Raw genomic sequence first — 55545 nt, forward strand, 5'->3', positions numbered from 1 at the left:
ACCTAAACCCCGTCCACCTGCGCCAGCATCTTTTCACGATTCCACATCTTCCAGACTAAACAACTCAGTCTGGTCGTTGTACGAAAACACCTCCCCATATCGCCCCCAGTTGATCACTGAATCAAGCGTGTCCTCGGCCGCGCCATCGGTCAGAAAATCCTCCAGTTCCTGTTCGAAGCGAACACGCGGAGCCCGATGCCCTGGACGCTCGTTCAACACCTTCTTGATGCGCGCGGCCAACGGCACGTGTTTCAACAGATGCTCGGCAAACATCATCTTGCGTTCATGCGTGCCAAGATCCGCAAACACATGCGCCGACGGCGTCAGGTAAATATCGCCTTCACGCAGTTCGGCGAAACCCAGGTGCTGCAACATTTCCGCGATCGGAAACAAGTCGTCCACCTCCAGATGAAGCGACCGCGCGATCACCGGCATATCCGCCCGGCCGTTGTAGGGCGCCACCGCGAGCGTCTCAATCAGGCCCGCCAGCAAGTTAGTCGACACATGCGGTAACCGGCTACCAAACTCGAGCGTCTGCCTCGTCGCTTCACCGGACTGCCGCGCGGTCATCTTGGCGTAGATTTCATCGACGAGGGATCTGAACACCGGATCCAGACGATTGCGCGGATGCTTGAACGGCACCTGGATCTCCGCAATCACCCGTCCCGGATTCGACGACAACACCATGATCCGGTCGCACATGAACACCGCTTCTTCAATGTTGTGCGTCACGATCAGCACCGACTTGATCGGCATCTTGCCCTGCGTCCAAAGGTCAAGCAGATCGGTACGCAAGTTCTCGGCCGTCAGCACGTCGAGCGCGGAGAACGGCTCGTCCATCAGCAGCAACGTCGGGTCCACGACCAACGCGCGTGCGAAACCCACACGCTGGCGCATCCCGCCCGACAGCTCTCGCGGATACGCATTCTCAAAACCGTCCAGCCCGATCAAATCGATTGCTGCCAGCGCCCGTGCACGTCGAGGTGCTGCGCCCACGCCTTGCGCCTCCAGGCCCGCTTCCACGTTCTGAAGCACGGTCAGCCAGGGGAACAGCGCGAAGGTCTGGAACACCATCGCGACGCCATCGGCGGGGCCTTCGAGCGGCTTGCCTTTATAGGTGACGTCGCCGGTGGTCGGCTCGATCAAACCCGCAATGATCCGCAGCAGCGTCGACTTGCCCGAGCCGGAACGTCCGAGCAACCCGACAATCTCGCCCTCGCGCAAGGAGAGGTTGACGTCGTCGAGTACGAGCAAATCGCCCTGGCTTTTCTTGAAGCCCCGGGACACATCCTTGACGTTCAGGATCTCTTGAGTAACCCGGGGCGTGGGGCTCGCCGGCGTCGCGGGCGACGCCACGTTGAAGTCTGAATTTGGCATGGAGAGGAATCCTTAATCGACTCGAAGCCTGGCTTCGGCAAAGGTGAACATGGGGCGCCAGAGCAGGCGGTTGAAAAGCGTGACGAACAACGACATGACGGCGATACCCAGGATGATCTTCGGATAGTCGCCCGCAGCCGTGGTCTGCGCGATGTATGCGCCCAAGCCGTGCGCGGCGACCTTGGTGTCGCCCCACTGCACGAACTCGGCGACAATACTGGCGTTCCACGCCCCGCCCGACGCGGTGATCGCGCCCGTGACGTAATAGGGGAAGATGCCCGGCAGCATGGCCTGGCGCCACCACTGCCAGCCGCGAATCCGGAAGTTGGCGGCAACCTCGCGGTAATCATTCGGGTAAGCCGTGGCGCCCGCAATCACGTTGAACAGGATGTACCACTGCGTGCCGAGCACGATAAGCGGCGACAACCAGATATCCGGGTTCAGATGAAAGCGGACAATCACGATCACGAAGATGGGAAACAAAAGGTTCGCCGGAAAGGCCGCGAGGAACTGTGCAAGCGGCTGCACTTTCTCAGCGAGTGCGGGCCGCAATCCGATCATCACGCCAAGCGGGACCCAGATCAGCGACGAGATCGCGATCAGGATCGCCACGCGCAGCAAGGTGATCAGGCCAAGCACGAGCACATGGCCGACCTCATGAAGATCCACGCCGGTGCGCACATAGCTGACCACGCGCCAGACCACGTAAAGCGTGACCGCGATGACTACGACGCTCCAGACAATATCGCCGAAGCGCGACGGCGTCCGGCGTTTCGTTACACGCAAATTCGCACGATCGAACGACGGTAGCCGCAGCGGGATGCGTGCGGCGCTGGCGAAGACCCAGCCGGCCGGAACCAGCAAGCGGTGAATCAGATGCGTGCGTCGAACCAGGCCGAGCACCCACGATTCGGGCGCCACGCCGGAACTGGTTGTCTCCATGCGGAACTTGTCGGCCCAGGCAACGAGCGGACGAAACAGCAGTTGATCGTAACCAAGGATCACGACGGTCATCGTGAGAATGACCCAGCCAACCGCACCCATGTTCTTTTCGGTGATCGCCTGCGCGAGGTATGCGCCTATGCCCGGCAGCGTGATCGTATTGTTGCCGACCGTGATTGCCTCAGAGGCCACCACGAAGAACCAGCCGCCGGACATCGACATCATCATGTTCCAGATGAGGCCCGGCATCGAGAAGGGGACTTCAAGTTTCCAGAACCGCTGCCATGCGGTCAGGTGGAAACTGCGAGCGACTTCGTCCAGGTCTCGCGGTGTCGTACGCAGCGACTGGTAGAAGCTGAACGTCATGTTCCACGCCTGGCTCGTGAAGATCGCGAAGATCGCCGCGCATTCGGCACCCGCCACGCGTGTTGGGAACAACGCGATAAAGAACGTGACCGTGAACGAGATATAGCCCAGGACCGGAACCGACTGGAGGATATCCAGGATCGGGACCAGCACCTTCTCTGCACGACGGCTCTTGGCCGCAAGGGTGCCGTAGATCAGCGTGAAGACCAGCGAAGCGATCATGGCGGCGAGCATCCGCAACGTCGTGCGCAACGCGTATTCAGGCAGGTTCGATGGCGCGAGCGAGATCGCCTGGGCTTTAAGCGTTGCGATCGGTGCCATGGTCTGATGGAAGCCGATGGCGGCCATCGCGATCAGGCAGATGATCAAGGGGAACGCGACAAAGTCCCATCGATTAGGCAAGAGCCGCCAGGCTGACGCATTAGCCGTGCGGTTCAGGTTGAATCCGAAATCCATATATTCTCCGACCAGCTATGCTTGAAAACATGACAGCGTGCCCTTCGAGATTCGAGCCTTGAATGCCGTCATGCATTGATTCACCAATGCAGATGACGAACGCAAAGGCACGCGACCAGACCGCGAAAAAACGTGAACTGTAAGCTTTGAGCGTCAAGGAATGCAGCTACGCGAGAAGCGTGCACGCGGTAGTCCCAAACATGATTTGTCCGGGCATTTCGACCGTTCTTTCAGGACGGCCCGACACTACACCAAAGCGTGTTTCAGGCACAACCTCGCGGGCGTAACTTGTCGTTTTTTTCGGGTGATCCGAGGTTGAAGCCGGCGCCTTTCGAGGTCATTCGCTTGTCAACGTCGTAGCGGAGGATCTGACGTCAGGGCAGCACTTGCTTAAACGCATGCGCTTAACGCGTGTGCCTATGAAGGTGCTTGTTGGCTGATTGAAGGCTGATGCAGAGTGGAAATTTCGTTTCTCTTACGGATGCCCGGGCTGTCTTCAAGGCACGATGCCTTCATGTCGTATCGATGAAAAAGTTAGTCATGCTTTTTTTCTAAAGACATCATGCCAATACTCAAGGCGTAAAAAAACCGTGCTGGGTTCCACCACTCGCAAGCGGTGGAACCCAGCACGGTGATGCCAAAACATTCTCTCCAACGATCGGGACATCAGGACATCAGGCGCTCATGTGCAGATCGCCGTTGACGCCTGCCGGGAAGAACCCACCCTGCGTGACTGCAGCACTCGACAGGTAGACGATGTTCAGCACATTCGGATAGCCGCGGCTGAACGCTAGGCCGTTGGAATCGAGCGGCACGATGTTCGAGCTGCCGGCCGTTGCTCCCGATATGCCCTGATCGTCGTTACCCACGTTGTCGAGCGAGGCGCGCGCAGCGGAGATTGCATTCGCCGACGCAATCAGACCAAGCGACGGGTTAGCAATACCTTTCGAATAAAGCACCGTGCGCACTAGGCCGGCGTGATACGCCTCTGCTGCCAGAATGCCCGCAGCTGCCTCCAGGTAAGTCTTGTTCGTGATCAGTGGCGCGGCGCCTTTATAAGCCGTCACACCCACGTCCTCAAAAATGAAGGCGGCGAGCAAGAAGGTTTCGTCGTTCAGATAGGGGTCGAAGGCCGTGCCCGCAGGAACCAGCCCGGCCGCTTGCGCCGCTTTGGAGAACGCGCCGTTCGGATTCTGGTAGCCGACGTCGAGAGCCGGCATGGCTACCGCTGACCCACCGAGTGCCGTGCGCAGGAACGTGACGTGTTCGAGTTCGTCTTTCGCGATCTCGTTCGCATAGGCCTGGACCACCGGGTCGGAGAACGTCACCGCATGACCAGGAATAACCGTTCCCGGCGTGCCTGCGCCACTCATCAGACTGGCGGGTAGTCCAGCGCCGGTGGTCGCATACGCATAGAAAGTGGCTTCGAGATATTCGAGGTTGAGGGCGAAGTTGAGTATCTCCGGATCGGTCGGGCCGCTGGTTTGCGCCGATGCACCCGAGGAGCCGCCGCCGCATGCACCGAGGATCGTGCCGCCGATTAACCCCAGACCCACGCCTCCCGCGCTGCGGAAGAACTGCCTGCGTTTTGCCAGCTTGTCGGCGCGCTGCACGAGTACATCCATGACCTTTGAGTCTTCTGACATGACATCTCCTTGAACCGTTCTGTGAACTAAGCAATACGGCGACTGCGTCCGATGAAAGCCAGAGACGGAAAAACGGCGGACAGCAGACGACGAAGCGCCAGGCGGGCTGCCTGTGTCAAACGCGAATGACGAACTACGAATTACGAATGCGTGACGAAGCACGACGCAGAGCAGCAATGCTGATCTGACGCTTCTCTTGTCACGTACGGGTGGATACGCAGGCCGACCGCAACACGGATGCGCGTGCGATCAAAAATATTTCGAGTGATTACCCGATGGAAGACAGTGAAGCTTTTTTAGACGGTCGTTTTGACGAGCTATGAAGACATGATTCGGCATTCAATACCGACGTCCCAATCGCACCGGGGATTGATACGAGGCAGCGCAGGCGCTTATCGAGAGAGAATGCTTATCCCGGCACCCAGAATGCCGGCCACGGACACGAGCGTAGCAATGCCGCATACGAGCCATAGGTAGGCACCGCGAGGCCGGTGCGGCATTGGCAGCGCGGTCAGGCTGAGCGCGATCAGCAAGCCCACGACCAAGGGCAGCATCAGCGCGTTCACAACTTGGGCGGCGACGTTCAGCGAAATGAGATTGGGCGCCAGCCACACAATGATCGCGCTGCCACCAACCGCGGCCACGTACACACCATAGAACCACGGTGCACTCGCCGGTCCGCCCTCAAGCGAGCGTTTGTATCCCGCCACTTCACCCAGCCCCCACGCCAGCGACAGCGAGCAGACAATGGCCGCCACCATCGATGCCCCGAGCACACCCGCGCTAAACAGAAAGCGGCCAACGCGCGGTCCTGCCGACATCGTGAGGACATCGCTGATTTCACCTACGCTTCGAAACGCATGATGCTGGCCGTCTCTCGACAGCGTTGCCGCCACCGCGACAAGCACCGCTGCCGTGAGCAACTGCGTGAGAATTGCACCGGCTGCCGTTTCGATGCGGGCTGCGGAATAGTCCTGGGCACCCAGTTTTTTATCGGCGACGGCGGCTTGCTGGTAGAAGATCATCCACGGGTTGAACGTCGCGCCGATCAATGCAGCCGCTAGATAACCGTAATGAGGGTTCGCGAGCGGAAGCTGGGTCATCTGCCGGAACATGCCCGGGATGTCCGGGTGTGCGTGCCAGGCGACCGCGAAGAATGACAGTTCGAAGGCGCCAATGACGATGGCGAACTTGTCCACACGCTTGTGCGAACCGGTGAACACAATCCCCACCAGGAATACGGCGGCGAGCGGCAACGTGACGGACCGCGAGACGCCGAACATCTCTCCTACGCCTGCGACCCCCGTGAACTCGGTCACCAGCGAGCCGAGGACGGCAACGCCTAAGCCGACTGCCGAAACCCACGCCCAACCCGGACCGAAGTTGGAGCGAACCAGTTCGCCATGACCCTGCCCGGTGAAAATACCCAACCGCACGGTGAGTTCCTGGACCATATAAAGCAGGGGGATGAGCGCGAGCAGAACCAGCAGTAACTGCGCGCCCCATTGTGCGCCGCTCTGCGCCGCCGTCACCACGTTACCGGCGTCGCAATCGGCGAGCATGACGAGCAGGCCCGGTCCCCACAGGGTGAGCCAACGCAGACTGGGTGACACCTTAGGTTTGAGCAGCGAGGAACCAGTCATGCGTTTTGAAAGGATGCGCTGAAGTGTAGGGGTGAACGATTGTATCGAGATTCGGGGCTTCCCAAGTCCGTGTGTCCATCAGGTTCTGACACTCGCGATGAATGCCGTGATCGCGCCATCGAGCATGGCGGGACACTGGCGGTGCGGTGAATGTCCGCACGCTGGCAGCTTGACGAGTTGCGCGTGCGGCACGCGAGGCGCAATGACGTCGATTTGCGCCATCGTTGCGTACTCGTCGTCATCTGCTTGCACGGCAAGTAAGGGGCATCGGATGGAAGGCAGCAGGTCTGTGATGTTCCAGTGCCGGAATTCTGGATTCAGCCAGATATCGTTCCACCCGTAGAACGCTGAATCGACATCAGCGTGATAGCGCGACAGCCTGGCCCGCAAGTCGCCGTGCGTGTATAGCGTGTTGGCCTCCGTGATCGCCGCGATCGACACATCTTCAACGAATACATGCGGCGCAATTGCAATCACGCCAGCCAGTGCGTCGGGGAAAGCCGCCGCATAAAGCAAGGCGATAGAACCACCGTCGCTATGGCCGATAACCCACATCCGGGCGCGCTCAATGGTGTCTATGCCAAGAACATCGAGCAATGCCGGCAGAACATCTTGAGCCTGCCTTTGCAGGAAATCGACCGGCCATTTGACGCCCGCTGCACGCGGAGTCGAGCCGCCATAACCCGGCCGCGAATAGACAAGGCCACGAAATCCCAGTTGCTCGCATAACTTCTGCGGCCAGTCCTTCCACATGGAAATGGAGCCGAGCCCTTCATGCAGGAAGACGGCAACAGGCGCATTGGTGTGGTCGGCATTCAACCATTGATACTCGAGACGAAGCGCTTCCCGTTCGTCCGTGGCGGGCAAATCGGCCAGGCAGATTGCATGTGTGTGTTGGTCTAATCGATCCATGATTGAAGCCTGCCAATGAAAGGGGACGCTCAGTCGTTGAGAGCCGGTTCGCGCAATTGAACCTCTGGATCTTACCAGTCGCGGTTTTGGCAACTCGCCAGCGAACAGGATCTCGCACGGCTATTCGTGAGGCGCCACCCTGGGCTTGGCGATTCTTAGGAAAGCGAAGTATTTCTGAACTGCCGTTTTGGCAACGAAAACAATCGGCGAGTCGTCAAGGCCATCTATTGATTCGGTTCGCAAATCAATAACGTTAATTGAAAGAATAAATCAAAACTGTTTGCCGGGCGATACTGTCTTCACCCAAATCGTCAATCCAAAACAAGAGACGGAGACAAGATGAACGGACTCTTCCTGACCGGGTGTTTTAGCGCGTGTAAGACGGTCGATACGCCGGGCACGCAACGCGTCGGCGCCCCTCGATCTGAAAATACTGGCATTCGCAGCCACGCGAATCCCGCGCCTGGCCTGTTCACCACCCTAGGCTGATTCACACCGCTCGCGTCACACCGAGATCCTGTAGCAGACCCGACATCCCCTCGACGAAGGGGAGGGAACCGCTTTGCATAAAAAAAACCTGATGGAGACAACGCAATGAAGAAAAGATGGATGTGGAGTGCCGCGGTATTGGCCTTATCCACGATGGCCGCCCCTTGCGCCTACGCACAAAGCAGCGTCACGCTGTACGGCATTATCGACGCCGGCATCACGTACTTCAGCAACCTGAATGGGCATGCGACCTTCGTGGCAAACGATGGCTCCATCCAGTCGAATCGCTGGGGATTGGTTGGCAGCGAAGACTTGGGCGGCGGCGCCAAGGCCATTTTCCAGTTGGAGAATGGCTTTAATCTCTACAGCGGCACGATGGTCCAGTCCGGCGTGCTTTTCAGCCGTCAGGCTTGGGTAGGCCTTACCGACACCACCTACGGCACGCTCACGCTCGGCAAGCAATACGACTTTTTCTGGGACAACCTCACGCAGTTCGCGATGGGTCAGTACGCCGGGCAATACGCCTGGCATCCCGGTGATTTCGACCATCTGGCCGGCACCTTGCACATCAACAACGCGGTCAAGTACAAATCGCCGACCTTCTATGGTTTCTCATTCGGCGCGCTCTACGCGTTCCCTTCGCAATCCGTCTCGGCGGGAACCGGCCGCGTGATCGCGTTCGGCGCGCGATACGACGGTGGCCCGTTCCAGGCCGGCGTCGCCTACACCGATACCCACGACCTCGGTCTCAACGCGCCGACCCAGGCGGGCACCACGCTGTTTCCGAACTTGTCGGGGGCACCGGTCGTTGCCACGAGCGTCAGCACGACCGGCGCGGGTGCCAGCTACCGGTATGGGCGCAGTCTCACGCGGCTGCTTTTCACCGATACCCACTTTCGCGTCGCCCGGGACAACGGCTCGATGCCGACCTACGAGATCAACGAGGTGTTCCAGTTGACCCCGGCGACGACCTTGATGGGCGGCTATTGGTACAGCAAGCTGGGCGAGCAGAAGTTCCAGAATGGGACGCTGCTGCTTGACTATGCGCTGTCGAAGCGCACGGATGTTTACACCAGCGCCACCTACTTGCGGGTATCGGGCGGTGCCGCACCGGTGTTTCTCGGCGGTGGCTCGGCGCCGGTGTTTTCCAACGGGGTGTATGTCGGCTCAGGGGAGTCGTCGACCGCAATCCGGATCGGCATGCGCACGAGGTTCTGAAGCCGCCAAGCGCTTCAGGGAACGGGGCTTTCGTCGAGTCGATGAAGATCGATCAACGAAGGCCCCTGGTTTTGGCAGATCAGTCAGCCGGCCGTTTGTCGGCAAGCGCGCGCTTGCATTCATCGAGTACGCGCAGCACCAGTTCTGATTGATAGTTCAGATCGTCGCTGTCCAGGATCTCTTCGACGGCATCGCGAGCCCAATCTGCATCGACGAGTTCCGAGTGTCGCTGGGCGAGGTCGGCGGCAATGGCCGAGAGCTTTGCGATGGCGAGCCATTCAGCCTGGCGCTTATGCCTGTCCAGCCATTTGTGAGCTGCTTGTACGTGAAAAGCCGCAGTGGGCCAGGAGCCGTTCAGATAATAAGCGCCGAGGCTCCCGCAGGTGAGCCAGCAGAGCAATTCCACGCGGTCGGTCGGGCTGAGATTGTGGCGTACATCGTTCATGGCGGCGCTCACGAAGACGATTGACATATGCCGGACGTTCTGATTCCGGCATGAAAACGATAGCACGCCACGATGCAATGCGGAATCCTCCATTTACGCCCAACGTTCGCGGGCGAACAGGCGAAACAACGCGCTTGGCGACTGCTGCCGGGCGCGCTGAGAGCATGCCTGCTGGATTTGGCGCTGCGGCGCCGGTAAGGCGGCTTGAAGGGGACGCTTTCATCGACTTTCGCGAGGTATCGGGGCTCCGCCGTCAGTCGCCCCTAGTCACCGGTGTCACCCGGTCGTAGCCATGTTCCTGCCGGCGTAGCGTCCGCCACGTAACATTCAACGCCACGGCGTGACACACGCGCCGGACACGTCGTGGCCGACGCTTCAGGAAGCCATTGCCGCGGTGATTTCTCCATAAGACGACTGCAGCCGGTCGATCTTTTCCCGCAGATCGTCGAGCCGGTACGCGGCTTTATTGGCCAGATCCCGCACACTTTCCAGTAAATGCTCGCACAAGGCGGAGTGCTGGGCCGCTATTGAATCGAACATCGATCCTTCCGATTCTTCCGATGGACCTGCTGCCGTCGCGTGAACCGGAAGCGCCGCTTTCTGGGCTGTCCTCAACCGTTCGGTTACTGCGGCGAATTTCTCGACTGGACCGATGGCCGTGCGAATGGAGGCATCGACTTCATCGAGCGCGGCTTTAAGGTCCAGTGCGTTCTCTTCTATAGAGAGGGTCAGTCCTTCAATCTTTTGCGGCGTGATGTAACCCCGCCTGGCGAGGGTCTCGCTTGCGTTGGTAATCGCGGCTGTGATTGCCGACACCGCAACGCGCTCATTTTCAACGCGGCTTTTGAGGTCGGTGCATTCTGCAATTATTTCATGGAAGGCACTGAGGTGGGTTTCGATCACTGGAGTAGGGCGCCTTGTGATAATCCGGGGTGGACAAAAGCACGACAAATCATGTGACCTGCCTAGGAGATAAAAGCATTAAACATGCCAATCATTGAGGCGATTTATCGATGAGCCGTGGTTCAGGATCAAACTATCCTGCTCAGGCAAACAGGAGAAGGAAACGATGTGTCTGAAAGGATCGTGTTTCGGACGATGGGATACTTTCAGTAAATTTTTCTGGATTAGTCGCGGTGTTTAGCTTCGAAACGATAAAAATTTCGATCCGGGCAGCGATATCGTTTACTAAATGGAAATAAATTTATGACATGTTGCAGCTAATAAGCCGGTGTTGTCTGTGGTCAAAAAATTGTTTAGATAATCCAGTTTGCTCCATGCTGGAAAATTCGGGGGTCTCATCTTTTAAGAGCGTGTAAATTATTTTCGGACGCGTTGAAAAATATTCCAAGAAAAAACCGCGATTTGATTGGCATGTTTTGTCAATGCTTCTATCTTGAAAATCCAACGCCGAGGAGAATCAAATGCGAGATCGTGGCAGATTTTCCTGCATTCCGGAAAATGGCGCAGGGATCGCGGCAAGTGGAGCGGAGCCATACTGTGCTTGCTGGCAGGGGTTTTATCTGTTCAAAGTCGCGCGAAGGTGGCATTGACGAATCGCCATATATTGGTTCCCGTAATGGGAGTTCGACGCGAACCATTATTTGAATCACCATGCGGCATGGCAGGCATTGGCTGAAAACCAATGATTAGAAAATCAGGATCTGAAACAATACGGCAATTTGATACTGTGTCGACGAAACCGCATTTAAACCATCAGACGATTAATATCTTTCGTCTTGCTTTCGAATCGAGTAATCAGAATGAAAAAATGTTTGATGCGCATACCGGCGAATTTGCTATCGACCCCGGGTTCGCAAACAGATCGCCGTTGAACGCGGTCGACCGACCAACCTGCGATTCGACGCATGGGCACGATCTGATCTATCTTGTTGCCCGATTCGGTTACGGCAGACGGTAGTTTGAGTGTTATCCACGAGAACGAGAACTCTTCAGACGCGTGCAGGCCAAAGTGATGCGCGAGGATTATTCTCTTGAGGTTCAACTCCCACGGGTGCTTTCGCTTTCACCTGTTCACCTCGGCCAAGGAGCTGAAAATCAGCCATTCGAACCTATATCCGGTGGACCAATGACACAGCGCCTGCGTGCAATCTGGCGCCTCGCGACGCTGTTCATACGAGAAAGCCGCACAAAGTCCGCCGCCGACGCCACGATCCACCGGGTCTTGCGCTCGTTCGCCGGGGGCGTGCGCAGCCGCGGCGCCCCCAGTCTGGCCGAGCGGGTGCCGGTGTTGCAGAACCTCTCGGGCGTGCTGACCATGGCGTCGGGACTGCTGGCGCAACATCCTGGCTTAGCCGAGACCGCGGTGCGCGTCGCGCTCGCCGAATTGGACGCCCTCAAGGCACCGCTCAAAGACGCGCCGCTGCGCCGCGCGCTTGCGGCCGCGCTGCCGCCGGGACGGGCCGACGCGTTGATCGACATAGACGCCGCGCCTGAACGATGTGGAATAGCGCAGCAGACACATCGCGCACTAATCACGCTCGACACGCCCCTCGCATCCACGCAATCGAGCCCGCCGGTGGCCGTCCGCATCACGTTGATCCGTACCGATGCACGCATTGAATTGGTGCAAGACCTCGATATCGCGAACTCGGCGGCGCGTGTGGCCGGGCGTTTTTCACGCGAGGTCCGTGAGCAAAACGTCGGTGGGCTGATCGCACGTCTGACGGAATCGATTGCCGGGATGTTCGACTTGCGTCAACGGGCCGCGGATCAAAGCTTTCTGCGCTACCGGTTGCGCGAAGTGAACAAAGACTCGCGCGTCGTCGTGCCCGAAGTACTCTGGGATTTTTGCAGCGACACGGCGCTCGTCACGCGGGCCGTGCGCAGCGTGCCGCTTTCGGATGCCAATGCGCTGCGTACCCACGGCCTGGACCCGGCCCAACTAATAGCCACGTGGATCGAGGTTTTTTTCGAAACGGCGCTCGGCGAGGGCGTGTTCCATGCCGGTCTGGAAGCGGCAGGCGCGGCGGTCAGCGTCGAACCGGACACGTTCGGGGCGCTTGTACTTGACGGGGATTCGCCGCTCACGTTTTTCGCCGCGCACGAACGCAGTTTTCTCGTTGCCGGGTCGAACGCGTTGTTGCAGGGCGATCACAAGGCGGCCGCGCGCGAACACATGCGGCATGGCCGGCCCGACGAACACGAAGAGCAGCATGCGGTGCGTGTGGAATCAACGTACAGGCGGGAGGCAGAGCGTTTTGCCGGCGATGCCCATCGACATCGGACCGCTGCCGATCTCTTCACCGCACTGGGCAAAGGACCGCTGGAGCACGCATTCGGCGACGCTCATACGGGCATTGCGTCGCGGGCGGCGTTGCTGGCGCGCTCGGCGCAGAGCATCGAGGAAATGGCGCGGCGGATTGCGCCGGATATCGACGTGTGGCTGATCGCGCGCAGGGTGATCATGCGTCTGGCGCTGGATCAGTTCAGCTCGCACGGTGTCATCGCGCAACTGGCGAAGGAAGCCGTGCACTGGCCGCACGCGTTGCCGCGCGTGCCGAATTTGCTGGCGGACTGGGTGATGCGGCAAAACCGCCGGAATGCGGATTCGCGTTCCGCGCGGTAGTTTCGCTCTGAACCTGCTTTGAACCTGCTTTGAACCTGAGGAAAAGCCGGAAAAGCATGAGAAGGAACGTCCGTTGCTCGACTGATGAGACTCAAACCATCAGGACAGGAGCATTTAATGGCCACGACGCAACCGACTACGACACAACGCGAGCTCGACAACAGCGAACCGCTTGGAGACTCCGGCACCGGCGCGAGCGGCGGCGGCTCAGGCGGTAATTTGCCGGGCGGGGCGGCCACCGGCGGCGATGCGCGGGAAGGGGTGAGGACGCCCGACACGCCGCAGTCATCGAGCGCAAAAGCTGAACCCGGTGAGCCCCAAGAACGCAACCTCACGCAGCATCCGAAGCAGACTGCCGAAGTCCCGCTGGGCAGTGGCAGTTCGCCCGAAGCGAGTGGGCGCGGCGGGTTCGGATCGCACAGTTCTGAGCCGGAAGGGGTTTCAAACCAAAGGCCGGTGGAACCGATGCCCGCGACTAACTCGATTAAGAACAAGGAGGGCAAGCCGTCCGAGTAACGCTGAGCGCGCGCCGGTCTGAGCAAAACGCAGTATTACGGCATGCCGCCGAGTGACGGTGAAATGATGCTGCCGGGCGCAAGGTCGTCCAGGGCGGCATCGTTCGACGCTCGCGAGGACATCGGGGCGTGGCTGGCGGTGCATGAATCGACTGAATCCTGCCCAACGCAACGCTGGAAAGCGTCTGCCACGGCGCTATCCGAAAACGTATAAACGGTTTGCTCGACCAGCACTTCTGTATCTGAAAGACGGCTTGCGGTGATTGTCATGAGGTTCTCCCCGTAGGTTGGCATCAAGGTTTGCATCATGGAAATCAGCATCAACCGCGCCCGGCCCCAGGGCCGATCTGAAAACAAGCCCATCAAACCGCAAACAAAGTCCATAAAAAAACTGGCCGCGCTTTTCAGCACGGCCAGTTGTTTTTCACATCGATTGCAACGCTCAACTTATCGTTGCCGCGCCCAGATCGCGCCGAGCACGAATCCGATTGCACCTGCCACGAGCACGCCATTGATCGGCTTTGCAATGACCGCTTCACGGACGTTATCGATTGTCTCGCCGTAGTTAAGCTGGATCTTGCCGAGCACCTGGCGCGCCTTGCCTTCCGCCTGCGTCCCCGCGTCGCCGGTCAAACCGCCGACCGCATCCTGCACCTTGCCTACGACGGTTTGCGCCGCGCCTTCTACCTGATCCTGCACCATGGTGCCTCCCGTTCTGGTTAAAGCGGTTTATCGAAGAATCCGGCTAACCGGAGCGACTATTTCAGCAGGGATCGTGCCCAGCCGTGATCTACGTCGATATCAAGCGGTGCCGATCAGACGCGTGACGATCTCGATGAGTTCATCGATGGAAAGCGGCTTCCGATGAAATTCGAGGTGTGGGTGGGCGACTGCCGGCGTACGCGCGGCCGCGCTAGAGAGCACGACGGGAATCTGCGCGAGGGTGTCGTCGGCGGCGAGCGCGTGGCATAACGCGACGCCGTCCATGCGGGGCATCATCCAGTCCGTGATGATCAGGTCGGGCGGATTGGCATGCACCGACTCGAGCGCCAACACGCCGTTTGACGCGGTACTGACCTCGTATCCTTCCATCTGGAGGACCAGCCGCCAAGTGGTCAGGAGGTCGAATTCATCGTCGACGACGAGGATCTTTTTCATGTCCGCGTGCCGGTGTCCGGGCCGGACGGCGCGAACGGGATCGTGCCGCGCGCCGATAACAATGTGGTCGTGCCGATGAAACCGTCCGTGAGATGCAGGCCGTTTTCATTGATGATGAAGCGGCGGATGGACGGATCGTGCGCGCTTTCGCGTTGCTTCACGACAGAGACAATCCTGTGCAGCGACGTGCTCGTTTCCACGTATCGCATCAAGACGATGTTCTCGGTCATCGCTGACGCACGGATCGAGCCGCCGTGCGCCATGTCGGCATACAGCGGCAGCTCTTCGGTGAGCAGCGTGGTAACGCCTTCCTGACGCAGCCGGTGCGTCAACGCGTTCAGGAACAGCCCGAAACGCTCCATGCGGTTCGCCGAATCGTGGAATCCTTCGATCCCGTCCACGACCAGCCGCGACGCGCCCGCGCGCTTGACCACCGCAATCAGCTCGGCCGCGAGTTCGTCGATGGCGAGTTCCACCGCCGGCCGCCACTCGATGATCAGGCGACCATCGGCGATGGCGTCGGCAAGATGGATCGACACCGATTCCGCCTTGGCGACCAGCCGCTCCGGAGATTCGTAAAAGCCGAAATACACGCAGCGCTCGCCGTTACCCACACCGCCGTCAAGGAATTTCAACGATAGCAGCGTCTTGCCGATCCCCGATGGACCGATCAGCGTCGTTGTCGAGCCTTTGACCACACCGCCGCCGAGCATGGCGTCGAAGTCGGGCAGGCCGAACGACAGCTTCGACTTCAGGTCCGGCGCCCCTTCGAGCAGCATCGAACGTGCTTCCAGGCGTGGGAACGTCACGAGGCCGTCGGCGGTGATCTTGAAGAAATGGCGACCGAGCAGGTGATCGCGGCCGCGTAGCTTATGCACTTCAATTTCGCGCGCGCGCCGCATGCCGGTAGCGAAACGGTTGAGTTCGACCAGGCCATCGACGAGCGTGTGTTCGGGATGCGGCTCGTTGCCCGAGAGCGGCGCGAGAATCAGCGTGGTGCAGCCCGCGGCCGTCACGAACGCGCTCAATTCGTGGATGAACTGCGACAACTCCAGCTCGGTGGAACTGAATTCGCGGGCGCTGCGGAACCCGTCGATCACCATGAAACGCGGGCGGCTTGTCTTGATGGTCGACGCGATCAGCGCAAGAAAACCGTTCAGGCCGTCGCGCATCAGTTCGTGGTAGCCGGAGACGAACAGCATTTTGTCCGAGATGGCATCGGCATCGTAGAACGACAACGCTTTCAGATGCGACAGCAGCTTGGAATGCGATTCCGCGATCAGCGTGATGTACAGCACCGAGTCACCCTCGGCCACGCGATGAAAGCCGATCTGCGTCGACAGGATGGTCTTGCCCGCTCCTGCCATTCCTTCGATCAGGTATAAGCCACCCTTGATGAGGCCGCCGCCGAGTATGTCGTCAAGTCCGGGCACGCCGGTGGTCACGGTGTTCGGTCGGAATCGATATGGCTTGATGGAGTAGCTTTGTCGGTCATGGAGATCTCGTGTGCCGTCGCCCGGCTCGTACGTATGTCGCGTAGAAACGGATTATCGCCGAGATGGCGGGCGATGTCGGCATTTGTAAATTTTTATGAAGGCGTCGAATAAACCGCCGGAATGCCGGAGAGAGGGCTTGACCCGCGCACGCGCCGCATCAGGATGATTGCGGGAGCACTTTTCAAGCCCGATCGCGATCGCTGCCTGATTGCGCCAGACGCGCTGGTTCGCGCGGACCGGGACGCCATGCCAGGCGTGACGCATGTCATCATCCCGACTTCGCTGCATAGTCCTTCAACCTCACGCACTTACTCACGCCATGCTGCGCGCCCTTGCCACCTTGCTTCTGTTTCAGTGTTTCGGAGAAGGCCTTTCCATCGGCCTGCATGTGCCCGTTCCGGGACCTGTGATCGGTTTGTTGCTCCTGTTCGGCTATCTGCTGATAAGGCCGTCCGCCGTCGATGCAATCGAACCTACCGCGCTTGAATTGCTGCGCCATCTATCCTTGCTGTTCGTGCCGGCGGGCGTAGGCATCATGGTCGCCGCCGACAAGGTGCGCGGCGAAGGTTTCGCGATCGCGGTCGCGCTGGTGGTGAGCACCACGCTTGCCATTGCCGTCACCGCGCTCGTCACGCGTGCGCTGATGCGGCGCCAGATCCGCCGGGCGCGCGTGAACACGCCGTCAGAATCGTGAGGACCACGCGATGACACAACTCGGCGCCCTCTGGGTCTACCTCGCCGCCTCACCGCTGCTCGGCCTGACGATGACCCTGTTCGCCTACCTGATCGCGCAAGGCATCTACGCCCGCGCCAGGTTCAACCCGCTGGCGAACCCCGTGTTGATGGCGGTGGCGCTGGTCGTCGCCGTACTGAGCGTGACGCGTACGCCGTATCAAACCTATTTTCAGGGCGCGCAGTTCGTCCATTTCCTGCTCGGCCCGGCGACCGTCGCGCTCGCGCTGCCGCTCTACCGGCAATTGCCGAAGCTGCGTCGCGCCGCTGTGCCGTTGGCCGGCGGCTTGATCGCCGGTTCGCTGACCGCGATTATCTCGGCGACCATCGTTGCCATCTTGTTCGGCGTGCCGCGTGTGACGGTGATATCGCTCGCGCCCAAGTCCGCGACCACGCCGATCGCCATGGCGATTGCCGAGCGGCTGGGCGGACTGCCGTCACTGACCGCCGTACTTGTCATTTGCACCGGCGTGTTCGGCGCGGTATCGGCACGGACGATTCTCAATGTTTTACGTATTGAAGAGCCAGAGGTCCGAGGCTTCGCGCTTGGCGTGGCATCGCATGGCATTGGGACGGCACGCGCGTTTCAGGTCAGCGATGAAATGGGCGCATTCGCCGGTCTCGGCATGGGCCTGAACGGATTGTTCACGGCGTTCGTGGTGCCGGTCTTGTTGCCGATGATCTTGCGCTGGGTCAACTGACCCGCGGAGAATTGAAAGGATCAACGCGCCATGGGAGAAATTCAGAACTTGCTCATGGTTCGGGCGGCATGGAGATGGTCTCATCTTGGCTGGTCGTGCGTTGTCTTCGGGCGCATGTGAGTTCCTCCTCTGTCTGACGCCTGTCACGAGTACGCGGTTAAGCGATTGTTCGCGCGCAGGCATTTTTTGCGCGAGTCCTTATCATGTCCTTGCATGTCTTTTCGTTTCGTTCATCTCATTCATTCCGTTCGGTTTTCACGGCCGTCAGCCTGATCACGCTCGGTGTGCTTTTCCACGTCTCGCCGGGCATGGCGGCAACGTCCATCGATCCGCGCGTCTACTCGAGCGCACCGTTCGCTTTCAAAGCAGATCGTGGAATCTTTGCTGGCGTGCCGACGCATCAAATCGATGCACGTATCTTCTCGCCCGTCACCTCAACCGGCGATATAACCAATCCAACGGTCGTTCAGGAGCACGTGCGCCTGCGCCACGATTTATAAAACACGGCAGAGATCCTGCAATGAAGCGGGCAATGCTTATGCAGCGAGTCCTTACATGAATCGCTGCATAAATCGTTTCAAACCGTTGAGTGTTTTCAGGCAATGGCAATACCGTAAAAAGCCTCTTCATGGATTTTCCGCTTTGGCTTTTCTATCTGCCATAATTCCGGTGCTTTCGCATTCTTAATTGCGTTCAACCCGGAAATTCCATGAACTCCAACAATACAACGAGAGGCGGGGCACTGGTCTTGGCATGGTTCGTCCTGTGCGGCGCAGCGTGTGCCGCCGGGCCCGTAGCGCCCAAGCCAGGCAGTGCCCCGACAGCCGATGCACTCGGCGATTCAAGCGCGCGCCGCAGTCTTCTGACCAACGGCGCGGCCGACGAACCGCAGTCAACAGTGAATGGCAACGTCGCGGAACTGCAGCAAATGATTCGCGACGGCAGGGTAAAGGAATTGCGCACCACGTATAACGGCAGCTATGGCGCGAGCTTGCTGTTTTATCCCGATGAAATGACGTTTTATATTGCATTGTTTCAGCAAAAGAAATTCTGGCGCGTGGTCAAGACTCAAGTGGATTCCCGTGCGGAAACCATTTACGCGGACTTTGCCAAGAACAGTGCGGCACTCGCCGATACCGAGATTCGCCGGACCAAGCTCGAAGCCGAGAAAAGCTTTGCGGACCGGCTGATCGCGGTCCAGCAAGGGCGTGCCAATCGTCTGCAAGCCGACCTCGATGTCGCGCGCGCGCAGCAAAGCCAGGTCGCCGACAGGCAGGCTGAGCAACAGGAAGCAATCCGTTCACTGCGTGCGGAGCAGGACGCAGCGCAAGCGCAATTGCGTGCATTGCAAACAAAGGTTCAAGATCTCCAGCGCCAGTCGGATGTCGACCTGATGCCATTGCCAAAGTGAAGGGCGCCTGAGCGCGTCAAACTTCCTGATGTTGGTTTGGCTGCCCGCGTTCCGATCGCTCGCAATGCATTTCAAATTGAGAAAAAGCGGCCGCATTAGCGGCCGCTTTTCATTTCCGGCGCAGTAATGAAGCGTCAAAAGTTTTCCGATTGTTCACGTTTATAGGTTATTTCCTAAATCGCTCGAACGTGTTTCATTTATTAGGAATTATCCAGTTAGGAATGCTAGTTTTCACGTGCTAACATGCCGCGCGATTTCGGATTCCAGATCATTTTCAAGATCCGGATCGAAGGCTTGAGGCGAATAGGTGGCTGTGAAAATCGGGTAACTGTCTGATGACCCATCCAGTACGCATTTGTCTCGATATCTCAGTCACACGTCAATTTAAGAATGGTAAACAAGATGTCCAATAAACTAATCGCTGCAGGTCTGTTGTCGATCGGCGCGCTCGCCGGCTGCTCTACGGCTTCGGGTCCGACTTTCAACGCCAACCAGATCCAGACGGCCAACGGCGCGCAGGTTTATCGCGTGGAATGTCATGGCTTGTTCGAAGGCGTGGCGGCATGCGTGAAGCAGGCCCAGAAAATTTGCGGCGACAAGCCCGCATACAAGCTCGAAACCATGGAACGCCTGCGCGCGCCGTCGGAAGATGCGGCTGACCCGCGTGTCTTGACGTTCCAGTGCGGCGCGCCTGCTCAGGCTGAAGCTGCACCGGCGCCGATGCCGGCTCCGGTCCCGCAGGCCGCTCCGGAAATGCCCCGCCAGATCGATTTGAGCGGTGACGCTAACTTCGCTACCGACAGCGCTTCGCTGACGCCGAAGGCAACCGACACGCTCGACGAGTTCGTGTCTGCTGCCCAGGGCGTGACGTTGCGTCAGGTCGCGGTGGCGGGCTACACCGATTCAACAGGTTCGGCGTCGCATAACCGCCAGTTGTCGCAACGCCGTGCGGAATCGGTGATGCAGTACCTGAAGAGCCATGGCCTGCGTTCGCAAAGCTACACGGCGCAAGGTTTTGGCGCGTCGAATCCGGTTGCATCGAACTCGACCGTTGCCGGCCGCGCAAAGAATCGCCGCGTCGAAATTCGCGTCAGCACGCAGCAGCAGTAATCCGTGTCGTGAGTCTTGATGCGCTGGACGTTGTTTCCCGGCGTCCAGAAGCGTAAAACCCCCGCAAGCGCTTAGCGCTTGCGGGGGTTTTTTATGTTCTGCCCGATCTATCGGCTACTTTTCAGAACGTTCAGAACAACGTGAGTTGCGCGCGTCCTGGGCCACCTTCAAGCGTCAGCAGATGTTGCTTACGCTCTACGCCGCCCGCATAGCCGGTCAGCTCGCCATCGGCGCCTATCACGCGATGACACGGCACGATGATCCCCACGGGATTGCGCCCATTCGCTCCGCCCACGGCTCGTGATGCCCCGGCGGCGACACCCATCCGGCGCGCAAGATCGCCGTAGGTCGAGGATGTGCCGAACGGGATCTCTTGCAACGCCGCCCACACACGTTGCTGGAACTCGGTGCCGTTGAGTCGCAACGGGACGGAAAACACGGTGCGCTCACCGGCGAAGTACTCGGCGATCTGTTCCATCGCCACGATGATTGCACGTGACTTCGGCGCTCCTGTATCGATAAGGCCGGCGGGAAAATGCTTCTGGCCGACGAAGAACAATCCCGTCAGGTAATCGTCCTCCGCGCGATACGCGAGATGGCCCAGTGGGCTCGGTGCAATGTGGCATTCGATCAAGATACGTCTCCGGCCAGTTTTTTAACGCTCAGATGAACGGATTATCCGTCTTGCCCGCTGGCTTCGGCGTTTCATCGGCGAGTTTAGCGGGTAGGTTTGCGTCATTCTGCAGGGCATCGACGATAGCGTTGACCGCCTTTTGCAGCGCGAGCGCCGTGGTCAAGCCAGTCTTGTCGCGGGCGATTTCCAGGTCGCCGGAAATGGACAGCCGGGCGGTGTCGTTGGCGATCACGAGCGCGTCGCCGTTGATGTTGAGCGTATCGGAATCGTTGGCAAACGGCTGAAACGGCTTAGACACCTTTTAGTCCTCCAATGCGTTGGTCTTTCAGCGTTTCCGGAATGCCGGGAAATTGCAGACCACTCATGTTTTCCAGTTCGCGCACCGTCTTCACGGTGTATTCGTTTGTCGGCGTGTTCTCGACCAGCACTGCAAACGCCAGGTCGCGTCCGGGTAAATACACTACCTTATACAACTGCGTGGGCACGAGCACACGTGACTCACCAATGGTTTGCAACTGCCGACCCGAAAACAGCGGGCCGGTGACCACGTAGGCATCGCCGGATTGCTCCACCAGCCGTCGCACGGACTGTTCTATGCGCGACCAGATGCGCCGGTTGTTCGACGGATTTTGCGGCACGACGTTCGCTAGAGAGAACGATTCTGCCATGCCTTTTTTGTCCCAGCGATCGCCGGCCGGACTCATATGGCCGCGATCGTAGCCGCTCTTCTTGTAGTCCGAGAGCGTGGCGCTATCGCCGGGCGGCAATTTTTTATCGACGAAAAAACGATTGGTGCGGGTGTTGTCGCGGGCATCGTCGATGTGCTCGGCCGTCAGGTGCTCCGCCGACCACAACGGCCCGTGTGTCACGCCGGAGTGGAGGACCGCGAAGTCGGAATAACAAAGTTGCTGCGTCGAGGCGCGCATCTTGGTATTGACGACAATGGGCGCCCGGCCACCGGGACTGAACTGGGAACAGTCGCTGGCAGCGAAAACATTGAGGGATACGGTAGCGCCAAGCGCAGCCAGCAAGGAGGCAAGGAACGTCAAGCGGATTTTCATGCGGCGTGCGAGGTCGGTGTTCATCCAGGTGAGTCGAGGCGGGAGTATAAGGCGCTGGGGGCTATCGCGTGGTGGTGAGATCGATGCTTGTCGAAGCTATCCACACTGCCGGCGGCAAAAACGCACACGCGATAAAATTCCCCGGCCGTCACAAGGTGCCTGTTTGCATCGTGGGGCCACGACCTTGCTGGGATTGTTCTAGCTTCTCCCTTGTTTCCATTTGCGAGCTTCCGCGCCCATGACTTCGATTAGCCGCGTGCTTTGCGCAGTGTTAGCTTTAGCCGTATCGATTGCATCGGCATCACCCGCCTTCGCCGATTCGGCCGCGTCCAGCGCTTCCAGCGTTTCCGCCACTTCGAGCGATCAACCCGCGGCCGCTTCCTCTCCGCCATCAGCCGGCAACGACGGTCCCGCGTACGGTCCCGAACTCCAGGGCTTCGACTATCCGTATCCGGTGGGCCGGTTCGCGATTTCATCGCAGCGGCAAATCGTGCGCATGGCGTATATGGATGTTGCGTCCAAGCGTCCGAACGGACGGACCGTCGTGCTCCTGCACGGCAAGAACTTTTGCGCAGCGACGTGGAAGGAAAGCATCGACGTGTTGACCGATGCAGGGTATCGCGTGATCGCGCCGGACCAGATCGGCTTTTGCAAATCGACCAAACCGGTGCGGTATCAGTACACGTTCCAGCAACTGGCGCGCAACACGCACGCGTTGCTCGCGGCGCTGGGCGTGAAGAAAGCGACGCTCGTCGCGCATTCCACGGGCGGCATGATCGCGGTGCGATACGCGCTGATGTATCCGCAAGAGACCGAGCAGCTCGTGCTGGTGAATCCGATCGGTCTGGAGGACTGGAAGGCAAAGGGTGTGCCGTCCATTTCGATCGATGACTGGTACGCGCGCGAGTTGAAAACCAGCGCCGACGGCATTCGCAAATACGAGCAAGCCACGTATTACGCGGGTCATTGGGACGCGCGTTACGAGCCGTGGGTGCAGATGCTGGCGGGGATGTATCGCGGGGCGGGCAAGGATGTTGTAGCGTGGAATTCAGCCTTGCTCTACGACATGATTTATACGCAGCCGGTTGTCTATGAGTTTGGGCAGATCAGGACGCCGACGTTATTGCTGATCGGCGATAAGGACACCACCGCGATTGGCAAGGATCTCGCGCCGCCGGAAATCCGGCCGACGCTCGGGCGTTATCCGGAGCTGGCAAAACATGCGGTGGAGACGATCCCCGGTGCGAAGCTGGTCGAGTTTGCGGAGCTGGGGCATGCGCCGCAGATGCAGGACCCGAAGGCGTTTCATCAGGCATTGCTCGCAGGACTGGCAGCGCTTGGTGAGAATGGCAAGTGAGAGGGCGCTGATAAAAACCACCATGAAACCCTGGCCACCGATATGAAGACGTTCCTGCTGTACGTTGTGACCGCCGTCGCCGAGATAATGGGCTGCTATCTTCCCTATCGATGGCTGAAGGAGGGCGGGTCCCCGTGGCTTCTCGTCCCGGGTGCTGTGGCGCTCGCACTTTTCGCCTGGTTGCTCACGCTGCATGCCAGCGCCGCCGGTCGAGTATATGCCGCGTACGGCGGCGTTTATATCGCCGTGGCGATCATGTGGTTATGGATCGTCGAACGGATTCGCCCCACGACCTGGGATCTCGCCGGCGTCGCAATCGCGCTGGCCGGCATGAGCGTGATCGCGTTTCAGCCGCGCGGCTGAGATCGAGCTGACAGGTGCGATCACATACTCGATCACAAACGCGCGGCGTCGAACCAGTCAGGTCGCAAGCGCCAGCAACGCAAACGTCGCGAGCCAGTGTTCGCCCATGTAGTCCCCCGCCACATGCGCCAGTCCCGCTGAAAGATGAGCGTTCGCCGTGGCATTGAGCAAGCCGATACGCACATCGCCCGCGGGCAGTGCACGCGCGAGCGAACGCTGGCACCACGCTCGGCTCAGGTTCAGGCCATCGAGGTGAGCAAGCTTGCCGTCGCTGCGGTCTGACACGGTCGCCGGCACGAACAACGTGGCGGGTTCGCTCACGTTCAGCCGGGGCAGGAAGCGGTCAAACCAGCCGGCGAATTCGGCCGGGGGTAACACCCGCCGCATCAACTCGGCTTCCATGAGCGACGACGATAAAAATTCATCGCCGCCCGGTTCCCACGCCTGACAATCCGCATCGTTCAGATACCAGCGGCGCGCGGTGTCGGCGATCAGCGTTTCTAGCGCCGTGTCACCCACTTGCCGTGCATAACCGATAGCCAGCGTCAGCGCGAACGCCGTATTGAAATGCGTGCCCACCCGCAGCGGATACGTCAATTTCGGCAGGTACTCCGTGAAACGCTCGACAAACGCGTGCGCAAGCGGCGCCAGGGTCGCGGACCAGCGCTGGCCTTCAACTGATTGCATCGAATGAAGCTGGCCGGCAAGCGCAAGCAACCATGCCCAGCCGTACGGACGCTCGAAACCGCGTGCCTCCGGACGCTGCAAGTACGCGACTTCGGCGGCGACATTGGTATCGGTGAAATGCGAGTCGATGAGCGCACGAATGTCAGCCGCTTCCGGCAACGCGGGGAAACGGTCGACAAGCCGCGCGATCAACCAGTATCCGTGAACGCACGAGTGCCAGTCGAAGCTGCCATAGAAGATTGGATGGAGCGCGCGCGGGCCTTGTGCATCGGCGACGCTGCCCATTACGTGATCGAGCTTGTTCGGGTATTCGCGGGTCAGGTGGCCAAGTGCGAGCCGGGCGAATTTCGATGCCAGGGCGGCGTCGAGCGTGTGATGCGTTTGATGCGTTTGGTCGGACTGCGGGTTCATGCGGTTCTCCAGAAAAACCAGGCGTCCGCAATTATGGCAAGACTTCGGCTCAGGGATCGCTTGAATAGAGAACGGCAGTGCGCGGGCGGAAGCCTGGTTGCTCGTCACTTAGTTTGGTGACTTAGGGTAATTACTAAATTCTTTCAATACGGGTAATCGTAAGGTTTAACTATGGGCGCTTCAGGCTTACATCAGGTTCGCTGCAAGTCGTTGATCTAGCGGGGGTTCGAAGCGCAAAAAGGCTTTTCGGCGTTTTTATCGAGTTCGTATTTTGACAAAAAACTTTCCGATGAACTTAGGTTGTAAGCTGAATTGTGGTTGACCGTCATCTTGCATCAACCCGCTTCTCGTCGTATAAACTGGCGCGCCAACGCCCCTCAGGGCGGACCATTCCCGCATCAGTTCGGCGCAAGAGCGGACACAAGCCGCCGTTTTCAACACGCGACAGGAGTTTCAACCAGCATGGCCGACACCACCCTCTCAACTTCAGCCGATACCCGCCGCCGCGTTCTCGCGATCGTCGGCGCTTCATCGGGAAATCTCGTCGAGTGGTTCGACTTTTATATCTACTCGTTCCTCGCGCTGTACTTCGCGCCGGCGTTCTTTCCAAGTGGGAACCCGACTACGCAGTTACTCAACACGGCGGGCGTGTTTGCAGCGGGTTTCCTGATGCGGCCGATTGGCGGCTGGATGTTCGGCCGTATTGCCGACAAACACGGCCGCCGTACCTCGATGATGATTTCCGTGCTCATGATGTGCGCCGGCTCGCTCGTGATCTGCTTCTTGCCGACCTACGCGAGCATTGGCGCATGGGCGCCGTTCTTCCTGCTGATCGCCCGGCTGTTCCAGGGCTTGTCGGTGGGCGGTGAATACGGCACGAGCGCGACCTATATGAGTGAAGTGGCGCTGCAGGGGCGGCGCGGTTTCTTCGCATCGTTTCAGTATGTGACGCTGATCGGCGGACAGCTTGCCGCGTTGCTCGTGCTGGTTGTTTTGCAGCAGTTATTGACCACGGAAGAATTGAGAGCGTGGGGCTGGCGTATCCCGTTCGGGATCGGCGCGCTCGCGGCGGTCGTGTCGCTGTATCTGCGGAAATCGCTCGATGAAACCACCACGGCTGAAACCCGCAAGCTGAAGGAGGCCGGCACGCTTCGCGGTCTCATGCAGCATAAAGGCGCATTCCTCACTGTGATTGGTTTCACGGCGGGCGGATCGCTGATCTTCTATACGTTCACCACGTACATGCAGAAATATCTGGTGAACACCGCCGGCATGCATGCCAAGACGGCCAGCAACGTGATGACCGGGGCGTTGTTCATCTACATGATCATGCAGCCCGCATTCGGCGCGTTGTCGGACCGGATCGGCCGGCGCAAGTCGATGCTCTGGTTCGGCGGCCTCGCCACTTTCTGCACTGTTCCGCTCCTGTCCGCGTTGAAGGACGTCACGAGTCCGGTCCTGGCGTTTGTTCTGGTGGTGGTCGCGCTGGCTATCGTGAGCCTCTACACGTCGATCAGCGGGCTGATCAAGGCCGAAATGTTCCCGGCGGAAGTACGCGCGCTGGGTGTGGGTTTGTCGTATGCGGTCGCGAACGCGGTGTTCGGCGGGTCAGCGGAATACGTGGCGTTGTTCCTGAAATCGATCGGTAGCGAGTCGACCTTCTACTGGTACGTGACGGCACTGTGCGCGATTTCCTGGATCGTCTCGTTGCGGATGCGCGATTCGTCGAAGGAAGGGTATTTGCGCGACGTGCCTTGATGAATTGATTCATGTGATTGATGGGACTGATGCGATGCAAACCCGGCGTGAGCCGGGTTTTGCGCGAGATCGAGCACGTCAATCGCTCAGGTCGTCTATCAGGCAGCTAATCTGGCGGGCATGGCATCGAGTTCGGCTACGGTCCTGCGCAGTCCCTCGAAGATACGGTCCGCGACTCTCGCCGGAAAATCCTCCGGCAACTCAGCTGACACACGTTCGATGACACCGGGCGTTTGTGCAATCAGCCGCTGGATGATCGGCTCCGCATCCTGTCCATATGAGCATCGCGGCGCCATTGCGTTGAAGTGGCGGCGCTGGATATCGCGGAAAGCGTAGTGACGGTTCTTGCCCGACACGGCCATGGCGAGCTTTGCCTTGAACCACGACCACTGGCTTGCTCCCTTCCCCTCGACCGGCCAGATCGACATGACGTCATAAAGCGGCGTCAGCCGATACTGTCCTCCCGCCAGCAGCCGGATGCTGAAGTTCTTCGCGTGCCCATCCGGAGCCGCCAGCAGCCAGAAGAGTATCTGCGTGGTCAGCAGCGTTTCGATGTCTTCCTTGGCCGTCTCGGACTGCTGAAGCACTTGCGCCAGATCGATCACCCCCGGGCCGCCTTCGTTCTCGTATTTCTTGTAAGAGGGGAGCCCCATCACCTGGCAAAAGTCCTCTTGCGGCAGCCTCAGGATCCACTTGCCGCTCGAGTGCATCTGGCGGTCAAATCGTTTGACGCTCAGCGCGCGTTGCCGGCCAAAGGTCTTGATCTCCGTTTCAGCGACCGGCAAGCCGTAAGCCTGCAGGAGATGCATGCACAACCATTCGTTTTCAACCGACTTGGTGAGATCCGCGCGCCGATTCCCCACCAGGCCAAGCGGGAGCTTCAGGATATGCGTGGTCGGCGTAGCGCCGTGGGGCTTCATCCACTGACCCTCGTGCCAGAGGAGCGCTGTCTTTTCCTGCGCACCGGCGAGAGAAATCCGGAAGTCGTCATCGTCGTTCTGGGGGCCAAACGTGCCGCTGCCGGCAGTCTGGTTCAGGAGTGTCTCGATTTCTGAGTCACTGAGCGGAGTACCATCGATCCGTTCGACGCCAGTGGGCTCCTCGTCTACGCCCAGTAGCTGGACCGCGCCGACGCAGTCCCGGCCAATGGCCTGCAAGAGATCGAACGCATCCAGGGTGTCGGTGCGAAATCGCTGGCCGATGCGCTTTCGAATGGCTTCGCTGTCAGGCAGCAGGTTGTCGAAGTAGTTGAGTACCCGATCGCCTTTGAGCGGGGCGTTATCGAGCGGAATTGGCAGCGACAACGAGAGAGGCCGGCTCAGCTCGGAGGCAGTCCACTCGGCGTCGTAGGCGAATTCCATTGGGCCGCGGGTTGGAATGTGCCAGATACCCATTCGTACGCCGTTGACCCATACCGACAGCGCTCGGGAATGTGGCTTGCGTCCAGCCATTACCACTCCAGCGCTGACGGGTGGGAAGCGGGGACGGACGAACCCTTGTCCAATACCTGGAGTTGCAGTTCGTATGCGCCAAGTAGGGTCAGCAACTGATCGAGCGTTAGCGCGCCGGAATTAGCCTCCAGCGTTGATACGCGACTTTGGCTGACACCGAGTCTGGAGGCCGCTTCGGCCTGGGTGAGGCCCGCGCGCCGACGGCCGGCCGCGAGAATTTGGCCCATTTGGTAAGGCGTTGCGATGGTCTGCTGCATGATAATTATCTCTCACACGAATAAATGCACTTTATTCCTCTGGCAGATATTTGTCAATTATGCGTGTGGCAGATATTCGGCAATTATCTGCCACACGCATAATTGCCGTTTATTCGCGTGACAGATATTCTGGAATAAGACATGGCGGCACTTCGCGTGGTTGCCCTTAAACCACGCGCTTGCTGTTGATTCTGCGGGTTTTTACCGCGTGCAAGACAAAACGCGCATTATTGAGATACCGGTAAGATTGCGGTCAGATGCCCACTTAGGCGACGCCCCCGATACGATCCGGCTCGTCGCCGTGATGACGGGCTCGCCAGGACCTAAGCGTCAAGCGCAGGTGAAACAGCCGCGCGGCGTTTGCGAGTCCGTCTGCTTGGAGACTAGCCCATGGAAGATTTCGATGAAACGCTGTACCTCGTGTGGCGAGCCAACTTGAATGTGCTCGCTGGATCGCCGGCTGGCGGCGCGAGGATTGCCCGCATGATGAGTTTTTCCCCGTCGTACATGAAACTGATCCTGGCCGGAAGGCGTGATTTCAGTGAGGAATTCGTACGGGGCGTGGAAACCGTCACTGGTTTGCCGCCGCGCTGGCTGGACGAGCGCCGCGACCGGCGCGACATCCCGCCCGAAACCCAGCGCGCGATGGACGAGGAAACGCCCGCTGCCGTGTTCCGCGGCAATGCGCACCCGGCGCCCAAGCGGCCCGTGCTGCGAGGGCCGGAACCGCTGCTCTCACAGACCGAGGCGACCCGGCGCATCGCCGATCAGGCGCTCCAGCAAGTGGAGACGCATCGGCGTGACCAGATGTTCCGGCGCAACCGCGACCTGTTGTTGACTGACCTGCGCCGCGTGGAGCGGCAGCTTTCGATGGTCCAGCTCGATGGCATCAACGCGAAGGCGGAGGATTTGCGCGCGTCGGGCAAACTGGACGACCCGGTGAAAGCCGATCTTGCCGGACGGATCGAGCAGATCGACAAACACCGCGCAATGCTCATGCAGCATGTGGACAAGCTCGCGACGTTGCTGGCCGGTCTCGACGATTAGCGCGAGCCGACTATCGCGTCCGTTTGTTCTGGCTGTCGTGACGCTTCGGTTCTGGGGCAGCTTGATGATCGACCGAGATCGCGACCGGGTCGCTTGCGGGAAAACTCTCGTCCAGCGCTTCGTCCAGGGCGTCCTCGCGATGATTTGCGTCTGCCTTCGCTTTCGGCTTGCTGCGCGGCGGTGTTTTCGGTTGCGGCATGACAACGCTCCTTTAGTGGACCAGCAGATTTTCACTATAGCAGCGCGATGGCGCGCGTGCTGTCATGCACCGGCGTTGCCCTTGGTGTCAGCCCGCAAGCCGCGATATGCCGTCGGCCGAACCCCCGTCCACTTCCTGAACGCGCGATGAAATGCGCTAGGTTCCGCGAACCCGAGCGCATGCGCAATCTCCGCGATGGTCTGCGTCGTATCGGCAAGCCGCGCGATGGCGAGATCTCGCCGCAGCGCATCGCGGATCGACTGATAGGTTGCGCCCTCTTGTTTCAGGCGGCGTCTGAGCGTGGCTTCTGCCATGTTCAGCGCCGCCGCCATGCGTTCGCTATCCGGCCAGTCGATGGGCGGCAGCTGCCGCAATTTGCGTCGAATCCGTGCGGCGAGCGAATCGGGATTGCGATATTTAACGATGAAATTAGCCGGCGCCTCGCGCAGGAAAACCTTCAGCGTGGCGGCCGTCTGAACGACCGGCAACGTGGCGCAGTCCGGCGCGAGATCGACATACGACGCAGGTTGGTCGAAGAACATTGCATCGCAGAACATTAGCCGATATTCGTCGCTTGCTGCCGGTTCCGGGCAGCGCAGATGGGCCGTCAGCACCGGGATGCGACGCCCGACCAGCCAGCACAACAAACCATAGATCATGATGAACGCGGTCGCGTAAGCGAACATCGGGCGAGCTTTATTAGAGGTATTGGTATCGACAAGGCGAATTCTCACGCGGGCTTCGTTGGTACCGATTTCGCATCGCAGGTCGTCCAGCACGAGTCGCAGGAAACTCGCGATGCGGGTCAGTGCCTGGCTTGCGTCGCGCGACCCCAACGCCGCATGACAAAGCAACGTGAAGCTGCCGCGACGCATCGGATGACTGTCCTGGCCGAAGAATTCATCGTCGAGCGCATCGGCAATGGCGCTCCACAAGCGGCCATATTGCGCCGCCGACACGCGGGCAAGCGGCGCCTCGAGCGTGGCGGGATGGATGCCCGCTTGCTCCAGTAACGCGACCCGTGCCACGCCGCGACGCTCGGCGCACCGCAGTGCTTCTTCGACGAAATCCGCCGCTATGGTCCCGCGTTCGTTGCCTTGGCGGCGTGATGTTTTGAGAGTGGGCACTGCAGCGTTGGGTCGCCGATCATGCGGGCTTTTCGGTGTTGGGGTAGTCACTAGGTGGCGCATTCGCTCGGGAAGCTTGATCGTTTCAGGCATCGGCAGACGGATGTATCACGCCTAGAATCAGGCGTGAGGCTTTTTGCCATCCACCTGACTGTTTCATCGCTTAAGCGCAGCAGTGTAAGCCCACAGCGTTCTTCTGTATTCCACACGAGCCCGACCAACATGATCGACAGTTTCCTGACCGATGACCAACGCATGATCCGCGATGCCGCGCGCGATTTCGCCACCGAAGTACTGGCGCCGCACGCGGGCCAATGGGACCGCGACGCCGCCTTGCCGGATGAAGTCGTGAAGCAACTCGGCGAGCTCGGCTTGCTTGGCATGATCGTACCCGCCGAGTGGGGCGGCACGTTCAGCGACTACGTGGCGTATGCGTTGGCTATCGAAGAAATCGCAGCGGGTTGCGCGTCCTGCTCCACGCTGATGGCCGTGCACAATTCCGTTGGCTGCGGACCGATTCTCGCATTCGGCACTGAAGCGCAAAAGGCCGAATATCTGCCGAAACTGGCAACGGGCGAGATGATCGGCGCGTTCGCGCTGACGGAGCCGCAAGCAGGATCGGAGGCGAACAACCTGAAGACACGCGCGATTGAACGCGACGGCCAGTGGGTGCTTTCCGGCGCGAAGCAGTTCACGACGAATGGCGCGCGCGCCGGCATGGCGATCGTGTTCGCCGTGACCGATCCGGAGCTTGGGAAGAAGGGCTTGTCGGCGTTCATCGTACCGACGAATACGCCTGGTTTTAATGTGGGGCGGCCCGAGCACAAGATGGGCATCCGCGCCTCCGATACCTGCCCGATTTCCCTCGAGGATTGCGCGATTCCTGCGGCCAACTTGTTGGGCGCGCGCGGCGAAGGATTGAAGATCGCGCTGGCTAACCTGGAGGGCGGGCGCATTGGTATCGCGGCGCAGGCGGTGGGCATTGCACGCGCGGCATTCGACGCGGCCCGTGCTTATTCCCACGAACGCGTGCAGTTCGGCAAGCCGATCAAGGAGCATCAGTCGGTAGCCAACCTTCTCGCCGATATGCAGACCAGCCTGAACGCCGCGCGACTGCTCGTGTTGCACGCGGCGCGCATGCGCACTGAAGGCTTGCCGTGCCTGAGTGAAGCGTCGCAGGCGAAGCTGTTTGCATCGGAGATGGCGGAGCGGGTTTGCTCGCAGGCCATCCAGATTCATGGCGGTTATGGGTATCTGGAAGACTATCCGGTCGAGCGCCATTATCGCGATGCCCGCATCACGCAGATCTACGAAGGCACGAGCGAAGTACAGCGCATGGTGATCGCGCGGCAGCTTTAAGGCGCATGAAGGTCGCCCGCGATGCCATGCGGAGACACCGCTAGCGGTTTGGACAGTTCGACAAGCGGCGAAGCCCTGCACGAAGGCTTCGCCACTTTTTTATGGCTCCCGCATACACTCACTTTTAGCTCCCGCGAAAGCTCACCTTGATCGCAGCTCACTCTCCCGAATAGACTCACCGTTTGCATCCTGCAGGTTCTCACCGGTGTTTTAGTTTCGATCTCGCGACGAAGCAGCAAGCATGGTGGGAATTTATAAGGATAGCTATCTATTTTAAAAATCGGCCTCGCAAGCAAGCCGGCGATTCGGCCTGCGGCATTCGGCGGACGATTTCTTCATACGATTTAAGCCGGGATGATTCCGACCGAAAGTGGTGAGGGATTTCTAGGTGTATACCCCTGACCCTATTGCGTTGAAGTTATCGATATACCGATAATATTGTCATGGATGTGAAAACTGCAGTGCGCGTCTTTGACGTTATCAACCTGTTTGCCGAAGTCCGGCAACCGATGATCTACAGCGAGATTGCGCGTCGAACCGAAATCCCTTTGTCGAGTTGTCATGCGCTTTTGCAGACGATGGTGGCAAAGGGTTATCTCTATGCGCCGGGCGTAAAAGCGGGTTATTACCCGACGCAGCGCTTGTTGCATGTCGCTCGCGACATTTGCAGCGAGGATCCGCTCACGCTGCTGTTCCAGCCGTTGCTCACGGCGTTGCGCGATGCGACCGGAGAAACGGCCGGGCTCGCGACGCTCGCAGGCAATCGAGTCGTTTATCTCGACGTCATGGAATCGCGTCAGAAAATTCGATACAGCGACGAACCCGGCGGTTTCATGTTTGTCCATGCCAGCGCGGCAGGCAAGGCGCTGCTCGGCGCATTGCCGGTGGATGCGCGCCGGCGCCTCCTCGACAGCTGCGAGCCGCTGAGCGCATCGACTGATGGTTCAGTGATTGATCGCGCGGCGCTGGAGGTGGAAGTGGAACAGGGCGTGACGCTTGGCTGGCATCGTTCGACCGGAGAGAACGTTGAGGACGTGGCGGGCCTCGCGAAGGGATTCTCGATTCACGGCGAGGCGTTCGCGCTCGTTATTGGCGGCCCGAAGGCACGCTTGCTGAAGAACCAGGAGCACGCGGTCGCGGCGCTCCTCGATGTTTTCGACCGGATACCGCAGACGCTGATTGGCTAGCGGCAGCAGTGATCCTGGTCGCGCCGACTGCTCTGCACGTCGTGCAAGGAGAAGAACATGCAGGATCAGAGGCGCTGGAAAAATAGGCCTGACGGGTCGAACTGGGGCGATTTCGGCCCCGACGATCAACTTGGACGACCGAACCTGATCACATCGGAACAAGTGTTGAAAGGTGCGCGCGAGATTCGCGCGGGTCTGAGTTTTTGCCTGTCCCTGCCGCTGGATTATCCAGGTGATAGCAAGCTTAACGTGCGTCGTCATCCGCCGGTTTTACGGCCCACGACAAAGGACGGTTTGCCTTACGTGAACTTTCCGTTCGCGCGCATGGAGGAGCAGGCGACCGATGTCGTCAGCGACGATCAAGTGCTCATGAGTTTGCAATATTCCACCCAATGGGATTCGCTCGCGCATGTGGGCGCGCTCTTTGATGCCGATGGCGACGGCGTGGCGGAAAGCGTCTACTACAACGGTTACAAGGCGAACACCGACGTAGTCGGACCCATGGAATACCGTCGCGAGGACGCGTTCGCGCCGCACGAATGCGGGAGCGAACATAGCCACGCGGAAGCGCTCGGTATCGAAAATCTGGCGGTAAAAGGCATGCAGGGACGCGGCGTGCTTGTCGATCTCGTGGCGCATTACGGGCGCGAGCATCGCACCGTGGGTTACGACGACCTGATGTTCGCGATTGACGCAGACAAGGTACAGGTCGAACGCGGTGACATGCTGCTGCTGCGTACCGGGTTCGCTGAACTCGTGCTGGAGATGAATCGTCATCCCGACGAAGCCGTGCTCAACAGTCAATGCTGTGCACTCGACGGCCGCGACGAGCGGCTCTTGCAGTGGCTGGCCGACTCGGGCATCGCTGCGCTGGTGGCGGACAATTATGCAGTCGAGCGTTATCCCGCACGTCCGGCGCAAGGTCAAGAAGGTCACTATCCGCTGATGCCGCTGCATCATCATTGTTTGTTCAAGCTGGGTTTGCCGCTTGGCGAGCTCTGGTATCTGCACGATCTGGCGGTCTGGCTGCGCGCCAACGGGCGCTCGCGCTTCATGCTCACGGCGCCCCCGCTGCGTTTGCCGGGCGCGATGGGTTCGCCCGTGACGCCGATCGCAACCGTCTGATTTTTTAAAGTACACGACATGACACGAGAACGAGTTTTGATTACCGGCGGCGCGGCCGGGATTGGTGCGGCCTGTGCCGAGCGCTGTGAAGCGGATGGCTTCGAAGCGGTTGTGATCGATCGCGTAGGCAAGGGCTTGATCGCTGATCTTTCGGATATCGAAGCAACAAGGAAAGCGCTTGACCAGGCGCTCGCGGGAGGCCCGATCACTCGGTTAATCAACAACGTCGGCGTGGTGGTCCCGGCCGGCGCAGGCGAACAAAGTATCGAAGAACTCGAACTCGCGTGGTCCCTGAATGTGCGTTGCGCGATGCAGTGCATGCAGGCGCTGCTGCCTGGCATGCAGGCCGCGGGTTTCGGCCGTATCGTGAATATGTCTTCGCGCGCAGCGCTAGGCAAGGAACTACGTACTGCGTACTCGGCGACCAAGGCCGCGTTGATCGGCATGACGCGCGTATGGGCGCTTGAACTCGGCCGTCATGGCATCACGTCGAACGCAATTGGCCCTGGCCCCATTCGCACTGAACTCTTCGATCGCGCGAACCCGCCGGACAGTCCGCGTACGCGCGCGATTGTCGAGAGCGTGCCGGTGAAACGCGTGGGCACGCCGGAAGATATCGCGCACGCCGCGTCCTATCTCCTCGATGCCCGCAGCGGTTTTGTCACCGGTCAGGTGCTCTATGTGTGCGGCGGAATGACAATCGGCGTAGCGGGAGTTTGAGATGAGCACGGCAGATTTCCGGCGTGTGGCGATCGTGGGGGCGGGGAGTATCGGCGTTGCATTCGCTGTGGTATTTGCGCGCGCGGGATGGCCCGTGCACCTGTTCGATCCCGATGCGTCCCGTCGCGATGCAGCCCCTGGAGAGATCACGCAGCGCCTGAACGAACTGGCGCGCTTTGGCTTGCTCGACGAAGCCGCTGACGCGGTGGCGGCGCGGGTCCAGTTGGCAACGTCCGTAGAAGAGGCCGTCGCCGACGCGGATCTCGTGCAGGAATGCGCACCCGAGCGAGTGGATATCAAGCGTGCGTTATTTGCGCAATTCGATGCCGCCGCGCCCGCTACGGCGATCTTCGCCAGCGCTTCATCGGCTTTGACGGCATCAAGCTTCGTCAATGACCTGCCCGGAAAGCATCGTTGCCTGATTGCGCATCCGGGCAATCCGCCGTACCTCATTCCCGTGATCGAGATTGTGCCCGCGCCTTTTACCGCGCATGACGTCACGCAACGCACGCTGCAACTTTTCCGCGATGCCGGCTTGCAACCCGTGCTGGTATCGAAGGAAATCGAGGGTTTCGTTTTCAACCGGTTGCAGGGCGCCGTGCTGCGCGAAGCATATTGCCTCGTGCGCGACGGCGTTGCGACCGTCGAGGACATAGATACAGTGATGCGCGATGGCCTCGGCTTGCGATGGTCCGTGATCGGACCATTCGAAACGGTGGATCTCAATACGCGCGGCGGCATCAGCTCGCATGCGCAGAAGATGGGCCCTGCATACGAACGCATGGGCGCGGAGCGCGGTCAGCACGATCCGTGGACACCGGAGCTTGTTGAGAAAGTAGCCGCGGCAAGGCGCGCAGCGGTGCCGCTTGAACAATGGGAAGAACGCGTGGCATGGCGCGACCGGGCATTGATGGCGCTGACCCGCTACCGGCGCTTAATGAGTTCAGAAAAAGAATCCTGAGAGCCGAACGAGCCGCTGGCGCCACTGGCCATTATTGGCAAAAATTTCGCTTAACTAAATAATACTTCAGAGACATTGCAATGCAGAAAATAACGGGATTTTTCACCGAACTGATGCGCAAGTATTTGCCCGATCCGTTTGTATTCGCGATCGGGCTAACCATTCTCACCATGATCCTTGCCGTATTGGTGCAGGGCCAGGGCATCGTGGCGCTGACAACGAGCTGGGGCAAGGGCTTCTGGACGCTGCTCGCATTCACCACGCAAATGGCCGTGATTCTCGCGATGGGTTACGTGCTCGCGACCGCGCCGCTGACCGAGCGATTCCTCGATCGAATCGTCATGCGAGTGCACGATCCGCGCATGGCGATCATTGTTGCAACGCTGGTAGGCGGTATCGGCAGTTATCTCAACTGGGGCTTCGGGCTGGTGATCGGCGGCATTGTCGCGCGCAAGCTGGCGCTGAGTGTGAAGGGCGTTCACTACCCGTTGATCATTGCGTCGGCGTATAGCGGTTTCACGCTTTACGGCCTTGGTTTGTCGGCAAGCATTCCTGTGCTTATCTCAACCAAGGGCCACCCGATGGAAGCGCAGATGGGCGTCATTCCGCTCTCGGAAACCATCTTTTCGCCGACCATGCTTGTTACCAGCCTCGTCGTGCTGATCACGCTGCCCTTGCTTAACGCGTGGCTGCATCCGAAGCCGGGCCAGCCGGTGACCGAGATCGACCGTACGCTCGAGGAGCGTACGCGCGCGGCTCAAGCGGCTATTCCCGCTGACGCCGGCGACGAAAACACATTTGCCAGCCGCCTGAATAACAGCCGGTTGCTGAGCGGCTTGATTGGATTGATCGGCGTGGTCTACGTGGTGCTGTATTTCCACGGCGGCGGCACGATGGATTTGAACCTGATCAACTTCATCATCCTGTTCCTCGGCATCATCTTGCTGGGCACGCCGATCCGTTATGTCGAAAAACTCAACGAAGGCATTCGTACGATCAGCGGCATCATCCTGCAATATCCGTTTTACGCGGGCATCATGGCAATCATGGCGTCGTCGGGACTGGTCAATACGTTTTCCGAGTTCTTCGTCAAGATCGCGACGCCGCATACGTTGCCGTTCTGGGGCCTCATCAGTTCGTTCTTCATTAATTTCTTCGCGCCTTCGGGCGGCGGTCACTGGGTTATCCAGGGGCCGTTCATGATCGAAGCGGCGAAGGCAATTGGCGCATCGGTGGGGCATACGGCCACTGCGGTCATGCTCGGCAATGCCTGGAACGACCTGATCCAGCCATTCTGGATCTTGCCTGCGCTCGCGTTGTCGAAGCTCAAGCTGAAGGACATCATGGGCTATACCGTCATCATGATGTTCTGGATCGGTATTGTTTATACCGTCGCGGTTCTTGCATGGGGCTAAGCGGTTCAATCATCTTGCGGAGGCTCGATCATGTTGTTCCTGGTTCATATGGTGGTACAGATTCCTCTCGACGCCGACACTGAGCTCATCAATAGCCTGAAGGCCGACGAGAAAGCGTTCTCGCAAAAACTGCAGCAAGAGGGGAAGTGGCGTCACTTGTGGCGCGTAGCGGGGCAGTACGCGAACTACAGCGTCCTCGACGTCGAGTCCAACGACGAACTGCATACCTTGCTCAGCTCGCTGCCGCTCTTTCCTTACATGGCGATCCAGGTCACGCCGCTTGCTCAGCATCCTTCGGCTATCGCGCAAAACTGAGTTCGTAAAGGGAAGCGTCATGCCGTTCATTATCGAAACGTGGGACAAGCCAGGTCACGCTCCACTGCGGATCAAGGAGCGCGACGTGCATCTGGCATATCTCGAAGCAAACAAGGCATTGTTGCTTGCTTGCGGCGCGAAACTGCAGGACGACGGCAGTAACGCAGGCGGTGGCATATACGTGGTCGACCTCGACACGCGCGAAGACGCAGAGCGATTTATCGCGAAGGACCCGTTCGCGCTTGCCGGTTTATTCGAGCGAGTGACAATTACACGCTGGCGCAAGGCGTATGTGGACGGCAAGGGTTATTTATAGGCCGTGTTGCGCGGCGCTCGCCAGGCAGCGCAATTCTTTCAATATCATTTCTTCGCGCATATGCGCTGCTTGTTTCCCGCTCATGTCCGATTCGCCAAACCGTAATGCCGGCGCGACAGGACGGGGGCGCGCGGCAGAAAAATGCACTTTCCGATACCCTGCTGAATTCGTAGGTAACAACTATCTCACTATGCTGAGTCCGTTCACCCTTGCTTCAAGGAGCACGAAGACATGCAGACCAAAACAGTCAAGATTCCCGGACCCGATCACCCGATCACGATCGAGCCCAACCCGGCGCGCATCACTATTTCCATAGGCGGCAGGGTGATTGCAGACACGCGCGAGGCACTGACATTGCGCGAGGCATCGTACCCGGGGGTTCAGTATATTCCGCGCAAGGACGTCGATATGTCGTTGTTGCAGCGCACGGATCACTCGACCTATTGCCCGTACAAAGGGGATTGCTCGTACTACAGCATTCCGCTGGGCGGCGAGCGTTCGGTGAACGCGGTATGGACCTATGAAGACACCTATCCGGCGGTCGCCGAGATCAAGGGTCACCTGGCTTTCTATACGGATCGCGTAGACAAGTTCGACGTGCAGCCGGCAGGCTGACGCGTTCAAAGACGAACGACCCATCCGCTCATCCGCTGATAGCCGTTTGTGCACGCTTTCTTCATTCGACGTATTTTATCGATGACGCCGCGCACGGTTTGCCTTGCCGTCGAGGCAATCTTATCAACGCTTGAACGGAATCCAATGACTACGCAACGTCGTTTGCGGCTCGGCGCTTTCATGCGTCCGACCACCATCCATACCGGAGCTTGGCGTTACCCCGGTGCATTCCCGGACGCCAACTTTAATTTCGCGCATCTCAAGCGTTTCGCGCAAACACTCGAGCGCGGCCGTTTCGACGCCTTCTTCATGGCAGACCATCTCGCCGTGCTCAACATGTCCGCCCGGGCGTTGAGGCGAAGTCACACAGCCACGTCCTTCGAGCCGCTGACGTTGTTGTCGGCGCTTGCGGCGGTGACCGAGCGCATCGGCCTGATCGCGACGGCGTCCACTACGTTCGACGAGCCTTATCACGTCGCGCGCCGTTTCGCTTCGCTCGACCACCTGAGCGGCGGCCGCGCCGGCTGGAACCTGGTCACCACCGCCAACCCGGATGCAGCGCTCAACTTCGGTCTGGAAGAGCATGTGGAGCACGGCGAGCGATATCGGCGGGGCCGGGAGTTCTTCGATGTCGTGACCGGCCTCTGGGATAGCTGGGCTGACGACGCCTTCATTCGCGACGTTGAAAGCGGCACGTTCTTCGACCCCGACAAGATGCATGTGCTGAACCACAAGGGCGAGCACCTCTCGGTGCGCGGGCCGCTCAACATTGCGCGACCCGTGCAGGGCTGGCCGGTCATCGTGCAGGCGGGGTCATCGGAAGCGGGCCGGCAGATCGCCGCCGAAACGGCGGAAGCCGTGTTTACCGCGCAACCCACGCTGGCGGCCGGTCAGCGGTTTTACGCGGATATCAAAGGACGCATGGCGAAACTCGGGCGCAATCCCGAGCATCTCAAGATCTTGCCGGCGGCGTTCGTCGTGATCGGTGATTCGCTGGACGAGGCACTGGAAAAGCGGGCGCGCCTCGATAGCATGGTTCATTACGACAGCGGCATTGCCTCTCTCTCGATCATGCTTGGTCACGACGTTTCAGGTTTTGACCCCGACGGACCGTTACCCGAGATTCCTGAAACCAACGCAAGCAAAAGCAGCCGCGAACGCGTGATCGAATGGGCGAGCCGGGACAATCTCACGATCCGCCAATTGGCGCAGCGGGTCGGCGGTTATTCAGGGCTTGAAATGATCGGCACGCCCACGATGATTGCCGACCAGATGGAGCAATGGCTCGTGGAGGAGGGCTCCGATGGCTTCAACGTGATGTTCCCCTATCTGCCGGGCGGACTCGATGATTTCGTCGACAAGGTCGTGCCTGAACTTCAGGCGAGAAACATCTTTCGACGTGAATACGAAGGTGCGACCTTGCGAGAGAATCTTGGATTACCGAGGCCCGAGAACCGCTTTTTCAAGGCCTGAAACAGGGATGACGCTGTCTGGCCGACAGCGTCATCTGGAAGCATAAGTGCCGCTTCATTAATTACTTCGTATGCCTGATTAACGTCCAATTGTATTGCAAAAAATGACACGAACATGCAAGCGTCGACCAATGCTGCGTCGAGCCAGCCGCACCTGTGCCATTCCAGTTCTGCATTAAGATTGATGTCTCGGGGGTACCTATGGCTACCGCGTAGTCACCCCATCACAGGACAAACGAATTCATGGGACATTCACAGGCAGAGAAGGCGGCAACACATCAGCGGATCGTCGATGTGGCGGCACGACGCTTTCGGGAACTTGGGCTGGACGGTATTGGAGTCGCCGACGTCATGAAGGAAGCCGGCATGACCGTCGGCGGCTTCTACAAGCATTTTGAATCGCGCGACGAACTCGTGACCGAGGCGCTCGAGGTTGCATTCAAGAGTCTCGATATATGGGAAGCACGTGCAGAAAATCTCGCGCAGGCGGTGCGCGACTACCTGAGCGAGGCGCATCGGGACGCCCCTGGTCAAGGGTGTGCGCTGGGCGCGTTGCTGGGTGATGTCGGACGCGGTAACGACGCCACGCGCGAGGTATACATGGAGCGGGTCAAGCACAATCTCGCGTTCTCCGAGGGGTTGCTCGATATCCCGGACCCCGCTGAGCGCCGAGCCCGCGCCATACTGCAACTGAGCGCCTGTCTCGGGGCGATCGGCTTGGCGAGAGCAGTCTCGGACCCGGTTTTGTCGAAGGAGATCCTGGATGGCGTCGCCCGGCAATTGGCGCCCTTGTTGCCGGGGCCGCCGGATTGAGAAAATGTAGCGGCACGAGCAGTGCTACAGCGGATGTGCATCGCATTAACGGAAACAATTATTGAGGCGATGCGTGCAATACATTACATTCGTCCCGTTGTCTGCGAGTCGGTCATCAGGTTTCAGTCTGAAGGCCGGCAATTAAATGCTAAATCGTGCTCTATGCGTGTCCTTGGAGTTTGACCATGAAAGTACTTCACCTGATTTGCGTATCTGCAATCCTCCTTGGCGCGTCCGGCATAGCCGCGGCCCAAGGGAACGGCAATGGTGGTTCGGGCGGCGGCAACGCGCACGGTGCCGCGACAGCCGGTCCGACGACGGGCGGCGACAATAGCTCCACTCCGGGAAGTTCGAGGGGCAAGCCGCACCTCTTCAAGCATAAGCAGAAGAAGCCGGCAACCCCCGCTCAATAAGACTGAGCGTTAATCTCCAGACGCCACCGCGTTAGCCGGTGGCGAATACAAGAGGCTGTTGCGATTCGGGAAACCGGGCGTGACGGCCTTTTTTGACCTTTTCGCGGTTTAATGATCGACGCCTGAGATCGCTGCGGGCTCGGTGGAGCACGGCGTTCCGAACTTTTCAGCAATCGCTGGAAAGTTCGGAACGCCGTTTTCCATCACATTGCGTGGAACCAGTTGGCGGCAGTTTGTCCGGTTTTGACCGTGTTCGACTTCAACCTTCGCGCCCACGCGATATTCCAGCGGGTTAGTATCAGGGAAACGAACGTGAGCAGTTTTGCCGGGCTTGAGAATATTCTGAAACTGATTTCTCGTGCGAAGTTTGAACTCCCGGGAGCGGCATTGCTCGAATGGGGACAAACGATGCGCGGCGCCGCCATCTGGCATCATGGCGTTATCGAGCGGCAGGAAGGCGTAGCATTCGGTCAGCGCAAGTCGTTTTTCCTGGACTCAGAATAGTGAATCCGGCGCCTCGCACTATCGAAATGTCGAATCGTGTACCGCGCATCAAGATTCCGGTGGATGTCTGCCGGAACAGTCCGAAATACTAACGTCAGGTCGAATGAGAATGGCTACAGAACCCCAGCAACAAAGTCAGAGCGACGTGCTTAACGCCGCTCGCAAAGAGCGTAAGCGTGTCGCAATTTTCCTCGTGAACGGGGTACGGCTGGTTGGTCACATCGAATCGTTCGACCAGTATCTGGTCATGCTGAGTTCCGCCGCCGGCATCCAGGCGGTCTACAAGCACTCGATTTCGACCATCCAGGAAGACACGGGCAAAGCATTCACCGCCGGGGCTCCGCGCACCGGCGCGGGCGCATCGCGGGACGGAGACTCAAAGCGTCCCGTCGCCATTTCCCATAAACGGCGCCTGCCGATGAATACGGGTGGCGAATGAAGTGCTTGGTTCATGCGCCAAAGCTAAACCGGCGTGTGGACCACGGTAGTTGCGTGAACAGCTAGCTCAGGTTTGCTTGCGCGACGAACTAGAGCGGCTTGGGAAGGAAGCGCGGGAACCCAGTGACCGCTGTTACACCGGTCTGAATCTACATAGATCACGATACGCAGGACGCAAAAAAGGCGAAGCCCAATTGGGCCTCGCCTTTTGTTTAACCGTCACTGTTTTGTCACAAATGGGCGGCTCGCCCGAAGGCGCTTAACCGGTCGTTCGTACGCGCTCATCGTCCCGATGACGTTTTCTTGCGCATCACCAGCACGGCACGCCGACCGGCATGAACGACGTCTTCACGCTGCTTCTCTTCAGGCGCTGCCCGCGTTGCAAGATCGAGCGCGTTGACGACCGACTCCAGCCGCGTGTCAGCGGCAACTGCAGCGTTGTCCACTTTCACTTCTATTTCGGTATTTGCGGTATCCGCGGCAAGCGCATGCCGCACGTCGACGGTACGGCACCGTACGTCAAAACCGCTCGCGCGGATAAGCGTCTCGCGGGTCTTCCAGAAAACCTCGGCGGAGCGGGTCATCGGCCGCATGGCGACATATTCGATAACCACCGGATAGCCGCGCACGCCCGGATAAGCCGCGAGTAATTGACCCGAACGGATGTACTGCGTGTAACGATCGATTTTTTTGGTCAGCAGCGCAAAATGCTTCGCTTCGTCGTCCCAGTCGAGGTCGTCGAAAATGCCGACGTACACGCGCTTGAACAAAATGTTCACGCCGACGTAATCGATAGTGTCCACGTCGAGAAGAGACATGGTATTTCCCCAGCGCCCGATGCCGGGCAAAGATTGCAAGCGCCTATTGTAATGGACTGCGTCATCCTAAATAACTGCGCAGAGCACGATTGCAACAGTGTACGACCTTTAAGCTTTACCACTTCTAACACGCATCGAAATTGATTGTTTTGGTGCGCATCCTAAATCGATGTCTTGAAATAGGAGGATACCTAAAAACCAGCCGGGTTGATTGACAGTGCTCATCTCGAAAAACAAACTGGGTTCACGTTATTTGAACAGTTTGTGCGATTAGATCGGACATCGCATGAGCCGAACCTTATTTGTCCGGCAGGAGCAATAGCATGAAATCGAAATCAAAGAAGGCCCTTGGAGCATTCAAGTCCGCACTGATCGCGGCCGCATCGTCCATGGTCATGACCGGCGCGTTTGCCGCGACTATCGACGGCACCACGGCAGTACGAATTGGCGGGCGTGTGCAATCAGTGGATTTGAATACGCATCAGGTTACGGTTATTAATGCGCAAGGCCGCGCCGAAGCGTTCCAGGTCGGCAGCGATGTGCCGAATCTCGACAAACTGAAAGCCGGCACGAATGTGGTCGGCACGTCCCAGCGCGCGGTCAGACTGACGGTGCTCGACTCGTCGTCGCTGGCGCCCGTGCCTTCAGCGGACGGCAATCAGGTCGTGGCTAGCGTGGCACGCGTCGATGGCAGCGTGATGACGCTCAAGGACACCCAAGGCGCCGTGCTGACAGTGCAAGCCGATTCACCTGCGGCAGCCGCTGCGGTTGTGCCGGGTACGCGTGTTCTGGTCAATCTCCCGAACTCAGATTCGTCGGGCTCAGGAAAAGCGATCAAGTAAAGTAGTCGGATTCCTCCGATAGCCGGAAATTCGTCGAAACTTCATCATGTGTGCATCGTTGATGATCCAGATCCCCGCTGGATAACAAACGGCGAATCGCCCGGGTAAAACCGGTTGGTTTCGAGCTTCCACGGAAGCGCGATAACGCGGAAATCAAGGTACCTCTGCGACTAAGCGCTATCGCTAAAAAATCCATCCGGCGTAAGCTGGATGGATTTTTTTTTGCATGCGCCTCGCTGGACTCTTGTTGAAGCGTGAAGCGTGACATGGGACAACGTCAAGACGACGCATTCGGTGTCGTAGGAAATTAATCAGGAAAACGAAATAGTTATTGCATTCGAACGCGTGATACTGATCTACGATCGTGGCAATTCGTCGGAAGGAGTGACCCGCTACCCATGCAGGGCTACCATACCTCGCGCTATTGAGCGGTCGTGCCGAAGATCTCGTCGAACGGGCGAACGCGCACTTAAATGAGAGTGCTGAGCGCGTTCGACGCTACGCGATGAAGTATCCGGCCAACGCACGGGCACCATCACTTGGCGCCTGGAGCGTGCAGTCCCAAGACAAGCGCATTCGATAAAGAACGGCGTAGCCGTGACCGTGAACCACACGAACTGTTCCCGTCGTGCGCGTCTGCTCGGCGCGTTCGTCGAAACCACCCTGTACCGGATCTTCGATCACGCCCCGGGACAGCACTGCATACCGTGGAAGGCTTTCGCGCCTACCGCGAAGCGCGCGATCCGCTCTCGCGGGAGATCCGGGAATGCACTCGTCAGCCGACAACGCGGGGGTTCTAACCTTATGTGCTTCTTAACATGACTGACGTGACAACATGGCCACCACGCAAAAAAACCCGTTTTTCTGATTTACTTCTTACGGATGTGCTACACGTTTTTACAAAGAGTTGGTTAAGATATCCACGCGTGTCCGATGGCTCGCGAACAGGGTGGTAAGGGTGAGATTGTCTGGCACGTAACGAAGCATGCAAGTTCAGCACGACAAACGCGGTGGACGCCAACGGCGCTGCCGCACCAAAAAAAACCGCTTTTCGTGGAGAATCTCGTTATGTACCGAATCCGCATGGCTGCAATGGCACTTGTCGTATCAGTATCGATTGCCGGGCTGACCGCCCCCGTCGCGATGGCCCAAACCGCCTCCAGTGACGCTGCCGCTTCGACCACTTCCAAGGCGGCGCAGAAGGCGCAACGCAAGGCTGATCGCAAGGCAGCCCGCGCCAAGAAAAACGCCGAACTGAAGGATCTGGAAAAGAACGGTTATCAGCCAGGCGGTGACCAGACCAACTATCCGCAAAATATTCAGAATGCGGAGAAGAAGTCGGCGGCAGAGAAAGCCAAGGCAGCTTCCGCACCCTGAACGCAGAGTGTGGCGGAGTGTGATTGCATGAAAATAACCCGCTTAAGGCGGGTTATTTTTTGACGCATCAATTCGTGATGAGGCAATTCGTCCGCGCGGGCGTTTCGGTTGACCACGGATTCTGTCGCGGTTCCGAACGGTGGCCTGTCATGCTTGCCGTTGTTTTTGCAAGGTGCGAGCCTTGACGAGTCCTTTATGGCATGCACGTTGCGAGTCTGTTGTGAGCCATTTGGAAATGGCTTGCGAGCAGGCAGATTTCTTGTTGAACCGGTAGAATCGGATGCCGTTTCGGGCTGGGCTTGGGGCGCTTTGTTAACAGAAGATCAGAAGCTCAGACGTATCAATGTACCCGGTCGCCCGCCTCAATCTCGGTTGCAACCTACCGGCTTCACCTTCTACCAGGCGGTTTATGCGACGTTCCGCGTTTTTTATCCGCGTAATCGGCATCGGGATTTTGTTTCACGTGTATATAGGCCTGCGCCTGATTCCGGCTGCGCCAGTCGGTGCGCCGCTTCGGTGGCTCGCGGTGCTCGCCCTTGTCGCGTCGTGCTTGCTGATTCCGCTCGGCATGGCGGCGCGCAACGTCAGCCAGCAACCGCTATCCGATCGCCTCGCATGGATCGGCCTGCTTACCATGGGGTTCTTCTCCTCGCTGCTGGCGCTGACGTTTCTCCGCGACATCGTGTTGCTCGTCTTGCACCTGATCAGCCGCGTGCAACAGGATTCCGGCGGCTGGCCTGGTTTCATCGCGTGGAGCGCGCTTGGAGTGCCGCTGCTCGCCGTGCTGGTCACGCTGCTCGGCATCTATAGCGCACGTCGGCGCGCCGGGGTAAAGAACGTCGACGTGCCTATCGAGAACCTGGCTCCCGAGTTGAACGGTTTTACCATCGTGCAGATCAGCGATATCCACGTGGGGCCGACCATCAAGCGTCATTACGTCGAAAAGATCGTGGCAGCGGTCAATGCGTTATCACCAGACCTGATCGCGGTGACAGGCGACGTGGTCGATGGTTCGGTGGCTCATTTGGCAGCGCATACGCGGCCGCTTTCTGACCTGAAGGCGCGGCACGGCGCATTCCTGGTCACCGGCAATCATGAGTATTACGCCGGCGCGGACAAGTGGATTACCGAATTCCGCCGGCTTGGGCTGAAGGTGCTGCTTAACGAACACGTGATTGTTGACCACGACGGAGCGCGTGCAGTCGTGGCAGGCGTGACCGATTACGGTGCGGGCAGTTTCGACCCGGCCCACAAAAGCGATCCGGCCAAAGCCATGCTTGGTGCACCAACCGACATCGCATTTCGTCTGCTGCTGGCCCACCAACCGCGCAGCGCGCCGGCTGCATCGAAAGCTGGGTTTACCTTGCAGTTGTCGGGTCATACGCACGGTGGTCAATTCGTGCCGTGGAATTTCTTCGTCCGGTTGCAGCAGCCTTTCGTTGCCGGACTGGAAAAGCTCAACGACCTGTGGGTGTACACCAGTCGCGGCACGGGCTACTGGGGACCGCCGATACGGATCGGCGCCCCATCCGAAATTACGCGTTTGCGTTTGGTGAAAGTGAGCGGGGCACGTCCTGCTTGAGTCTTGAATCCCTTGACTCTTAAGTCAAAGGTATCAGGCAGTACCGACGATTCAAGCTTTGGCCGGCGCCCTGGAAAGGATGCCGGCCATACGTCGTATTCCTGTTGAATCGAGTCGATTATTATAAAAATAATAATAAATTCGATCGATTAAATACTCCGCTTGATTGCTTGATAGTCTGTAATTAACGAGGTTTCGTGGACAAAACTCCGGCGCCCGCTGTATAACTGACGTTCGCAAATTAATGCGCTTGCGCTTTACAATCGAATTAACCATTCGATTCGATTCGCGATTCAATTCCCTTCGCCCGGAGAAACTGCATGAACGCAAAATGGACTGTGGCTTTATCGTTTGCCTTATTAACGGCGGCGGCGCACGTCAGCGCGCAAACCGATCAGCAACTTTCAAGTGCCGCGATTCAATCCGCGCTGAGCGCCCCGCCGAAGCTGCTTCATGCGCAGATCGTCGGTATCGACACGGGCGCCAGAACGCTGACGCTGAAGGGTGCGAAGGGCCGCATCATGCCGGTGGCGGTCGGCAAGGAAGTCACGAATTTCGATGCATTGAAGATAGGCGATCGCGTAGATGTGCAAGTCAGGGACTCAATGCTGATCAGGGCAGTGAAAGCGTCAGCGAAGGGAGACGAATTGCGAAAACGTGTTGATACTGAAGTTTATGCGCCTGCATCCGGTTCCCAAGGCTTTGGTGCAGTCCATGAAACTGAGATTGTCGCAACGGTGCAGAATATTAATAGCAGGAATAAAACAATCACCCTGCGTGGTCCGTGGCATACTGAGACGTTCGATTTAAGTTCTGAAATAGCGGCATATAAATTAAAGAAGGGTGACACCGTGCACGCGGTATTGATTTCGGCCACGGCAGTGGAAGTCACTCCAACGAAATAATGCGCGGAGTCGATTGAAAATCAGATAACTGCCGCTTAAATGCGGATCAAAACTGCGCCGGCCGTGACGAGTGCGCACGCCAGCACGCGCCGCGCGGTCAGCCTTTCACGCATGAACAGCCAGCCGATCAGGACCGCGAAGATGGAACTAAGCTCGCGCAACGCCGAGACCATTGCAATGGGCAGGTAACGAAACGCAATGATCACAATGGTGTACGCGACCATCGCGATAGCGCCGCCGCCCAAGCCTTGCAGCGAGCGCTTGGGGTCGTCGAAGAACAGGCGGCGTGGGCCGCCGTATCGATAAAAGGCTACCCCGGCGAGCGGCACGTTGAAGAGGATGTACGCCCAGGCGATATAGCCGAAGCCGCTGCCGGCTATCCGCACGCCGATGCCATCCACGATTGTGTAGGCGGCGATAAACCCGCCCGTCACGAGCGCCGCCGGTACGCTCGCGGTCGCAAAGCGGCGCTTGCGGAATGCCAGGGAAATGATGCCGACCGACACCAGCGTGACGCCCGCCAGCGCAAGTGGCCGAAGATGTTCACCCGCGAAGACGAAGGCGCCCGCGAACACGAGCAGCGGCGAGAGGCCGCGTGCGATCGGATAGATCTGCCCGAAGTCACCCGCCTTGTAGGCCTTCGACAAGGCCACGCAATAACCAAGCTGCAAAGCTGCCGATGCCGCGATGTACGGCCAGCTTTCGCGCGCCGGTGCGGGCACGAACAGCAACACGATTGCCGAACACACGAGGTAGGGGAAAGACATCATGCCGAACTGCCAGACCCGGTCGCCGCTGGTATGCAGGAAGGCATTCCACGTAGCGTGCAGCAACGCGGAGAACAGGACAAGCAAGACGATGAAAGGCTGCATCAGGACCGCGGGGAGGGTGACGGCGATGGTGGCATCGTTCGTGGCAAGGTAAGGCGTTTGATGGCAAAAAGTGGCAAACGGCGAGACGCCATTATGACAGAGATCGGGAGACGGGGGGTTGCTTGTCGTGCCTCCACAGGGACGGTGTGGGGCGCGGCTGATAGGGACCGGGTGTGATCAGAGCGGTCCCATGAACGGCGATGCGCAGACCGCCAATCTGATATTCGAGCGGGGTGATAACGGAATAGCGCCCGAAGCTTCATCCGTGCCAACGCATGAAGGTAGGAAACCTAAAGGAAAAATAACGCTGAAATTAAGAATTCAGGCGAGGGGTGCGAAGGCGTTCTCGCGCCTTCTGCACCGCAACCTCGCCAAGACAATCAGCCACATTATCCACAGCCAATCTCTATCGCATGTCGACCGCCGGCTCTGCTGCATGACTGTTGCCTTGAATGTAGTGTTCCAACTGGTGGATCGTGAATTGTTGCTCAGCGATCCGGTTCCTGACGAGATCGCCAATCGATACCATGCCGATCAGCAGACCACCATCAATCACCGGAAGATGGCGTATCCGATTTTCGGTCATGATCGTCATGCATTCGTCCGTCGTCTGATTGAGACGAACGTATCGGATCGCTTTTGACATGACATCGCCTACTGGCGTCTCTTTTGACGCCCTGTCGTGCAGCACGATCTTCCGAGCATAGTCGCGCTCTGTCACGATGCCCGTGATGTGCTCTCCGGACGTGACCACCAATGCGCCGATTTGTTTGTGCGCCATCAGCTTGATGGCGTCGAAGACACTCGCGGACGCTTCGATAGTGTGAAACGACTGATCGGTTTTCGAACTCAGTAATTGTGCGACTGTTGCCATCATGTGCCTCAATCAAGAAATAGGGTTGAGTTGCTGCTCGTGCTGCGCGGTTATCTGCGTTGTCCTCCAAATTCGTCAACCGAAGTCGAAGAGGTCGCCGAGTAGCGACTTCTTCTTTTTGTACGGATAACGCTGGTCGCGATAGTCGTCGTCGCGATAACCGTTGCGTCGCTCGTGGTCGTTGTAATGACGGCCTTCGTCATACCGGCGCGCGACCGGCGCACTTGCCGCTGCCGCTTGCCCTTGCGGGCCCGCTTCACTAGCGGAGCGTTCGATGAGCTTGTCGAGCTCACCGCGATCCAGCCACACACCGCGGCATGTCACGCAATAATCGACTTCAATTCCCTGGCGATCCGCCATCAGCAGTTCCGGGGTCTTGCACACTGGACATTTCATTACCTTGCCTCCTTCGTCAAACACCCTAGCGAAGCCCCAATGTAGCCGATGAAAGCATAATGTAAAATACGTATTTTTGACGCCGATACATCGAGAAAACCGATGTGTTCAAATCGCTGTGGAGCACGAATGAACTTCAAGCATTTGTACTATTTTTGGGCCGCGGCGCATGCGGGCGGCATTGCGCGTGCCGGCACGCAATTGCACATCACGCCTCAAACGCTGAGCGGCCAGATCAAGCTGCTAGAGGACGCACTGAACAAGAAGCTCTTCAAAAAGAGCGGCCGCAACCTTGAGTTGACGGATGCGGGACGGCTTGCACTCGACTACGCCGATGAAATCTTCTCGCTCGGCGCCGAGCTGGAAAGCGCGGTCAGGCAGGAGAAGGAGGCCGCACGGGCGCAACTGCGCGTGGGCGTGGCGGATTCGGTTCCGAAGACGGTGGCGTATCGCCTGCTCGAGCCGGCATTGAACCTGTCGGACTTGCGGCTGATCTGTCATGAAGGCAAGCTGCATGCGTTGCTTTCACAATTGGCCGTGCATAGGCTGGACCTGATCATTGCCGACGCACCCATTCCGCCCGATGTGAACGTGAAGGCGTTCAACCATTCGCTTGGCCGTTCAACACTCAGTTGCTTCGCATCCAAAGCCTTGGCCGCTCGCGCGGCAAAAGCCTTCCCTGCATCGCTAAGCGACATGCCGGTGCTGCTGCCCGGAATTGAATCGGCAGTCCGAAGGAAACTCGATCACTGGCTCAAGTCACGCATGATCTCACCGCGCGTGGTGGGGGAGTTCGACGACAGCGCGCTGACGCTCGCGTTTGGCCGCGAGGGAAGGGGCGTACTGTTTGCGCCGACGGTCCTCGCGGCACAACTCAAACGAGAGCACGGTTTGATTGCGGTTGGACATATCGAAACGATTGTTGAGGAGTTCTTCGCCATCTCCATTGAACGGCGGATCAGCCATCCGGCGATATCGTCGATCATGAGCACAGCCCGCAGCGAGCTGTTCAATGCGTAGGATTCCGTCCTCGCGCCGGCCGACGTATCGAACTCTTGAATAAAAACATTTACATTACATTTAACTTTCTACTATAACTGTCGTACGTGTTGCGGACTGCCATGTCGCGCACCATGTCTCGGCCCGTCAGGCTTGCCTGCGGGCCTTTTTTTATCGTGCGAAACAATCGGAAAAATACTTTCGTATTTCTTTCAGTACTAACCCGATCTGGTAAAAACCCTGTCAATTCTTTCATTGTACTTACTTGATATATTACATATTGTGTATTCCATCGCTATCGAAACCCAGCTCAGGCGATGACGGAGACGTCCATTCGGCGTCCCGAATACAAGGCAGCAAATGCCAAGGAGACAGTGATGGAATCGAATCGCCAGGAAAGTACGTCGCGGCTAGCGTCGCCATGGATGCAGCTCGTGTTTGGCGTGATCTGCATGGCCATGATCGCGAATATGCAGTACGGCTGGACCTTGTTTGTGAATCCGATCGATGAAAAGCATCACTGGGGTCGAGCGGCGATTCAAGTGGCGTTCACGATCTTCGTGGTCACGGAAACCTGGCTGGTCCCTATCGAAGGTTATCTTGTCGACAAGTACGGCCCGCGGCCGGTTGTCGTTGCCGGCGGTCTGCTGTGCGCGATTGCGTGGGCGCTCAACTCGGTGGCTTCGTCGCTGCCCATGCTGTATTTCGCGGCGGCCGTGGGCGGCGTGGGCGCGGGAGCCGTGTACGGCACGTGCGTTGGCAACGCGTTGAAGTGGTTCCCCAACCGGCGTGGTCTGGCAGCGGGCATTACCGCGGCCGGCTTCGGGGCGGGATCGGCTGCAACCGTTGTGCCGATCGCGCACATGATCAAGAGCAGCGGCTACGAAGCCACCTTTCTGTGGTTCGGCCTCGGCCAGGGATTGATCGTGTTCCTGCTCGGCATGGCGCTGTATGCGCCGCCTGCGAGCCTGCTTGCATCGGTGAAGAGTGCGCTGAAGAGCGCCGTTTATAACGCGACGCCTAGACAGGTCGTTAGCTCACCGATCTTTTGGGTGATGTACCTGATGTTCGTGATGATGGCCGCGGGCGGTTTGATGGCGACCGCCCAGTTGGGCCCTATCGCGAAGGACTTCGGGCTGCACGATTCGCCTGTTTCGTTGCTTGGCCTGACGTTGCCCGCGCTCACGTTCGCGCTGACGATCGACCGGGTTCTCAACGGATTGACCCGGCCTTTCTTCGGCTGGATTTCGGATCGCATCGGCCGCGAGAACACCATGTTCATGGCGTTTGCGATTGAGGCGGTGGGCATCTTGCTGCTATCGAAATACGGGCATAGCCCGGTGGCGTTCGTTGTGCTGACGGGTATTGTCTTCTTCGCGTGGGGTGAGATCTACAGCCTCTTTCCCGCCACTTGCGGCGATACATTCGGGCCAAAGTTTGCAGCCACCAATGCGGGCCTGCTGTACACGGCGAAGGGGACCGCAGCCTTGCTCGTGCCGTTCAGCAGCGTGATCACGGCCGCGACCGGCAGTTGGCACGCGGTGTTCATGCTGGCTTCGGGAATGGCTGCGGCGTCGGCGTTGCTTGCGCTCTTCGTGCTCAAGCCGATGCGGCAGGCTCACAAGCAGAAACACGCATCGACGGTCAGCGACATGCCGTTCGGTTCGGTCCTGAAGGAGTGACCATGCGATGCAGCGAAGCCGATGTGTTCGTTGGCTTCGCCAGGGGCTTTCAATGGCCGGCGGTCGTTCGGCCGTCTTGCTATCTGTTACTACTTTCGGCCCACCAGATAGCAGACGCCTTCCGGACCGTAACGCTCGCTATGCGTTTCGTTTGCTCTCAAGTGGAACACGTCGCCCGGCTGATAGCGCGTGTCTTGATCAGCGATGCGCAGCGTCAGCTCACCTTCGAGAATCAGCGCCTTGGCTTCGAACGCATGCGCGTGGTCATCAAGCGACGCGCCGGCTTCGCGCTCCACCAGCACGGTGGTCTGAAACCCCTCGCGCGCCAGCATTTCGATGAAATCGTCGCGTTCCATGATCGTTCCCCTTCTAGCCGGTCTTGATTCAACCACTAATATAAGGTGAAACAACTCGGCGCAGGCGAGAAGGCTGGGCGTCAGCTTTCCAGCTGCGAGCCTTCAGTCAACTCCCTCGCCTCGAGATCACGTGTCGACCCTTTTGCAGGCCGTCCAGCCCAGTACCCTGCCAGCAACGATCCCGACAAGTTGTGCCACACCGAAAACAGCGCGCCCGGGAGAGCGGCGATTGGCGTGAAGTACAGCTTGCCTAGCGTGGCGGCGAGTCCCGAATTCTGCATGCCGACCTCGATTGCCAGTGTGCGGCACACGGCTTCATCGAAACCAAGCAGACGGCCGCCCCAATATCCGCCAAGCAAACCGATACCGTTATGCAGGATCACGCCCAGCATCACTAGCAAACCGACCGACGCAATACTTTTTTGCGTCCCCGCCACCACGGCCGAGATGATCAGCAGGATCGCGATCATCGAAATAATCGGCAACGCGGGTTCGACTGCGCGCACGATCTTGTTGAACAAGTGATTGATGATCAGCCCTGCCACGATAGGCAACGCAACAATCTGGAGGATGCTCATGAGCATGCCGTGGACATCGACGGCAATGGACGCATCCACGTAAAGGCGCGTCAGCAGCGGCGTGGCGAAGACGCCGGCGAGCGTGGACAGCGCACTGATGGTGACGGACAGCGCGACGTCGCCGCGTGCGAGATAGATCATCACGTTCGACGCCGTGCCGCTGGCAACGCTGCCGACCAGCACCATGCCCGCCGTCAGGTCGGGCGGCATGCGCAGCAATTTTGCTATCGCCCAGGCTGCGAGCGGCATCACCAGGTAATGCAAGCCGATTCCCGCTATGACCGGCGCCGGCCGGGTGAAAACGCGCCGGAAATCGGCGAATGAAAGCGTCACGCCCATCGCGAACATGATGATCGTGAGTAGCGTGGTGACGTGCGGCGCGATGACGGTGAACGAAGCCGGCGAGAAATACGCGACAACCGAAATAAGGACGGCCCAGAGAGGAAACAAGCGGGTGACGCGCGAAAGCATGGAGAGACGATCCTGGCTGATTAATAAGGGCGCCGCCCGAAGCGCCGGGTGCGAGAGCCGCACCGCATCGCGCTGGGCGAATAACGATAAAGCGAAGCGAATAGAAGCAGGTGCTCCAGGCTCGGCTGACCGTGCCATCGATAGATGCGGCCAGTGACGCAATCCGCCACGGGTCCTTGTGGGACCGGCAGGTGGCGAATGTGCATCGACGCGAATTGTATCGTTTCGTCGGACGAGATCCGCCGGAGCGGCTGTTGCGCTTATCTGAGACGCGCGACCGTTCCCGCATCCGGCTCACCGCCGAAATAGGTATTCAGCGCCAGTTCGAACGGCGTCTTGTCGCTTGCGGCGTGGGCGAAAAGGGTCATCGATGAATGGAATTTCAGATCGTCCGGATAACCGAAGATTTGTTCCACCGAGCGTCCCTCTAGCGCGTTCACAATTTGCGTAAGGATCAACAGGCGTTCGCCCAGCACGGGATGATCGAAGTAGGCTCGCGCCTCATTCACCGATGAAATCGCGTAGCGCCGCGCCATTTCGCTATGGCCTAAGCCCTGGATCTGCGGAAATACGAACCACATCCAGTGCGTGCGTTTCTTGCCGGCCTCGAGCTCGGCCGTGACGGCCTGGAGGACCGGATCCTGGGCCTTGATAAAACGCTGCAAGTCAAAAGGATCGGGATCAGTCATGCGAGCCTCCGGGTTCTTCCTGGAATAACGATACGTTAGCAAACCGGATCGCAAACCCCATTCCCGGCGCTTTTTCGCGGTGTTTTCGTGGCCCTTCCGCCGCCATGAAGCCAGGCAACCCCCAAATCTAATCCCGGCCATTTGCGAACGATATTCCGCTTTCTGATATCTTCACGGCCATGCAAAACATCATCGAAATTTCGAATCTGTCGAAGAGCTACGCGTCCGGCTTCAAGGCGCTGAAAAATGTCACGCTGAGTATCCGCCGTGGCGAAATCTTCGCACTGCTCGGGCCGAACGGCGCCGGCAAAACGACCCTGATCAGCATTGTATGCGGCATCGTGAATGCCACGGAAGGCACGGTCAAGGTCAACGGTCACGGCATTATCTCGGACTACCGCGCCTCCCGCGCGATGATCGGCCTCGTGCCGCAAGAGTTGACCACCGACGCTTTCGAGTCCGTCTGGGCCACCGTTTCATTCAGCCGCGGCCTTTTCGGTAAGCCGCCGAATCCGGCGCATATAGAAAAGGTGCTGAAGTCGCTGTCGCTCTGGGACAAGAAGGACAACAAGCTGGTCACGCTGTCCGGCGGCATGAAACGCCGCGTGCTGATTGCGAAGGCGCTCTCGCACGAGCCGGAAATCCTGTTCCTGGACGAACCGACGGCTGGCGTCGACGTCGAATTGCGCCGCGATATGTGGAATCTCGTGCGCGGCCTGAAGGCCAACGGCGTGACGATCATCCTGACGACGCATTACATTGATGAAGCAGAGGAAATGGCCGACCGGATTGGTGTGATCAACGGCGGCGAGATCATCCTGGTCGAGGAAAAAGCTGAACTGATGCGCAAGCTCGGCCAGAAGAAACTCGTGCTGCAACTGGAAGATGTGATC

The 55545-nt window shown here is 58.9% G+C and carries 59 protein-coding genes (1 of these 59 only partly in view); 32 read left to right on the forward strand and 27 right to left on the reverse strand.

The annotated features are described in order from the left end of the window. Window positions 1-33 precede the first annotated feature (33 nt). The 5 genes from ACSQ83_RS30325 to ACSQ83_RS30345 form a co-directional block, all read right to left on the reverse strand. Window positions 34-1377 (reverse strand): ABC transporter ATP-binding protein, encoded by a 1344-nt coding sequence (locus tag ACSQ83_RS30325; RefSeq protein WP_414970355.1) that lies wholly within the window; start codon window positions 1375-1377, stop codon window positions 34-36. A gap of 12 nt (window positions 1378-1389) precedes the next feature. Beyond that, on the reverse strand, window positions 1390-3141 hold the full coding sequence (locus ACSQ83_RS30330) for an ABC transporter permease (protein WP_414970354.1): 1752 nt from the start codon (window positions 3139-3141) through the stop codon (window positions 1390-1392). Between the two features lie 674 nt (window positions 3142-3815). Beyond that, complete coding sequence (locus tag ACSQ83_RS30335; protein ID WP_414950773.1) at window positions 3816-4787, reverse strand: ferritin-like domain-containing protein; 972 nt, start codon at window positions 4785-4787, stop codon at window positions 3816-3818. A 392-nt stretch (window positions 4788-5179) separates the two neighbouring features. Then, the gene (locus tag ACSQ83_RS30340) at window positions 5180-6430 is read right to left on the reverse strand and encodes an NRAMP family divalent metal transporter (RefSeq protein WP_436230674.1); all 1251 of its coding nucleotides are present in this window, start codon (window positions 6428-6430) and stop codon (window positions 5180-5182) included. A gap of 78 nt (window positions 6431-6508) precedes the next feature. Beyond that, window positions 6509-7342, reverse strand: a complete 834-nt coding sequence (locus ACSQ83_RS30345; protein WP_436230675.1) for an alpha/beta fold hydrolase — start codon at window positions 7340-7342, stop codon at window positions 6509-6511. 594 nt (window positions 7343-7936) lie between these two features. Between ACSQ83_RS30345 and ACSQ83_RS30350 the strand changes: the two genes are divergently transcribed. Further along, on the forward strand, window positions 7937-9049 hold the full coding sequence (locus ACSQ83_RS30350; RefSeq protein ID WP_436230676.1) for a porin: 1113 nt from the start codon (window positions 7937-7939) through the stop codon (window positions 9047-9049). A gap of 79 nt (window positions 9050-9128) precedes the next feature. Here ACSQ83_RS30350 and ACSQ83_RS30355 read toward each other — a convergent pair whose 3' ends face one another. Next, window positions 9129-9494, reverse strand: a complete 366-nt coding sequence (locus ACSQ83_RS30355) for a hypothetical protein (protein WP_047845755.1) — start codon at window positions 9492-9494, stop codon at window positions 9129-9131. Window positions 9495-9869: 375 nt separating this feature from the next. Next, the gene (locus ACSQ83_RS30360; RefSeq protein WP_414950777.1) at window positions 9870-10310 is read right to left on the reverse strand and encodes a hypothetical protein; all 441 of its coding nucleotides are present in this window, start codon (window positions 10308-10310) and stop codon (window positions 9870-9872) included. Window positions 10311-11583: 1273 nt separating this feature from the next. Here ACSQ83_RS30360 and ACSQ83_RS30365 point away from each other — a divergent pair. Further along, entirely contained in the window at window positions 11584-13083 is a 1500-nt protein-coding gene (locus ACSQ83_RS30365; RefSeq protein ID WP_436230677.1) for an AarF/UbiB family protein, read from the forward strand. A 117-nt stretch (window positions 13084-13200) separates the two neighbouring features. Continuing rightward, on the forward strand, window positions 13201-13599 hold the full coding sequence (locus ACSQ83_RS30370) for a hypothetical protein (protein WP_436230678.1): 399 nt from the start codon (window positions 13201-13203) through the stop codon (window positions 13597-13599). A gap of 35 nt (window positions 13600-13634) precedes the next feature. Here the strand turns inward: ACSQ83_RS30370 and ACSQ83_RS30375 are convergent, their stop codons facing one another. From ACSQ83_RS30375 to ACSQ83_RS30390, 4 genes are all read right to left on the reverse strand, one after another. Then, window positions 13635-13868 (reverse strand): hypothetical protein, encoded by a 234-nt coding sequence (locus ACSQ83_RS30375; protein WP_414950782.1) that lies wholly within the window; start codon window positions 13866-13868, stop codon window positions 13635-13637. 177 nt (window positions 13869-14045) lie between these two features. Then, window positions 14046-14300, reverse strand: a complete 255-nt coding sequence (locus tag ACSQ83_RS30380) for a CsbD family protein (RefSeq protein ID WP_414950783.1) — start codon at window positions 14298-14300, stop codon at window positions 14046-14048. Between the two features lie 99 nt (window positions 14301-14399). Continuing rightward, on the reverse strand, window positions 14400-14756 hold the full coding sequence (locus ACSQ83_RS30385; protein ID WP_414950784.1) for a response regulator: 357 nt from the start codon (window positions 14754-14756) through the stop codon (window positions 14400-14402). Next, window positions 14753-16201, reverse strand: a complete 1449-nt coding sequence (locus ACSQ83_RS30390; RefSeq protein ID WP_436230679.1) for an RAD55 family ATPase — start codon at window positions 16199-16201, stop codon at window positions 14753-14755. Before ACSQ83_RS30390 ends, ACSQ83_RS30385 begins: the two co-directional genes overlap by 4 nt. 370 nt (window positions 16202-16571) lie before the next feature. Here ACSQ83_RS30390 and ACSQ83_RS30395 point away from each other — a divergent pair, with 370 nt between their 5' ends. From ACSQ83_RS30395 to ACSQ83_RS30415, 5 genes are all read left to right on the forward strand, one after another. Further along, complete coding sequence (locus ACSQ83_RS30395; RefSeq protein WP_414950930.1) at window positions 16572-16946, forward strand: CidA/LrgA family protein; 375 nt, start codon at window positions 16572-16574, stop codon at window positions 16944-16946. Between the two features lie 10 nt (window positions 16947-16956). Next, the gene (locus ACSQ83_RS30400; RefSeq protein WP_414950786.1) at window positions 16957-17685 is read left to right on the forward strand and encodes an LrgB family protein; all 729 of its coding nucleotides are present in this window, start codon (window positions 16957-16959) and stop codon (window positions 17683-17685) included. A 203-nt stretch (window positions 17686-17888) separates the two neighbouring features. Then, window positions 17889-18185, forward strand: a complete 297-nt coding sequence (locus tag ACSQ83_RS30405) for a hypothetical protein (protein ID WP_414950787.1) — start codon at window positions 17889-17891, stop codon at window positions 18183-18185. A 209-nt stretch (window positions 18186-18394) separates the two neighbouring features. Then, window positions 18395-19096 carry a DUF2968 domain-containing protein gene (locus ACSQ83_RS30410; protein ID WP_414950788.1) on the forward strand — a complete coding sequence of 234 codons (702 nt, stop codon included), beginning with the start codon at window positions 18395-18397 and terminating at the stop codon, window positions 19094-19096. A 402-nt stretch (window positions 19097-19498) separates the two neighbouring features. Beyond that, on the forward strand, window positions 19499-20206 hold the full coding sequence (locus ACSQ83_RS30415; protein WP_414968311.1) for an OmpA family protein: 708 nt from the start codon (window positions 19499-19501) through the stop codon (window positions 20204-20206). A 130-nt stretch (window positions 20207-20336) separates the two neighbouring features. On the opposite strand, the gene ACSQ83_RS30420 is transcribed toward ACSQ83_RS30415, so the two are convergent. From ACSQ83_RS30420 to ACSQ83_RS30430, 3 genes are read right to left on the reverse strand one after another with little or no spacing between them, the layout of a single operon-like run. After that, window positions 20337-20840: a methylated-DNA--[protein]-cysteine S-methyltransferase gene (locus ACSQ83_RS30420; RefSeq protein WP_414950791.1), complete on the reverse strand. Its 504-nt coding sequence runs from the start codon at window positions 20838-20840 to the stop codon at window positions 20337-20339. A 28-nt stretch (window positions 20841-20868) separates the two neighbouring features. After that, window positions 20869-21138, reverse strand: a complete 270-nt coding sequence (locus ACSQ83_RS30425; protein WP_414950792.1) for a hypothetical protein — start codon at window positions 21136-21138, stop codon at window positions 20869-20871. Beyond that, window positions 21131-21925: a DNA/RNA non-specific endonuclease gene (locus tag ACSQ83_RS30430; RefSeq protein ID WP_436230680.1), complete on the reverse strand. Its 795-nt coding sequence runs from the start codon at window positions 21923-21925 to the stop codon at window positions 21131-21133. The genes ACSQ83_RS30425 and ACSQ83_RS30430 overlap by 8 nt, the downstream gene beginning before the upstream one ends. Before the next feature lie 214 nt (window positions 21926-22139). On the opposite strand from ACSQ83_RS30430, the gene ACSQ83_RS30435 reads away from it, so the two are divergent. Next, complete coding sequence (locus tag ACSQ83_RS30435) at window positions 22140-23258, forward strand: alpha/beta fold hydrolase (RefSeq protein WP_436230681.1); 1119 nt, start codon at window positions 22140-22142, stop codon at window positions 23256-23258. 42 nt (window positions 23259-23300) lie between these two features. After that, a complete protein-coding gene (locus ACSQ83_RS30440; protein ID WP_414950796.1) occupies window positions 23301-23621 on the forward strand; it encodes a YnfA family protein in 321 nt (106 codons plus the stop codon). A 57-nt stretch (window positions 23622-23678) separates the two neighbouring features. Here ACSQ83_RS30440 and ACSQ83_RS30445 read toward each other — a convergent pair whose 3' ends face one another. Next, the gene (locus ACSQ83_RS30445) at window positions 23679-24719 is read right to left on the reverse strand and encodes a DUF2891 domain-containing protein (RefSeq protein ID WP_414950797.1); all 1041 of its coding nucleotides are present in this window, start codon (window positions 24717-24719) and stop codon (window positions 23679-23681) included. Window positions 24720-25181: 462 nt separating this feature from the next. On the opposite strand from ACSQ83_RS30445, the gene ACSQ83_RS30450 reads away from it, so the two are divergent. Continuing rightward, on the forward strand, window positions 25182-26477 hold the full coding sequence (locus ACSQ83_RS30450) for an MFS family transporter (protein WP_436230682.1): 1296 nt from the start codon (window positions 25182-25184) through the stop codon (window positions 26475-26477). A 98-nt stretch (window positions 26478-26575) separates the two neighbouring features. Here the strand turns inward: ACSQ83_RS30450 and ACSQ83_RS30455 are convergent, their stop codons facing one another. Further along, a complete protein-coding gene (locus ACSQ83_RS30455) occupies window positions 26576-27928 on the reverse strand; it encodes a type II toxin-antitoxin system HipA family toxin (RefSeq protein ID WP_436230683.1) in 1353 nt (450 codons plus the stop codon). Then, the gene (locus ACSQ83_RS30460; RefSeq protein ID WP_414950800.1) at window positions 27928-28185 is read right to left on the reverse strand and encodes a helix-turn-helix domain-containing protein; all 258 of its coding nucleotides are present in this window, start codon (window positions 28183-28185) and stop codon (window positions 27928-27930) included. The genes ACSQ83_RS30455 and ACSQ83_RS30460 overlap by 1 nt, the downstream gene beginning before the upstream one ends. A 390-nt stretch (window positions 28186-28575) precedes the next feature. Here ACSQ83_RS30460 and ACSQ83_RS30465 point away from each other — a divergent pair, with 390 nt between their 5' ends. Continuing rightward, entirely contained in the window at window positions 28576-29232 is a 657-nt protein-coding gene (locus tag ACSQ83_RS30465) for a hypothetical protein (RefSeq protein ID WP_414950801.1), read from the forward strand. 10 nt (window positions 29233-29242) lie between these two features. Here the strand turns inward: ACSQ83_RS30465 and ACSQ83_RS30470 are convergent, their stop codons facing one another. Together ACSQ83_RS30470 and ACSQ83_RS30475 are read right to left on the reverse strand one after the other, a co-directional pair. Next, window positions 29243-29431, reverse strand: a complete 189-nt coding sequence (locus ACSQ83_RS30470; RefSeq protein ID WP_414950803.1) for a hypothetical protein — start codon at window positions 29429-29431, stop codon at window positions 29243-29245. A 62-nt stretch (window positions 29432-29493) separates the two neighbouring features. Then, a complete protein-coding gene (locus tag ACSQ83_RS30475) occupies window positions 29494-30558 on the reverse strand; it encodes an AraC family transcriptional regulator (RefSeq protein WP_436230684.1) in 1065 nt (354 codons plus the stop codon). A 225-nt stretch (window positions 30559-30783) separates the two neighbouring features. Between ACSQ83_RS30475 and ACSQ83_RS30480 the strand changes: the two genes are divergently transcribed. From ACSQ83_RS30480 to ACSQ83_RS30535, 12 genes are all read left to right on the forward strand, one after another. After that, complete coding sequence (locus ACSQ83_RS30480; RefSeq protein ID WP_436230706.1) at window positions 30784-31917, forward strand: acyl-CoA dehydrogenase family protein; 1134 nt, start codon at window positions 30784-30786, stop codon at window positions 31915-31917. Between the two features lie 443 nt (window positions 31918-32360). After that, window positions 32361-33104, forward strand: coding sequence for an IclR family transcriptional regulator (locus tag ACSQ83_RS30485; RefSeq protein ID WP_436230685.1), 744 nt, complete (start codon window positions 32361-32363; stop codon window positions 33102-33104). A 57-nt stretch (window positions 33105-33161) separates the two neighbouring features. Continuing rightward, entirely contained in the window at window positions 33162-34229 is a 1068-nt protein-coding gene (locus tag ACSQ83_RS30490; RefSeq protein ID WP_436230686.1) for a cyclase family protein, read from the forward strand. Window positions 34230-34247: 18 nt separating this feature from the next. Continuing rightward, window positions 34248-34949, forward strand: a complete 702-nt coding sequence (locus ACSQ83_RS30495; protein WP_436230687.1) for an SDR family oxidoreductase — start codon at window positions 34248-34250, stop codon at window positions 34947-34949. A gap of 1 nt (window position 34950) precedes the next feature. Further along, the gene (locus ACSQ83_RS30500; protein ID WP_436230688.1) at window positions 34951-35910 is read left to right on the forward strand and encodes a 3-hydroxyacyl-CoA dehydrogenase; all 960 of its coding nucleotides are present in this window, start codon (window positions 34951-34953) and stop codon (window positions 35908-35910) included. Window positions 35911-35990: 80 nt separating this feature from the next. Continuing rightward, on the forward strand, window positions 35991-37325 hold the full coding sequence (locus ACSQ83_RS30505; protein WP_414950809.1) for a short-chain fatty acid transporter: 1335 nt from the start codon (window positions 35991-35993) through the stop codon (window positions 37323-37325). A gap of 30 nt (window positions 37326-37355) precedes the next feature. Beyond that, window positions 37356-37640: a muconolactone Delta-isomerase gene (catC, locus tag ACSQ83_RS30510; protein WP_299704394.1), complete on the forward strand. Its 285-nt coding sequence runs from the start codon at window positions 37356-37358 to the stop codon at window positions 37638-37640. A gap of 19 nt (window positions 37641-37659) precedes the next feature. Then, window positions 37660-37956, forward strand: coding sequence for a YciI family protein (locus tag ACSQ83_RS30515; protein ID WP_414950812.1), 297 nt, complete (start codon window positions 37660-37662; stop codon window positions 37954-37956). A gap of 231 nt (window positions 37957-38187) precedes the next feature. After that, the gene (locus ACSQ83_RS30520; RefSeq protein ID WP_414950813.1) at window positions 38188-38571 is read left to right on the forward strand and encodes a DUF427 domain-containing protein; all 384 of its coding nucleotides are present in this window, start codon (window positions 38188-38190) and stop codon (window positions 38569-38571) included. A gap of 144 nt (window positions 38572-38715) precedes the next feature. Further along, window positions 38716-40044: an LLM class flavin-dependent oxidoreductase gene (locus ACSQ83_RS30525; RefSeq protein ID WP_414950814.1), complete on the forward strand. Its 1329-nt coding sequence runs from the start codon at window positions 38716-38718 to the stop codon at window positions 40042-40044. A gap of 242 nt (window positions 40045-40286) precedes the next feature. Further along, on the forward strand, window positions 40287-40856 hold the full coding sequence (locus ACSQ83_RS30530) for a TetR/AcrR family transcriptional regulator (protein ID WP_436230689.1): 570 nt from the start codon (window positions 40287-40289) through the stop codon (window positions 40854-40856). 185 nt (window positions 40857-41041) lie between these two features. Then, window positions 41042-41269, forward strand: coding sequence for a hypothetical protein (locus ACSQ83_RS30535; RefSeq protein ID WP_414950817.1), 228 nt, complete (start codon window positions 41042-41044; stop codon window positions 41267-41269). A gap of 108 nt (window positions 41270-41377) precedes the next feature. Here ACSQ83_RS30535 and ACSQ83_RS30540 read toward each other — a convergent pair whose 3' ends face one another. After that, window positions 41378-41704 carry a hypothetical protein gene (locus ACSQ83_RS30540; RefSeq protein WP_436230690.1) on the reverse strand — a complete coding sequence of 109 codons (327 nt, stop codon included), beginning with the start codon at window positions 41702-41704 and terminating at the stop codon, window positions 41378-41380. 178 nt (window positions 41705-41882) lie between these two features. On the opposite strand from ACSQ83_RS30540, the gene hfq reads away from it, so the two are divergent. Continuing rightward, on the forward strand, window positions 41883-42212 hold the full coding sequence (hfq, locus tag ACSQ83_RS30545) for an RNA chaperone Hfq (protein WP_414968298.1): 330 nt from the start codon (window positions 41883-41885) through the stop codon (window positions 42210-42212). Between the two features lie 280 nt (window positions 42213-42492). Here the strand turns inward: hfq and ACSQ83_RS30550 are convergent, their stop codons facing one another. Then, on the reverse strand, window positions 42493-43029 hold the full coding sequence (locus tag ACSQ83_RS30550) for a DUF6572 domain-containing protein (RefSeq protein WP_414950820.1): 537 nt from the start codon (window positions 43027-43029) through the stop codon (window positions 42493-42495). A 323-nt stretch (window positions 43030-43352) separates the two neighbouring features. Between ACSQ83_RS30550 and ACSQ83_RS30555 the strand changes: the two genes are divergently transcribed. From ACSQ83_RS30555 to ACSQ83_RS30570, 4 genes are all read left to right on the forward strand, one after another. Further along, complete coding sequence (locus ACSQ83_RS30555) at window positions 43353-43871, forward strand: hypothetical protein (protein WP_414968297.1); 519 nt, start codon at window positions 43353-43355, stop codon at window positions 43869-43871. 933 nt (window positions 43872-44804) lie between these two features. Further along, window positions 44805-45248: a DUF4148 domain-containing protein gene (locus ACSQ83_RS30560; RefSeq protein ID WP_436230691.1), complete on the forward strand. Its 444-nt coding sequence runs from the start codon at window positions 44805-44807 to the stop codon at window positions 45246-45248. A 409-nt stretch (window positions 45249-45657) separates the two neighbouring features. Continuing rightward, entirely contained in the window at window positions 45658-46830 is a 1173-nt protein-coding gene (locus ACSQ83_RS30565; protein WP_436230692.1) for a metallophosphoesterase, read from the forward strand. 320 nt (window positions 46831-47150) lie between these two features. Further along, entirely contained in the window at window positions 47151-47735 is a 585-nt protein-coding gene (locus ACSQ83_RS30570; RefSeq protein ID WP_436230693.1) for a hypothetical protein, read from the forward strand. Window positions 47736-47770: 35 nt separating this feature from the next. Here ACSQ83_RS30570 and ACSQ83_RS30575 read toward each other — a convergent pair whose 3' ends face one another. From ACSQ83_RS30575 to ACSQ83_RS30585, 3 genes are all read right to left on the reverse strand, one after another. Beyond that, entirely contained in the window at window positions 47771-48607 is an 837-nt protein-coding gene (locus ACSQ83_RS30575; RefSeq protein WP_436230694.1) for an EamA family transporter, read from the reverse strand. Between the two features lie 406 nt (window positions 48608-49013). Next, the gene (locus ACSQ83_RS30580) at window positions 49014-49481 is read right to left on the reverse strand and encodes a CBS domain-containing protein (RefSeq protein WP_414968314.1); all 468 of its coding nucleotides are present in this window, start codon (window positions 49479-49481) and stop codon (window positions 49014-49016) included. Between the two features lie 75 nt (window positions 49482-49556). After that, window positions 49557-49877: a zf-TFIIB domain-containing protein gene (locus tag ACSQ83_RS30585; protein WP_436230695.1), complete on the reverse strand. Its 321-nt coding sequence runs from the start codon at window positions 49875-49877 to the stop codon at window positions 49557-49559. A gap of 129 nt (window positions 49878-50006) precedes the next feature. Between ACSQ83_RS30585 and nhaR the strand changes: the two genes are divergently transcribed. Continuing rightward, window positions 50007-50897 carry a transcriptional activator NhaR gene (nhaR, locus tag ACSQ83_RS30590; protein WP_414950827.1) on the forward strand — a complete coding sequence of 297 codons (891 nt, stop codon included), beginning with the start codon at window positions 50007-50009 and terminating at the stop codon, window positions 50895-50897. A 356-nt stretch (window positions 50898-51253) separates the two neighbouring features. Further along, the gene (gene oxlT, locus ACSQ83_RS30595) at window positions 51254-52558 is read left to right on the forward strand and encodes an oxalate/formate MFS antiporter (protein WP_414950828.1); all 1305 of its coding nucleotides are present in this window, start codon (window positions 51254-51256) and stop codon (window positions 52556-52558) included. Window positions 52559-52647: 89 nt separating this feature from the next. On the opposite strand, the gene ACSQ83_RS30600 is transcribed toward oxlT, so the two are convergent. The 3 genes from ACSQ83_RS30600 to ACSQ83_RS30610 form a co-directional block, all read right to left on the reverse strand. Beyond that, window positions 52648-52914, reverse strand: a complete 267-nt coding sequence (locus tag ACSQ83_RS30600) for a cupin domain-containing protein (RefSeq protein WP_414950829.1) — start codon at window positions 52912-52914, stop codon at window positions 52648-52650. 80 nt (window positions 52915-52994) lie between these two features. Continuing rightward, window positions 52995-53963 carry a ketopantoate/pantoate/pantothenate transporter PanS gene (gene panS, locus ACSQ83_RS30605; RefSeq protein ID WP_436230696.1) on the reverse strand — a complete coding sequence of 323 codons (969 nt, stop codon included), beginning with the start codon at window positions 53961-53963 and terminating at the stop codon, window positions 52995-52997. 260 nt (window positions 53964-54223) lie between these two features. Next, a complete protein-coding gene (locus tag ACSQ83_RS30610; RefSeq protein WP_436230697.1) occupies window positions 54224-54652 on the reverse strand; it encodes a DUF1810 domain-containing protein in 429 nt (142 codons plus the stop codon). A gap of 179 nt (window positions 54653-54831) precedes the next feature. On the opposite strand from ACSQ83_RS30610, the gene ACSQ83_RS30615 reads away from it, so the two are divergent. Next, window positions 54832-55545, forward strand: partial view of an ABC transporter ATP-binding protein gene (locus ACSQ83_RS30615; protein WP_414968291.1) — the 5' portion only. It continues 213 nt past the right edge of the window; 714 of the gene's 927 nt are visible here — the first part of the coding sequence; its start codon is at window positions 54832-54834; the stop codon falls past the right edge of the window.

Source organism: Caballeronia sp. LjRoot29 (genome assembly GCF_964252755.1).
Classification (GTDB): domain Bacteria; phylum Pseudomonadota; class Gammaproteobacteria; order Burkholderiales; family Burkholderiaceae; genus Caballeronia.

Coding starts and splice junctions, on each gene's coding strand:
- ACSQ83_RS30530 (WP_436230689.1), top strand. CDS start 40,287: ATGGGACATTCACAGGCAGAGAAGGCGGCAACACATCAGCGGATCGTC.
- ACSQ83_RS30485 (WP_436230685.1), top strand. CDS start 32,361: ATGGATGTGAAAACTGCAGTGCGCGTCTTTGACGTTATCAACCTGTTT.
- ACSQ83_RS30515 (WP_414950812.1), top strand. CDS start 37,660: ATGCCGTTCATTATCGAAACGTGGGACAAGCCAGGTCACGCTCCACTG.
- panS (WP_436230696.1), bottom strand. CDS start 53,963: ATGCTTTCGCGCGTCACCCGCTTGTTTCCTCTCTGGGCCGTCCTTATT.
- catC (WP_299704394.1), top strand. CDS start 37,356: ATGTTGTTCCTGGTTCATATGGTGGTACAGATTCCTCTCGACGCCGAC.
- ACSQ83_RS30355 (WP_047845755.1), bottom strand. CDS start 9,494: ATGAACGATGTACGCCACAATCTCAGCCCGACCGACCGCGTGGAATTG.
- ACSQ83_RS30335 (WP_414950773.1), bottom strand. CDS start 4,787: ATGTCAGAAGACTCAAAGGTCATGGATGTACTCGTGCAGCGCGCCGAC.
- ACSQ83_RS30505 (WP_414950809.1), top strand. CDS start 35,991: ATGCAGAAAATAACGGGATTTTTCACCGAACTGATGCGCAAGTATTTG.
- nhaR (WP_414950827.1), top strand. CDS start 50,007: ATGAACTTCAAGCATTTGTACTATTTTTGGGCCGCGGCGCATGCGGGC.
- ACSQ83_RS30370 (WP_436230678.1), top strand. CDS start 13,201: ATGGCCACGACGCAACCGACTACGACACAACGCGAGCTCGACAACAGC.
- ACSQ83_RS30330 (WP_414970354.1), bottom strand. CDS start 3,141: ATGGATTTCGGATTCAACCTGAACCGCACGGCTAATGCGTCAGCCTGG.
- ACSQ83_RS30340 (WP_436230674.1), bottom strand. CDS start 6,430: ATGACTGGTTCCTCGCTGCTCAAACCTAAGGTGTCACCCAGTCTGCGT.
- ACSQ83_RS30610 (WP_436230697.1), bottom strand. CDS start 54,652: ATGACTGATCCCGATCCTTTTGACTTGCAGCGTTTTATCAAGGCCCAG.
- ACSQ83_RS30455 (WP_436230683.1), bottom strand. CDS start 27,928: ATGGCTGGACGCAAGCCACATTCCCGAGCGCTGTCGGTATGGGTCAAC.
- ACSQ83_RS30440 (WP_414950796.1), top strand. CDS start 23,301: ATGAAGACGTTCCTGCTGTACGTTGTGACCGCCGTCGCCGAGATAATG.
- ACSQ83_RS30525 (WP_414950814.1), top strand. CDS start 38,716: ATGACTACGCAACGTCGTTTGCGGCTCGGCGCTTTCATGCGTCCGACC.
- ACSQ83_RS30570 (WP_436230693.1), top strand. CDS start 47,151: ATGAACGCAAAATGGACTGTGGCTTTATCGTTTGCCTTATTAACGGCG.
- ACSQ83_RS30495 (WP_436230687.1), top strand. CDS start 34,248: ATGACACGAGAACGAGTTTTGATTACCGGCGGCGCGGCCGGGATTGGT.
- ACSQ83_RS30450 (WP_436230682.1), top strand. CDS start 25,182: ATGGCCGACACCACCCTCTCAACTTCAGCCGATACCCGCCGCCGCGTT.
- ACSQ83_RS30580 (WP_414968314.1), bottom strand. CDS start 49,481: ATGGCAACAGTCGCACAATTACTGAGTTCGAAAACCGATCAGTCGTTT.
- ACSQ83_RS30405 (WP_414950787.1), top strand. CDS start 17,889: ATGTCCTTGCATGTCTTTTCGTTTCGTTCATCTCATTCATTCCGTTCG.
- ACSQ83_RS30345 (WP_436230675.1), bottom strand. CDS start 7,342: ATGGATCGATTAGACCAACACACACATGCAATCTGCCTGGCCGATTTG.
- ACSQ83_RS30540 (WP_436230690.1), bottom strand. CDS start 41,704: ATGATGCCAGATGGCGGCGCCGCGCATCGTTTGTCCCCATTCGAGCAA.
- ACSQ83_RS30490 (WP_436230686.1), top strand. CDS start 33,162: ATGCAGGATCAGAGGCGCTGGAAAAATAGGCCTGACGGGTCGAACTGG.
- ACSQ83_RS30445 (WP_414950797.1), bottom strand. CDS start 24,719: ATGAACCCGCAGTCCGACCAAACGCATCAAACGCATCACACGCTCGAC.
- ACSQ83_RS30555 (WP_414968297.1), top strand. CDS start 43,353: ATGAAATCGAAATCAAAGAAGGCCCTTGGAGCATTCAAGTCCGCACTG.
- ACSQ83_RS30600 (WP_414950829.1), bottom strand. CDS start 52,914: ATGGAACGCGACGATTTCATCGAAATGCTGGCGCGCGAGGGGTTTCAG.
- ACSQ83_RS30500 (WP_436230688.1), top strand. CDS start 34,951: ATGAGCACGGCAGATTTCCGGCGTGTGGCGATCGTGGGGGCGGGGAGT.
- ACSQ83_RS30565 (WP_436230692.1), top strand. CDS start 45,658: ATGCGACGTTCCGCGTTTTTTATCCGCGTAATCGGCATCGGGATTTTG.
- ACSQ83_RS30550 (WP_414950820.1), bottom strand. CDS start 43,029: ATGTCTCTTCTCGACGTGGACACTATCGATTACGTCGGCGTGAACATT.
- ACSQ83_RS30430 (WP_436230680.1), bottom strand. CDS start 21,925: ATGAACACCGACCTCGCACGCCGCATGAAAATCCGCTTGACGTTCCTT.
- ACSQ83_RS30535 (WP_414950817.1), top strand. CDS start 41,042: ATGAAAGTACTTCACCTGATTTGCGTATCTGCAATCCTCCTTGGCGCG.
- ACSQ83_RS30575 (WP_436230694.1), bottom strand. CDS start 48,607: ATGCAGCCTTTCATCGTCTTGCTTGTCCTGTTCTCCGCGTTGCTGCAC.
- ACSQ83_RS30365 (WP_436230677.1), top strand. CDS start 11,584: ATGACACAGCGCCTGCGTGCAATCTGGCGCCTCGCGACGCTGTTCATA.
- ACSQ83_RS30470 (WP_414950803.1), bottom strand. CDS start 29,431: ATGCCGCAACCGAAAACACCGCCGCGCAGCAAGCCGAAAGCGAAGGCA.
- ACSQ83_RS30415 (WP_414968311.1), top strand. CDS start 19,499: ATGTCCAATAAACTAATCGCTGCAGGTCTGTTGTCGATCGGCGCGCTC.
- ACSQ83_RS30350 (WP_436230676.1), top strand. CDS start 7,937: ATGAAGAAAAGATGGATGTGGAGTGCCGCGGTATTGGCCTTATCCACG.
- ACSQ83_RS30395 (WP_414950930.1), top strand. CDS start 16,572: ATGCTGCGCGCCCTTGCCACCTTGCTTCTGTTTCAGTGTTTCGGAGAA.
- ACSQ83_RS30520 (WP_414950813.1), top strand. CDS start 38,188: ATGCAGACCAAAACAGTCAAGATTCCCGGACCCGATCACCCGATCACG.
- ACSQ83_RS30380 (WP_414950783.1), bottom strand. CDS start 14,300: ATGGTGCAGGATCAGGTAGAAGGCGCGGCGCAAACCGTCGTAGGCAAG.
- ACSQ83_RS30460 (WP_414950800.1), bottom strand. CDS start 28,185: ATGCAGCAGACCATCGCAACGCCTTACCAAATGGGCCAAATTCTCGCG.
- ACSQ83_RS30325 (WP_414970355.1), bottom strand. CDS start 1,377: ATGCCAAATTCAGACTTCAACGTGGCGTCGCCCGCGACGCCGGCGAGC.
- ACSQ83_RS30375 (WP_414950782.1), bottom strand. CDS start 13,868: ATGACAATCACCGCAAGCCGTCTTTCAGATACAGAAGTGCTGGTCGAG.
- ACSQ83_RS30465 (WP_414950801.1), top strand. CDS start 28,576: ATGGAAGATTTCGATGAAACGCTGTACCTCGTGTGGCGAGCCAACTTG.
- ACSQ83_RS30400 (WP_414950786.1), top strand. CDS start 16,957: ATGACACAACTCGGCGCCCTCTGGGTCTACCTCGCCGCCTCACCGCTG.
- ACSQ83_RS30435 (WP_436230681.1), top strand. CDS start 22,140: ATGACTTCGATTAGCCGCGTGCTTTGCGCAGTGTTAGCTTTAGCCGTA.
- oxlT (WP_414950828.1), top strand. CDS start 51,254: ATGGAATCGAATCGCCAGGAAAGTACGTCGCGGCTAGCGTCGCCATGG.
- hfq (WP_414968298.1), top strand. CDS start 41,883: ATGGCTACAGAACCCCAGCAACAAAGTCAGAGCGACGTGCTTAACGCC.
- ACSQ83_RS30585 (WP_436230695.1), bottom strand. CDS start 49,877: ATGAAATGTCCAGTGTGCAAGACCCCGGAACTGCTGATGGCGGATCGC.
- ACSQ83_RS30385 (WP_414950784.1), bottom strand. CDS start 14,756: ATGAAAAAGATCCTCGTCGTCGACGATGAATTCGACCTCCTGACCACT.
- ACSQ83_RS30560 (WP_436230691.1), top strand. CDS start 44,805: ATGGCTCGCGAACAGGGTGGTAAGGGTGAGATTGTCTGGCACGTAACG.
- ACSQ83_RS30410 (WP_414950788.1), top strand. CDS start 18,395: ATGAACTCCAACAATACAACGAGAGGCGGGGCACTGGTCTTGGCATGG.